Source organism: Loktanella sp. DJP18 (assembly GCF_049310965.1).
In the GTDB taxonomy this organism is placed as follows: domain Bacteria; phylum Pseudomonadota; class Alphaproteobacteria; order Rhodobacterales; family Rhodobacteraceae; genus Loktanella.
In genome coordinates this window covers 1-43525 of sequence record NZ_JBMERN010000031.1, presented here as the reverse complement: position 1 = coordinate 43525, position 43525 = coordinate 1, and the positions used below count along the sequence as shown (strand labels likewise).

Genomic DNA, 43525 nt, shown 5'->3' with positions numbered 1-43525 from the left:
CGGCCCGACTGGCTCAGCTCCCGCTTCCCGACGCACTCACCCGCGCCCCCGACGTCGTTGCCACATGGCATGCAATGGGCCTCGAAGAGGTGCTGCCGCTCGCAGCGCCTGCAACCTGAAAGAAGGACCCGATGACCAAGAAGATCCTCGTCGTCGACGATTCCCCCTCCGTGCGTCATATGATCGAACGAACCCTTTTGAACGCCGGTTACACCGTCGCCACTGCAAGTGACGGGCGCGATGCGCTGACGCAGGCGATGGCCTTTCGGCCGGATGCGGTTCTGACGGACCAGAACATGCCCAACCTCGATGGGCTGGGATTTTGCCAGGCCTTCCGCGCTTCCGCCGTCCACGCGGGCGTTCCCGTGATCTTTCTGTCGACCGACAGCAGTCCCGACCTCAAGCAGCGGGCCCGCGACGCCGGCGCACTGGGATGGCTCGTCAAGCCGTTCGACGCGCCGAAACTGCTCGGCGTCATGGCAAAGGTCGTCGGGTCATGAGCCGGAAACCATTGCAGATGGACGCTGAAACTCTGGCGATCTTCCGCGCCGAGTGCGACGGACTGGTCGAGACACTGGAAACTCGGCTACTGGCGCTCAAGGACAGTCCCCGCGATCGGGCGCTGATCGATGCCGTGTTTCGCGATCTGCACACGCTCAAGGGCACCGGTGCCATGTTTGGCCGGGACGATATCGCCTCGTTCCTTCACGGGTTCGAATCGGCCTTCGAGAACCTTCGGACGCAAGGACAGACCGCCGATGCTGGGCTGATCTCACTTGCGCTCGAGGCGCGCGACCATGTCGTAGCACTTCTGGAAGGGACGCCTGTGGGGGATGGATTGGTCATCCTGTCGCGCCTGAAGAACCACTTTCTGGTCGCAGAGGTGACCGGCGAACCTGCACCCTTGGCGTCTGGGCAAGACGGCGCGATGGACGACTGGATGCTTCGGTTCTACCTGGCCCCCGATACGCTGCAACTGGGTGGCAACCCCATGCTCGTGCTCGATGACCTGCGCGCGATGGGTGCGGCCGGCATCGTCGCGCTGATCGACCGGGTGCCGCCTCTGCCGATGATCGATCCCCGGCAGTTCTATATCGGATGGCAGGCAATCCTGCCCGGCGCATTTACCGAAGAAGACCTGCGTGGCGTGTTCCTGTTCCACGAAACCGGCCTGTCGCTGGAAATGCGCCGCCGTGGTCAGAAGGACGATACCGGCGACGCGCCGGCGGCCGCGTCGATACCGCATGTCACCACAGCCCACTCGGGTGACGCCATGCCGACCATCCCGAAAACCGGCGCGGCCTTGATGCGTGTCCCCGCAGAGCGGCTGGACGACTTGATGAACCGCGTCGGCGAACTCGTGATCGCCGAGGCGCGCCTGGTGGCCATCGCCGCACAATCCAAGGACCCGGCTCTGGTCGCAGTGTCGGAGGATATTCAGCGGCTCGTCACCGCGATGCGGGATACGACCATGTCGATCCGGATGATGCCGATCGGTGCCATCGCCGGCCGGTTCCGCCGATTGGCGCACGATCTGACCGAAAAGCTTGGAAAGCCCATCGTCTTCATGACCGAAGGCGAAGAGACGGAATTGGACAAGACCGTCGTGGAGAGGTTGACCGAACCGCTGATGCACATCATCCGCAATGCCGCCGATCACGGCATTGAACCCGCAGCCGAACGCCGCCGGATGGGCAAACCGCCGACAGGAACCATCACGCTCGGCGCGCGCTATGCAGGGGCAGAGGTTCTGATTTCCGTGAGCGACGACGGGCGAGGGCTCGACCGCCAGGCCATCCGCGGCCGCGACATCGCGCGCGGCCTGATTTCCGAATCGGCGGACCTGACGGACGACGCCCTGTTCGCGCTCATCCTTGAACCCGGCTTCTCGACGGCCGAGCAGATCACCGACATGTCGGGGCGCGGGGTCGGCATGGACGTCGTTCATCGGACCGTCGATGCCCTTCGCGGAGTCCTGAGTGTGGCCAGCGAACCCGGACACGGCACCACCGTGACGTTGCGCCTGCCTCTCACGCTGGCGATCATCGACGGGCTGCTGATCGAGGTCGGCGGCGAACGCTTTGTCGTCCCACTGGCCGCCGTGGACGAGATCGTCGAATTGCCCGCGGCGCATGCGACCGTGACAAACGGCAATGCCTTTCTCGACATTCGCGACAGCCTTGTGCCTTTCCTGCGTTTGCGAACGTTGCTGGACAGCTCCGGACGGCCCAATTCTCACCAGAAGGTCATTGTCGTGACGGCGGGCGACTGGCGGGTCGGCCTCGTGGTGGATCGCATCATCGGATCGAACCAGACAGTCATCAAGCAGCTTTCACCGCTTCATGCGGCGCTGAAGTCGTTTTCCGGTGCCACCATTCTGGGCGACGGTGCCGTCGCGCTGATCCTTGACGTGCCGCAGTTGGTCGCGCGCGGCCGGGTCCTGGCAGAAACCGGGCAGGTGGCGGCATGACCGCCGTGCCACGCGGCCCATCCGAGATCGCAGGCGATGTCGTCACATTTAGCCTTGCGGGCGAGGTGCTCGCCGTCAAGGCGACGCGTCTGCGAGAGGTCCTTGAACCGACCGCGATCACCCGGGTGCCCGGTGCATCCGATTTTGCCGCCGGTCTGCTGAACGTGCGTGGCGCAGTGGTGCCGTTGGCCGATCTGCGGGTGCCTTTGCGCATGCCCAGTCATCTGATCGGCCCCGACAGTCGTATTCTGGTCCTCGATCTTCCGATCAATGGTCAGGATTGCGTGGTGGGCATCATCGCGGACGCCGTCCACGCCGTCACGCGCATCGAAGATGCGGCGCTCGAAAACATCCCCAGCGTCGGGACCCGATGGCCGCCGCGCTATGTCGCGGCAGTCGGACGCTGGCAGGGCGAATTCGTCACGCTGCCGGACCTGAATGCAATCCTGCTCGACGTCATGGCCGGCCAGCCGCCGCGCGCGGCGGCCAATACGGCGACCCCGACTCATACTCACCCCCATCCGGAGACCGCATGATGCGCCTGACCATCAAACTGAAACTTGCCGCAACCTTCATGACCATCATCCTGGCCTCGGCGGTCCTGACGATCGTGTCCATCGTCAACCTCTCGAGGTTGAACAATCAGCTCGACCGAATCGTCCACACAGAGGCAGAAAGGGTCCGGCTGTCCGAAGAGCTGACGTCCGAGCAGCTTCGAATTCAAGGGGACGTACGCACCTACATCATCGCCGACACGACCGCCGCCCGGGATGCCGTTCTTGCAACGATGACTGAAAGCCGAGGTCGCCATGACGCAATCCTGGAGGCCTTCGGTGCCATTGCATCCGACAAGGGAAAGACTGATCTGGCGACCTATGCCAGCCTCATGCCGAGGTTGCGCGACGTGAATAATCGTGCGATGGCCAGCGCCCGGACCGGCGACAATCTTAGTGCCTTCCGGGTCATCGACGGGGACGGAAAGGCCCTTTGGCAACAGATGGAAGCCCTCTTGGAGGGGTTGACTGAAGGAAACCTGACCGCAATGGCGGTCGCATCGGACGAAACGACCGCCACTTACGTTTTAGCGCGCAACCTTTTGATTTCATTGATGTTGGCTGCGGTATTGATCGGTATCGCCAGTGCCACTTGGATCACCATTTCGATCAGTCGGGGATTGCACCGTGCGATCGGCCTGTCCGGTAAGGTCGCATCAGGTGACCTGACCGAATTGGCAACCGTCACCGGCAACGACGAGATATCGGACCTTTTGCGCAGCCAGAGCGAGATGGTCAGACGGCTGCGGACCACAGTCGGCGAAGTATCGAGTGGCGCCGGCCAAGTCGCCGCCGGGGCCACGGAAATGGCCGCGACGTCGGTCCAGATGAGCCAAGGCGCAACCGAGCAGGCGAGCGCGACCGAAGAAGCCTCCGCCTCGATGGAACAGATGAACGCGAACATCAAGCAGACCGCCGAGAATGCCAACCTGACGGAAACCATTGCCCAGAAGTCCGCAAATGACGCGCGGACAAGCGGAGCCGCCGTGACCCGCGCCGTCGACGCGATGAAGACAATTGCCGACCGCATCCTGATCGTCCAGGAAATCGCCCGTCAGACCGATCTGCTGGCGTTGAACGCGGCGGTCGAGGCGGCGCGCGCTGGCGAACACGGCCGCGGCTTTGCGGTCGTTGCCTCGGAGGTGCGCAAGCTGGCCGAACGCAGCCAGACCGCCGCCGGCGAAATTTCGGGACTATCGTCCGAAACGGTCCGCGCAGCGGAAGATGCGGGGCGGATGCTGGACGCCCTGGTGCCCGACATCGAAAGGACCGCGCAACTCGTCAGCGAAATCAGCAGCGCCAGCCACGAGCTTGCAACCGGTGCCGGTCAGGTGAACCTCGCGATCCAGCAGCTCGACAAGGTCACACAGGAAAACACCTCCGCCAGCCAGGAGCTGAGCGCAACTGCAGAAGAACTTTCAGCCCAAGCCGAAACGTTGCGCAGCGCCATTGCCTACTTCCGGCTTGACGCGAGGGCCGGTGGACACCGAGACATGCCGATCGGTATCAAGAAGTCCGCCGCGGCGCCGCGGGCCGGTGGCTATGATTTCGACATGGAAGCCGCCGACGATGCGCTTGACGCGGAATTCATCCGCGCTGTCCAATCCGCAGCCTGACCGGGTGATATCGCAATGACCGAGAACCCGACTGTCATCACCTTTTGTCTCGGCACTGCGCATTTCGCGCTGCCCGTGGCACCTGTGCTCGAAATCCTGGAGGTGGGCGACATCGCGCCTCTGCCCCGGACACCGCCCGCCCTGCTGGGTCTGATCGACCGTCACGGCGTGTCGGTACCCGTGATTGATCTGCGCATAAGGCTGGGCATGCCCGGCACTGAACCGACAGACGACACGAGGGTCATCGTTCTGCGCGCAGGGGTTCGAAACGACCGAAACCTGACCGTCGGTGTCCGCGTCGACCGCGTGATCGAGGTCACGGAACTTGATGGCGCCGTCACCGAGCCACTTTCTGAAGCCGAGCTTCTGCACTGGCAAACAGCCGCAGTGCGCGGGATCGGTCGCCGCAATGATCACTTCGTCACGCTGCTGGACATCGACGGCCTGTTCGCGGAAGACATCGACGAACTGAACGGCAATGTCGTGCCGGATGCGGCCCTGTCGTGACGGGCCATACCATCGAAATGCAGGACAGCCGACTGGCCAGATTCAGGCAGCTGGTACACACCCAGACCGGCATCAAGATGCCGGCCGCAAAACGGCCGATGATCGAATCGCGTCTCAGGCGGCGCCTGATCGAACTGCACCTGACCACGCTGGATGACTATCTCCGGTACATCTTCGACGGAGGCCATCTGACGGCGGAACTGCCGCATATCATCGACCAGATGACGACCAACAAGACCGACTTCTTCCGTGAGGATTCCCATTATCGCCTCCTGCGTCAGGTCATGATCCCGGCCGCGCTTCAGCAGTCCGCCGCCAGCTTCATGTTCTGGAGTGCTGCGGCCTCGACCGGGGCAGAGGCCTGGTCGGCGGCCATGGAACTGGCGGAAGCCGCGCGGCTGGATCCGCGGCTGGAGTGGAGGATTCTGGGAACTGACATCACAGAACGTGTGATCGCGTTGGCCCGCACGGCGGTCTATTCCACTACGGAACTCGCACCGATCCCGGCACCCTTGCGTTCCGCCTACGTCATGGCGGGCAAGGGACCGGAGGGTCATCTGCGCGGGCGTATCGTGCCCGAGTTGCGCAAGCATGTCAGTTTCCACAATCTGAATTTGATGGTCCAGCCCTTCCGCATTGCAGGCAACATGGATGTCGTCTTCTTGCGAAACGTGCTGATCTACTTCGAACCCGATCTTCAGGCGCGGGTCATCGCGGCCTGCGCCGACAAGATACGCCCCGGCGGCTACTTCGTGGTCGGCCATTCGGAGTCGATGGTGGTGCAACATCCGGATCTGACCCCGATCGCGCCGGGTGCCTACCGCAAAAGGAAATGACGCCATGCGCGAAATCAAGGTTCTGATCGTCGACGACAGTGCAAGCGCGCGTCATCTGCTCAGCGAGCTTTTGCGGGGCGCGCCGGGAATCGTCGTGTCTGGCCAGGCCGGCGACGCCTTCGCCGCGGCGCGATTCATGCAAGAGAATTTGCCTGATGTGCTGTTGCTGGACCTGCAACTGCCGCGCATGGATGGTTTGACCTTTCTGAAAAAGATCATGTTGCAGCACCCGTTGCCCGTCATCGTCTGCTCCAGCTTTACGGAGGCGAATTCCCAACTGGCCTTCCGCGCGATGGAACTTGGTGCCTGCGAAGTCATCGCCAAACCGCGCCTGACCGACCAGGCGTCACAGAACGAAGCGCGGATTCAGGTCGTCGATGCCGTGCGCGCCGCAGCCCAGGCCCGTCGCGGCACGAAATCGCACAACGCGCCGACACCGGCACCGCAGAGCGATACCCGGCCCGCGGGGAACCGTCCGGCCGGCCATGAACCCAAGTTGACAGCCGATGTCATTCTCCAAGCGCCGCGCCCGGGTGGTGGCCTGCGGAAGATGCCGCGGGCACCGATCATCGCGATCGGCGCGTCGACGGGCGGGACCGAGGCTCTGTCGCGCGTCCTGCCCGCCCTGCGGACCGATCTGCCGCCCATCGTGATCGTCCAGCACATGCCAGAAAAATTCACGGCGGCTTTCGCACGTCGCCTCGACAGCCTGTGCAGCGTCTCTGTCCGAGAGGCCGTCGATGGTGACAGGCCCGAACCGGGCACCGTCCTGATCGCGCCGGGCAATCAACACATGGTCATTCGCCGGCATGGCAGCAGCTATCGTGTCGAAATCATGCACGGGCCCTAGGTGGCGCGCCACCGGCCATCGGTCGACGTGCTGTTCAGGTCCGTTGCGATCGCTGCGGAACAGGGTGCCCTCGGCCTGCTGATGACCGGCATGGGGGACGACGGCGCACGCGGCCTGCTTGAAATGTCGCAGGCCGGTGCGGACACCGCCGTGCAGGACGAAGCGTCCAGCGTCGTCTGGGGGATGCCCGGAGAAGCCTTTCGCTTGGGTGCCGCCGAGCGGAAGGTGCCACTGTCGAAATTCGCGGACGACATCAATGCCTTCGGGGCGGCCGTCAGGGTCGCGTCCCGCTGATGATGACCCCACTCGGAGCATCGGACAGGACAGTGCTGTTGAAACGGCTGCGCTTCCTGTGCGCACAATTGGAGCCCGCGATCGAGAACGCCTCCTCCAGTCTGTTTCGGCAGGTCGACCGCATCGCCAGTGCCAGTGCCCTGATGAAAGGTGTGGAATGCAGCACCAGACCCGACGCGCGGTTGGCCATGCTGGCGCAAAGCGACCGGCTCATGGCCGACATGGACAGGGCGCGCGAAAAGTTTCTGACGTTGCAGGCTCTTCTGTCCCGGATCGAAGCCGAGACGCGCGCCGAGAATGCGGTCTTGGGCCACCTGCGGCGGGATATCCGAGTGGCGGTGATGATCGCCTTCAACGCCCGGATCGTCAGCAGCGCCGTACAGACGAAGAGCGGCATCATCGATTCCTTCGCGCAATCGGTGCACGTTCTGCTGCGCAACGCCGAAAAAGACCTTGCGGCCCTAGAAGACATTCAGGCGCGGGCAACCAACCGGCTTACGGCAGCATCCGAACGGCTTCGCGGGCTGGGGGGGCAAGTCAACGCCATGCAGGCGGACCAAAGCAAGGTTCCGATATTGCTGCATCATCTGGGCCAGAGCGATGCGACGCATCAAGCGGCCGAAACCTTTGGCGGTGCCGCAGGCGATGTGGCCGACGCCCTGGTGCGGGCGATGACCAGCCTGCAAGGCGGCGATGCCATCCGGCAGCGGCTTGAACATGTCATCGGTGCCATCGCGCTGTGTGATGCGGGCAGCCCGACAGCGACGGCGGCCTCGGCAGTCGCGCAGGCGTTGTTGCGAGACCTGCGGTCAACCTTGCTGGCGGACATCGGGGCGACGCGACATCAGATCGCTGCCATGGCGCAGCCCTTATCGCGGTCCGAAACGGCGCTTCGCTCACTCTCGGACAGCGGGCTGACCGACGCCGCGACCGCGGCCGGCCACGCTTTTGCCGGCTTGTCGCAGGCCGCCGTCGCCCTTGCGGACCACGGCGACTCGTTGCACGCCGAACTCGCACTGATGGGCGCGGAATACGACAAGAAGGTCGAGGCAGCCGGTCGCTTGTCCGACATCGAGGATCGCATCCTTCTGCTGGGCATCAACGCGACGCTGGTCTCGCGGGGAAAAGGTGCCGATGGTCTTGCGATGGCCGCGATCGCGCGCCAACTGCGCGAGGTCAGCCAGGCCATTGTCGCCTCGACGTCTCGCCTGATGTCCCTGAGCATGGGGCAGCGCCACGACATGCAGACCGTTTTCGATACCGAAGCCGACGCCGCGGTCTCGGGGGCTGGGCCGGCCGGCGCGGCGGAGGTCGATCTGATGACATTCGGCGATACGATGGCCGCACTGGGACAGTTGTCTTTTGCCGACGTGTCGCGCGCCTTGCGCGAGGTCGATGCCAGACTGAACGATGTCGCCGAAACGTCACTTCGCCTGAAGATCCCGCCGGAGGGGCCGCCGATCAGCGTCAGCGAGGAGACCCGCAGGGCACTGGATCCGCTCAGGTCCAGCTACACCATCGCGATTGAGCGCCAAATTCACGATGCGGTTCTCGGGGTCGACGCCGCCACGGATGCAAACGCCGCAGACGTTGGATTGCAGTCGGACCTGGACGAGATGTTCTTCTGACCCTGCGGCCCGAGTCCGGGAACATGCGACTGTTCCCTTTTGCAGATGCACCGTGCTGCGTTTCGCGCTAGGACGCGCCATGACCCACACCTCTTTCGAGATTTTCGCGACCGCGCCGCCGGGACTTGAACCGTTGCTGCTGGCTCAGGTGCAGGCCGCCGGATTCGACGGTGCCATGGCGGTGCCGGGCGGTGTCACGTTCACGGGGGGCTGGCCCGAGGTCTGGCGCGCCAATCTTGAGTTGCGCGGCGCGGGGCGCGTGCTGGCGCGGTTCGGCAGCTTCCTCGCGTTTCATCTGGCCCAGCTTGACAAGCGGTCGCGCAAGTTTCCCTGGACCGAAACCCTGCGCCCGTACGTGCCGGTCCGGGTCGAGGTCACTTGCCACAAGTCAAAAATTTATCACGCCGGTGCCGCGCAGCAGCGGATCGAGACGGCGCTGCGCGAAGAGGCAGGGATCAACATCGCCCCTGATGCCCCCGTCACGCTGAAGGTCCGAATCGACGACAACACGGTCACGCTGTCGGTCGATACCTCGGGCGAAAGCCTGCACAAAAGGGGCCACAAGGAAGCCGTTGGCAAGGCCCCGATGCGCGAGACGCTGGCCTCACTCTTCCTCGTCCATTGCGGCTATACCGGGACAGAGGCGGTGGTCGACCCGATGTGCGGGTCCGGCACCTTCGTCATCGAGGCGGCCGAAATCGCGCTGGGCCTGCAACCGGGTCGCAGCCGCGATTTCGCCTTCATGCAACTGGCAGGTTTCGATAAAACGGCCTTCGCCGCCCTGCGCCATGCCGGGCCGCGCGACACCGACTTGCGCTTTTACGGTTCCGACCGCGACACCGGGGCGGTGCGCAGTGCCACGGCGAACGCCGAACGCGCCGGCGTCGGCGACAACGTCACCTTTGCCCATCACGCGATCAGCGACCTGCCCCGCCCCGCCGGGCTGCCGGGATTGGTCATGGTGAACCCGCCCTACGGCGCGCGGATCGGAAATCGCAACCTGTTGTTCCCCCTTTACGGGGCGCTGGGAGCCACGTTGAAGGACCGCTTTCGCGGCTGGCGTGTTGGTTTGGTGACAAGCGAACCCGGATTGGCCAAGGCGACGGCCCTGCCCTTCACACCCGACCGCTTGCAGGTGCCGCACGGCGGGCTGAAGGTCACGCTGTTCCGAACCGACCCGTTGTAATGATCTGCCGCACGATCTGGGCAGGCGTCTGGGCCAGATCAACGACGATCGCCGCCTCGTCCGGTTGCAATCGTTCCAGCGTCGCCAGCTGACTGTCCAGCAAGGCAGGCGGCATGAAGTGACCGGGGCGGCTGGCAACGCGGGTCGCCAGCACAGCGCGGGTCCCGGCGAGGTGGACGAAGACGGTGTTGGGGGCCTGCGCCCTGATCCGGTCACGGTAAGCACGTTTCAGTGCCGAACAGGCGATCACATCGGCCTGCGTCCCCAGCGCCGCGCCGACAGCATCGAGCCAGGGCGCGCGGTCGGCATCGTTCAGTGCCTCGCCCCGTGACATCTTGGCGATATTGGAGGGCGGATGCAGGCTGTCGCCGTCAAGGAACCGCAGGACCAGTCCTTTCGCCAAGGCCGCGCCAATCCGTGACTTGCCGCAGCCGGACACGCCCATGACGATGATGCACGGCCGGATCATTGCCCCCAGCCGATATCCTGCGGGGCCAGGGCCGTCGCTTTCAGAATAGCGTAGATCTCTTGCCCTTCTGTCAGCCCCATCTGCGCCGCAGACCGCCGCGTGATCCGCGCCAGCAGCCGGTCGGTCCCCGATATCAGCGAGACGGCGACGCCCGGTCCCTGCCCGATCTCGAGCCCCGCGATGGTGCAGCGCAGGACGTTCAGCGCGGACAGTCCCACGGGCCGCCCCGTCGACAGGATCACGTCCTGCGCCGGGATGCGAAGCCGCACCCGCGCACCCATTGCTCCCAGCCGCCCGGGCAGGATCAGTCGACCGGCGGACAGGGCCACTTCGGTCAGACCGTCGGCGGCGTTGATGCCCCGAATGGTGCCGGTCAGAACGGCGCCCGCGTCTCTGACGCCGACCAGCGGCACGGCGGCGGGGTCCGACAGGATGTCATCCAGCGGCCCCGCGCGCGTGACGCGGCCGTCTTCGATCAGCACGAGGGTCGTGGCAAGCCGCGCGACCTCTGACATCGCATGACTGACGTAGATCACCGGGACCTGCGTGGTGGCGCAGAGACGTTCGAGGTAGCCCAGCACCTCGGCCTTGCGGGGTCCATCGAGGGACGCAAGCGGTTCATCCATCAGCAATAGCTGCGGGCGCGACATGAGGGCACGTCCGATGGCGACGCGGGATTTCTCGCCGCCGGACAGGGTCGCAGGGCGCCGGTCCAGCAGATCGCCGAGGCCCAGCATGGCGATCACCGCGGCACGGTCGTGGGTGCCGCCAAAGGCCAGGTTCTGCGCGACGTCCAGGTGCGGGAACAGGCGGGCATCCTGAAAGACATAGCCGATACGCCGACGATGGACCGGCCGGCCCGTCAAGTCCGCGCCGCCTATCCGCACATGGCCCGCGTCGGGCTGCATGAGCCCCGCGATGCAATTGATCAGCGACGACTTGCCCGAGCCCGAGCGCCCAAAGATTGCCGTCACACCAGCAGGCGCGGTGAAGGCCGCATCAAGGCTGAACGCCCCCAATCGCTTGCGGATGTCCACGTCGATCATCCGGCGATCCGCGCCGCCATGCGTCGCGACAGCCATTCCGCCAGGGCCAGCGTACCCATCGCCAGCGCGATGGAAACCAGCACCAGGGACGCGACTGCGCCCGTCTGCCCCGGCACCTGCAACAAACCGTAGATCGCCGACGGGATCGTCTGCGTCTGGCCGGGGATCGCTGCGACGAAGGTGATGGTCGCACCGAATTCGCCCAGCGCCTTGGCGAACCCCAGCACGGCGCCGGCCAGCACGGCGGGGGCGATCAGCGGCAAGGTCACGGTGCCGAAGACGCGGATGCGGGACGCGCCAAGTGTGCTGGCGGCGTCCTCCAGCCCGGCCGGCACTGCCTCGAATCCCAGGCGGATCGCGCGCACGGTCAACGGAAAGGCCATGATCGCCGCCGCCAGCACGGCACCGGTCCAGCGAAAGGCGAGCGTGATGCCAAAGACGTCACGCAGGACGCCGCCGATGGGGCCCTGCGTGCCGAATGCCAGCAGCAGCAGGTAGCCGGTGACAACGGGCGGCAGCACCAGCGGCAGATGGACGAGGCCATTCAGCAATCCGCGCCCCCAGAACCGCTTGCGCGCCAGCAGCCAGGCGACCGCAATGGCGATCGGCAAGCTGACCAACGTGGCCACGGTTGCCACGCGCAACGACAGCGCGATAGCGGCCCAGGCAGCGGCGTCGAGTTCCATCAGGGGGCGGCCAGCGGCACGAAACCTGCGGCGGCAAAGGTCGCCTGCCCCTCGGGCGAGGCCAGCAGGTCCAGCAGATCCTCGGCGGCAGGATCGCCGCCCGCAACGGTCGCGGCCTGATAGAGGATCGGTTCGTTGCTGGCGTCGGGAAAGGTCGCGACGATGCCTACATTCGGCGTGACCCGGGCATCGGTCCGGTAAACAAGGCCAAGCGGCGTCTCGCCTCTTTCGGTCAGGGTCAGGGCGGCGCGGACGTTGTCGACCTCGGCCAGACGATCCTTCACCGCGTCCCATAGGCCGAGGCTTTCCAGCGCCGCGCGCCCATAGAGGCCAGCGGGCACCGAGGTCGTCATGCCGATGGCCAGTCGGCCCTCCGAACCCAGCGCGCGGGTCAACGCCTCGGGCGTCAGGGCGAATGCGTCTGTTCCCGCCGGCGCGACAAGCACGATCTGGTTGCCGAGCAGGTCGATGCGGCTGCCGGGGGTCAGGACGCCTGCATCGTCCATCGCCTGCATCCAGTCGGGATGCGCGAGAAAGACCAGATCGGCAGGTGCCCCCGCGATGACCTGCTGTGCCAGCATCCCGCTGCCGCCATAGCTGACAACGACGCCGGGTTGGGTCAGCAAAAGCTGGTCCAACGGTTCCTTCAACGACGCCGCGGCAAAGATCGTAAGGTCCTGTGCCTGCGCAGCGGTGCCGATCAGAAGGCAGAGGGCTGTGATGACGGCTTTCATCGGGATGGCTCCGGTTCGGTCTGGCGGACTATCCCGCGCGGACCCGCACATCGCAAGGGTGTATCAGGTCCATGAAATCAGCCTTGCGGCAAGGTGATCGCAGGCATGGCGCGTCGCATCGAGGATCGGACCCTGGCGCGGCACATCGCGCAGCGTCGTGATCCAGTGGGCGGGCGGTTGGGTGATCCGGCGCTGCCCCTCCCACCGCAGGGCGGCCAGCACGGCCTGTGCTGCGGGCGGCAGCACGACGGGGATCGGCAAATCGTTCAGAATCGCCCAGTTCCCTGACCAGAGACGACCAACGCTCCACGGATTGTAGCCGCCGCCGCCCAGCACCATCAGCCGCGTCGCAAGCGGACGCACCGCGCGCAGGATATCCCAATGGGCGTTGTTCGACAGGGTCAGGCGCGATTGCGGGTCTTCGGCTACCGCGTCGGCCCCGCATTGCAGCACGATCGCGTCAGGACGGAACAAGGCCAGTGCCGGCAGGATCACCGCGTCGCGAACCAGCGCCATGTCGTCATCGACAGCGCCCGCCAGCAGCGGCACGTTGAGCACGTTGCCGACACCTGCGTCGTCCAGCGCACCGGTGCGCGGCCACCGGCCGATTTCGTGGGTCGAGATCAGCAACGTGTCCGGATCGTCGCGAAAGGCATGGTCCACCCCGTCGCAATGATGCGCATCAATGTCGACATAGGCGATCCGCAGGGCCCCGTTGCGGCGCAGCGACTGGATGCCAAGAACGGGGTCGTTGAGATAGCAAAAGCCCCCGGCCCGATCCGGGAACCCGTGATGTGTGCCACCCGCCGGGGTAAAGACCGTACCGGTGGAACGCAGCAATTCGCCCGCCAGCATCGCGGCCCCGGCAGAGGTCGCGGGACGGCGATACATTTCGGGGAAGACCGGGTTGTTCGCGGTGCCAAGGCCGTGACGCGCGCGGTCCATATCGGTCACGGTCTGCGTCGCTTCGGCCCGTTGCAGGGCGGCGACATAGTCGGGCGTATGAAATGACATCAGTGCCGCGGGCTTGGCGCGGGGCGAGGTCACGAACTGTCCGGGCGCGATCCAGCCCATTGCCCGGCACAGGTCCATCACGGTCGAGACGCGTGGCACCCGCAGGGGATGGAACGGGCCGTAGGACGAATGGCGATAAATTTCCGACCCGATGAACCACGGTCGGGTTTGCGTCTTGCGGACGTCGTGGGTGTGTGGGACCACGGCAGGCATAGCCACGGGATACAAGACCTTTGCCAGCCGACGCCACCCCCCCGACAGCCCCGCGCGGACAGCTGCCGCTGAAGCTGCGGGGTGCCAAGACAGCCGTGCGCGGGCAATTCGCGGCCCTGTGCTGGCGACGCGATCCGGCAGGAAAGGTCGAGGTCTGCCTGATCACCTCGCGGCGCACGAAGCGCTGGATCGTGCCCAAGGGTTGGCCGATGCACAAGCAGACCCCGGCCGAGGCGGCGGCGACCGAAGCCTGGGAGGAAGCTGGCCTGACCGGGAACGCCGTGGATCGTTGCCTTGGCGTCTATTCTTACGTGAAGCCGCTGTCGCACCGCACGACACCAGTCGTCGTGATGGTCTACCCTCTGGAGGTGCTGGAAGTGTCCAGCGACTGGCCGGAACGGCTGCAACGCAAGCGGCGCTGGTTTCCCCCGCACAAGGCGGCGACCAAGATTGCGGAACCGGCCCTGCGCCGCATCGTCGAAGCCTTCGATCCCTCGGACCTCTAGGCGGTTGCATCCGGCACGGCACGGCTTATCTTCGGTCCATCCCGCATCGGACATCGCACCTTGATCCGCTATACCCTGACCTGCGCCAACGCCCACCGCTTCGACAGCTGGTTCCGGTCCGCCGACGCCTATCAGGTGCTGTCGGACGCGGGGCAACTGGCCTGCATGACCTGCGGTTCGGCGCGAGTGACGAAGTCGGTCATGGCCCCCTCCGTCACGACCCCGAAGCCCGAGCCGACGCCGCTGGAGAAATTCCGCGCCCATGTGGAGGCGACCTCCGACGACGTCGGCACCGGATTTGCGCAGGAGGCCCGCGCGATCCACGAGGGCCGCGCGCCGGAACGCCCGATCATCGGCCAGGCGAACGGAGCCGAGGTGCGCGACCTGATCGCCGACGACATCCCCGTGCTGCCGCTGCCCTTCGTGCCGCGCCGGCGCACAAATTAGGAAAGCTGTCCCATGACAACCCTCATCACCGGTGCCAACCGGGGCATCGGCCGCGCCATGTTCGACGCCTGCCGCCACCGCGGCGATGCGGTGACCGGCACGCACCGTGCGGCATCCACGGCGGACATGCTGCGGCTGGACGTGGCCGACCCCGCGTCCGTGGCGCAGATGGCGCGGGACTTCGGGCAGGACCACCCGTTCTAAGCCGGCCAGGGTTGAAGGGGGTGCCGCCCCCGCCGCGCGCCGAGATATTTTCGACCAGAAGAAGACCGAGCCGGTTTGCGGATGGATTGCCCTTGGATGCAACGTCGCGTAAAGGGCGGCGCAGACAGACAAGGGACGCGTCATGCCCATACTCGTGATGAAATTCGGCGGCACATCGGTCGCCAACATCGACCGGATTTCCCGTGCGTCCAAGCGCGTCGCGCTTGAGGTGGCGAACGGGTACGACGTGATCGTCGTGGTCTCCGCGATGTCGGGCAAGACCAATGAACTGGTCGGCTGGGTCAACGAGACCTCGCCGCTTTACGACGCGCGCGAATACGATGCGGTGACCTCCAGCGGCGAAAATGTGACCGCCGGCCTGATGGCGCTGCGGTTGCAGGAAATGGATATTCCGGCGCGCAGCTGGCAGGGCTGGCAGGTGCCGGTGCAGACCACGTCCGCTCATGCCAATGCGCGGATCGACGCGATCCCGACCGACAACATCATGGCGAAATTCGCCCAAGGCATGAAGGTCGCCGTCGTGGCAGGCTTTCAGGGTGTCAGCGCGGAAGGCCGGATCACGACGCTGGGCCGGGGTGGGTCGGACACCACCGCAGTCGCCTTTGCCGCAGCCTTCGGCGCGGAACGCTGCGACATCTATACCGACGTCGACGGCGTCTATACCACCGACCCCCGCATCGTGCGCCGCGCCCGCAAGCTGGACCGCATCGCCTTTGAAGAGATGCTGGAACTGGCGTCACTGGGTGCGAAGGTCCTGCAGACCCGGTCGGTGGAACTCGCCATGCGCTTTGGCGTCAAGCTGCGGGTGCTGTCGTCGTTCGATGAACCATCAGACAATGCGGGCACGCTGGTGTGCGCCGAGGAGGACATCATGGAAAGCAATGTCGTGGCCGGTGTGGCCTATTCCCGTGACGAGGCGAAGATGACGCTGATCTCGGTCGCCGATAGACCCGGCATCGCGGCCGCGATCTTTGGCCCGCTCGCGGATGCGGGCGTGAACGTCGACATGATCGTGCAGAACATTTCCGAGGAAGGTCGCACCGACATGACCTTTTCCTGCCCCGTGGATCAGGTGATGCGCGCGCAGAAGGCCATGGAAGACGCCAAGGCCGCCGGGACGATCAACTTTCACGATCTGGTCGCAGACGAAGGCGTCGCCAAGGTCAGCATCGTCGGCATCGGGATGCGCAGCCACGCGGGCGTCGCCGCCAAGATGTTCGCGGTTCTGCGCGACGAGGGCGTGAACATCAAGGTCATCACCACCTCCGAGATCAAGATCAGCGTCCTGATCGACCGCAAGTACATGGAACTGGCCGTGCAGGCGCTTCATGACGCTTTCGGTCTGGAAAAGGCTGGCTGATCGACCGCGCCGACCAGCCAGCCGACCTCTAGTGCTCAGCCACGACCAGCCGGCCGTTGCGGGGCTGGATCGGGCGGGCGTTGTTGGGAAAGACTGACCGGAACGCCGCGATCTGCTCGGCGGAAGCGGTGATCGGGGTCATCAGCATGTGCCAGTTAATCCCTTCGGTGCAGGGCGACGTCGTGAGCGACCCCATGAACCGCATGTATTCTTGATTATCGGGCAACAGGTCGCGCAAGGAGATCAGTGCCGCACCGCCGTTGGTGACGTCGTGATCGTAGGGTGCCACGTTCCAAAGCTCCGCGATCGCGGGATTGGCCGGTCCTTCCGCGATCATGGCACCGATGACCGCCAGGCGACCATCGGCGGCCTGATGGACGAAATGCACCTCCATCGGAAAGGATTGGCCGTCGATCATGTATTCGCTTGGCGTGTGAAAGTGGAATTGCAGCAGTTTCCAGTCCACGCCACCGATCCCGACATGATCCTCCGGGCCACCGGCCGTCACGAGGGTATGCCCGTTGTTCGTCACCTCGACCGGACGACTGCCATAATGAATGTCGAGCGCCGCCATGTCGGCTTCGATGTCGGGTACGATATTGAACGGCGACTGAAAGCGTCCCGATGCGCAGATGGCGTTGTCGCCGGACAACTCTGCCCAGTGATCGGGACCGTGCGCCCCGTCATATCCCCAATTTGCGGCGTGGGCCGCGCCGGTGAATGCGATGAGCCCAAGCAAGACGAAGAAGCGGCAGAGCATGGCGATATTCCTTGAAGGTGGCGTGTAGCCTCTTACTGCGACAGGTGGCGTAAATATCCAGCTAACAGGCACGCAGAATTACGAATTCCTGCCAAGGCGCAGGGCGCGCGGAAGGACGGTCGCGCATTCGCACTCCCCTTCCAGGGTAAAACACCCTAAAGGAGAAGAAGGACGTGGCGGGGGATACATGAGCGACAGGATCGAAACAGAAAGCCGCAAGCTGCTGGGTCGGTTGCGTCGGGCTCTGGCAGAGGATTCGGCCGGTCAGGAACGACTGGACCGGATCGTCGAGCTGATCGCATCGTCCATGCAAACCGAAGTTTGCTCGATCTACCTGTTCCGCGACGCCGACACACTGGAGCTGTGCGCGACCGAAGGCTTGCAGGCCGAATCCGTTCACAAGACGCGAATGCGGCTGGGTGAGGGTCTGGTGGGCCGGGTCGCCCGCACCCGCCGCGTCGTCAATGCCGCGGATGCGCCAGCCACCCACGGTTTTCGCTACATGCCCGAGACCGGAGAAGAGCGCTATTCCTCGTTCTGCGGCGTGCCGATCCAGCGGTTGGGCGACGCGCTTGGCGTGCTGGTCGTTCAGTCCAAGGACGCCCGGGAATTCACGCCGGACGAGGTCTATGCACTCGAAGTGGTGGCGATGGTTCTGGCCGAGATGACGGAACTGGGCGCTTTCGTCGGTGAAGGGGCCGCGCTCTCGGCCCGTCACCAGCAGCCGGTCATGTTCCGCGGCACGATCGCCCAGGAGGGTGCGAGCGCCGGCAACGTCTATCTGCATGAGCCGCGTGTTGTGGTGACGAACCCGATTTCCGACGATCCGGACAAGGAACTCGACCGTCTGCGCGGTGCCGTGGAAACCCTGCGCGTGACCGTGGACGATCTGCTCAGCGGCAGCCGGGCGATGACACCGGATCAGGTCGAGGTCTTCGAGGCCTACCGCATGTTCGCAAATTCGCGCAGCTGGATGCGCCGGATGGAAGCGGACGTCATCAACGGCCTGTCGGCCGAGGCGGCGGTCGAGAAGGAACAATCGCTGGCGCGCAGTCGTCTGGGGCAGGCCGAGGACGCCTACATGCGCGAGCGGCTGCACGACCTGGACGATCTGTCCAATCGCCTGCTGCGGATCCTGACCGGCCAGGGCAAGAACACCGGCGCGGAAATGCCAGAGAACCCGATCCTGATCGCCAAGAACATCGGACCGGGCGAATTGCTGGATTACGGCAAGGCCCTGCGCGGCATCGTGCTGGAAGAAGGCTCGGTCGGGTCACATGCCACCATCGTCGCGCGGGCCTGGGCTATTCCGCTGGTCATCAACGCCAAGGGGATCACGACCGAGGCGCTGAATGGCGACGCGATCCTTGTCGACGGCGAACAGGGCGTCGTTCACCTGCGTCCCGATGACAGCGTCAAGGCGGCCTTCGGCGACAAGCTGGCGATGCAGACGCGGGCGCAGGAACGCTATGCCAGCCTGCGCGAGCTTCCGGCGACGGGGATCTGCGGCACGACGGTGGCGCTGCACATGAACGCCGGTCTGATGGCCGACCTGCCGTCGCTTCCGTCTTCGGGCGCGGAAGGAGTGGGGCTGTTCCGGACGGAGTTGCAGTTCCTCATCCGCAGCCAGATGCCCAAGCGACAGGAATTGTCCGCACTCTATGCGCGCGTGATGGGGGCCGCACATGGCAAGCGCGTGGCGTTCCGCACGCTGGACATCGGGTCCGACAAGGTCCTGCCCTACATGAAGGCGAACGACGAACCGAACCCGGCGATGGGCTGGCGCGCGATCCGCGTGGGCCTCGACAAGCCGGGCATCCTGCGGATGCAGTTGCAGGCGCTGATCCGGGCGGCGAACGGCGGGCCGCTGGCGGTCATGTTCCCGTTCATCACGCTGCACGGCGAATTTCACGCCGCGCGGGCAGAACTCGACAAGGTCATCGCCCGCGAGACGAAGCTGGGCAACCCGCTGCCATCAACGCTGGAGGTCGGCGCGATGCTGGAAACGCCATCGCTCGCCTACGCGCCGGAAGCTTTCTTTCGAGAGGTCGATTTCATTTCCGTGGGCGGCAACGACCTCAAGCAGTTCTTCTATGCCGCCGACCGGGAAAACGAGTTGGTGCGCCGTCGTTACGACACGCTGAACGGCAGCTTTCTGGCGTTCCTGCAGATGGTCGTGCGACGCTGCGACGCGGTCGGCACGCCGGTGTCGTTTTGCGGCGAGGATGCGGGCCGTCCGCTGGAGGCATTGGTCCTGTCGGCCATCGGATTCCGCAGCCTGTCGATGCGTCCTGCCTCAGTCGGGCCAGTCAAGCACCTGCTGCGACAGGTTGATCTACTGGCTGCGGGCCAGGCGGTGACGGATGCGCTGGCATCCGGCGAACAGGACATCCGGGAAATGATAAACGCCTGGCTGGTCGCCAACCATCAGGCGTCGCGCGCGGTGACCTGACGGTTGACCAAGGCCGCGTGAAAGATGTCGAGGACCGCATCTTCGCCATGTGTGCGGGCCAGTTGGCGCAGGCCGAAATGGACATGCGCCATCTCGACGTAATACTGGGTGAAAGCATAATTCGTGCCCGCGCCGGCAGCGGCACCCAGGATCGGCACGGCCTGCGTCGCCAGCTTTTGCGTCAGCACAGTCGCAAAACGAGGAGCCACGCGGGCGATCAGGCCGTGCACCGCAGCCCCCGACAGCCCAAGCCGCGCACCAAGGAACGAGGTGTCCACACCGTCCCTGCTGTCGCCGCCAGCACCAAAGACCGCCAAGGCCTGTAGCCGCGTTTCGGGGTCAAGCGGGTCTTCGCCGTATTGCGCCGCGACCCCCTGCACCGCGCGAAAGATCATCGTCGTGGCCACCGGCAATTCGGCCAGCGCCGTGGGCAGACCTCCGAAACCGCCGATGGCACCCGACAGGGTCGCCATGACTTTGTGCATGCGGTCGGTGTTGACGGCCTGCCCCCACGCGCCCTCGCGGGACCGCGACGCGACCTCGTAACTTTGCGTCAGGGCGGATCGTGCGGCCGTATCGATCTGCGCCCGCGCACCCTTGGGCAGCAGCTTCAGCGTATCCTCGACCTGCGTGCCGACGAAATTGATGGCCCGCATCAGCAGACCGTTCGCACGACGCTGTCGGTCGGCCAATGCGGCGATGCGGGCACGGTCGGCGTCCGACAGCGGAGCCGGATCGGTGGCGTCGGCGGTGTGCGTCTTCATCGAGAACCTGCGTGGCTGCTTTGCTTGAACATATGCAGGACGGCGTGCATTTCAATCGTGAGCGCGCGTGACGTGCCCCGTGACCCCGTCCCAACCGCCCTTGCGCAGGGCGATGCCCAGCACCCGGTCCGGGTTTGTCGGCGGCGGCATGATGACGCCCTCCAGCTTTTCGAACCCGAAGCGGCTGTAGTAGGGCGCGTCACCCACAAGCATGATGCGCGGCCAGCCGCCCTTGGCCGCGACCTCCAGACAGCGCCAGATCAATAGTGCGGCGATGCCTTCACCCTGATGGGTGGGGTGGACCGCCACGGGGCCCAGCAGGATCACCTGCGCATCGCCGACCCGCACCGGCCAGTTGCGGATCGCGCCGGCCACCTGCCCCTGACCGTCGCGCGCCACGATGCAAAGCTGTTCGATCGGATCGACGCCGTCGCGCAGGCGGTAGGACGACAGTGCGGTGCGACCGGGGGCGAAACAGGTATCGTACAGCGCCTCGACCTCCCACCAGTCATCGGGCTTTTCCCGTGCGGTCGTGATATCCATGCTGTGCGCGTCTTCTCTCTGGTCCGGCCCGTCGCCGCACGCTAGCTGTTGGCCCGACCGGATAAAAGGGATCGCGACCATGTTCTATCGCCCAGACCGCAAGACGGGGGCCGGCCACGGCCTGCCCCACAACCCGTTCAACGCCATCGTGACGCCTCGCCCGATCGGCTGGATTTCGTCGCGGGGTGCGGACGGGTCCGACAACCTTGCCCCCTATTCATTCTTCAACGCGGTCAGTTATTTCCCGCCGCAGGTCATGTTCGCCTCGACCGGGGCCAAGCCCGACCGCGACGGCACCAAGGACTCCGTGTCCAACATCCGCGAGACGGGCGTTTTTGCGGTCAACGTCGTCAGCCACGCCCTGCGCGACGCGATGAACCAAAGCTCCGGCCCGTGGGGGAAGGAGACCGACGAGTTCGACCTGACCGGGCTTGAGAAAGCGCAGTGCGAGACCATCGACTGCGGCTTCGTTGCCGCCAGCCCGGCCACGCTGGAATGTCGCATGACCCAGATCGTGACCCTGGAGGGTGACCACAATTTCATGGTGCTGGGCGAGGTGACTGGCATCCGCCTGTCCGACGACTGCATCCACGCCGGCATTTTCGACGTGCTGCGGTTCAACCCGGTGTCGCGCCTTGGCTACCGCGATTTTGCCACGGTGACCGAAGTGTTCAGCCTGACCCGTCCGGGAGAAGCCTAGACGGTCCGGTCGGCCCAGCCGGCAAAGATCTTTTCCAATGCCACGACGATATAATACAAGACGATGCCAAGGAACGCCAAGGCGATCAGAACCGCGAACATCAGCGGGTAGTCCGAATTGGTCTTGCCCGAATCGAACAGCGCGCCAAGGCCGCGCCCGTGTGGCGAGACGATCTCCATCAGGTTGGTTCCGATGAAGGCGAGCGTGACGGACACCTTCAGCGCGCCGAAGAATTCCGGCAGGGTCTTGGGCAGCGCGATCTTCCAGAAGATGGTCGATTGCGATGCACCAAGGCTGCGCAAAATGTCGCGGTATTCCGGTTCCAGCGTGGACAGGCCGATGCTGACTGATACCGCGATAGGAAAGAAGCTGATGATGAAGGCGATCAGCACCGTGTTGAAATCGTGCCAGCCGACGAACATCAGCGCCACGATCGGCACGACGGTCGCCTTTGGGACAGCGTTGAAGCCGACCAGCAGGGGATACAGCGCATCGCGCATCGTGCGCGAAAAGCCCATGACCATGCCCAGGGCCGTGCCAAAGACCACTGCCAGAACAAGACCCACGATGGTCCGCCACAGGGTCTGCCAGCCCATGACAAGTAACAGATTCCAGTATTTCTCATAGGCGGGGATCAAGTCGGACGGGCTGGCCATCTTGTAGTTCGGCCATCCCATGACCCAGACCAGCGCCTCCCACAGCAGCAGAAAGATCGCGACGGCGGCTAGCGGGACGAAGATCTGACGCGCCTTCATGCGGCGACCCGGCCTTGGGCCACTTCGATTTGATGACGCAGGATGTTTAGTCGTTCGGCGGCGATGGAGGTATAAAGGTCGTCCAGCGTCCGCAGGCCGGTGTTCGGGACATCCATGACGAATTGCGTCCGCGCGGGCCGCCCCGACAGCACAACGACCTGATCGGCCAGAAAGATCGATTCGCGCAGATCGTGGGTGATCAGCACGCCGGTGAACGGCTCTTCTGCCTTGACCCTGTGCATCGTCTGCCACAGGTCTTCGCGGGTAAAGGCGTCCAGCGCGCCGAAAGGTTCGTCCAGGATCAGCACCTCGGGCTGGTGGATCAGCGCGCGGCACAGCGACGCCCGCTGCTTCATCCCGCCCGACAGCTCCGAGGGGCGCTTGCCCTCGAACCCCTCCAGTCCCACCAGCGCCAGCAACTTGCGCGCGCGCGCCTCGCCCTGTGCTTTCGTCAGCTTGCTTGGCACGATTTCCAGCGGCAGCATGACGTTCTGCAGGATCGTGCGCCATTCCAGCAGCACGGGGTTCTGGAACGCCATGCCGACGTTGCTGCGCGGGCCGGTGATGCGTGAACCGTGCACCTCGACCGTGCCGGCGTCCGGGATCAGCAACCCCGCCACAAGTCGGGTCAACGTGGACTTGCCGCAACCGGACGGCCCGACAACGGCGACGAAGCCGCCTTCCGGCACGCTCAGTTCAAGGCCGTCCAGCACCGGCAACGGACCGGAAGCGGTGCGGTAGGCGTGCCGCACCCCCTTGATGTCGATGAGGTTGCTCACGCCTATTCTGCCAGCTTGAAGCCGCCTTCGGGCAGGTAGGCATCGGTGAAATACAACGCGGCGTCGGGCGGCGTCGTGAATTCATATGTCGTGGCGATTTGGTCCAGACTACTGGCCATGCGCGCGTCGTCGATGACGCCAAAGCCGTTGGCCTTGACCCAGTCGGTGTCGACGTTGTCGCGGATCGACAGTTCCAGCCGGCGCTGTTCCAGTTCGGCGTCCGCTGCGGGGTTGCGTTCCATCAGCATCGGCATGACGGCAGCCGGGTCGGCTATGGCGTCCTTCCAGCCCTCCGCCACGGCGGCCAGGAAGGACGTAATCACCTCGGGGTTGGCGGCGGCAAAGTCGGTGTTCACAATGACCGCATTGCCATAGAGGTCGACGCCGTAGTCGGCCATGAGCATGGTCACGAGGTCATCCGCGGGCACGCCAAGACGTTCGGCGTTCAGGGTGGACGTGAACGAAAAGCCGGTGATCGCAGCAACGTTGCCTTCGGCCAGCATCGGTTCGCGCGTCGGAAAACCGACCGGCTCGACGGTGATCGCTGCCATGTCGAGGCCGTTTTCAGCCGCAAAGATGGGAAACTGCGCCCAGGCCCCATCGGGCGGCGGCGCACCCAGAACCTTGCCTTCCAGCGACTTCGGATCGCTGATGCCCAGCGACGTGCGCCCTATGACGGCAAACGGCGGCTTGTCATAGACCATCATTGCCGCGATCACCGGCGCGCCGGGGTTCTGGTCAAGGAACTTGATCAGGCTGTTGATGTCGGCAAAGCCGACCGGATACGCGCCCGTCGCAACCTTCGGGATCGCGTCGAGCGATCCGTTCCCCGCCTCGATCGTGACGTTCAGGCCCGCGTCCGAGAAGTGTCCGTTGTCGATGGCTGCAAAGTAGGGTGCGGCAGGTCCTTCGAATTTCCAGTCCAGCGCAAAAGGCAGATCGGTCTGCGCCTGGGCAGACGTGGCCAGCAATGCGGCAGCGGCAAACGAGCGGTAAAACATGGTTGGCGGTCCCCGTTGATTTTCATAAACTCACGGGATTATTGGACGGCGACTTCACTTTGACCAGTCGGATTCGGTCCCGTTCGCCGCACTTTCCGTCATTCGCCTAATTTGCAGGCAGATCGGAGGTCGCAAACCGGGTCGCGTGGGATCGACGCCAATCTTGATCTTGCGTGATGCCCCGGCGACAGCAGGACCGAATGTCACCGCTTTCCCTCAGTCACCGGTTGCATGGCCCGGCGGCAGCGGCCACAAAGCGATGGTGCAATCCGAAAGGCCCCGCATGGGACGATTTGGCATCATCGGCGGCTCTGGCCTTTATGACATCCCCGGACTGGCGGAGGCCGCGTGGCAAACCGTTGACAGTCCTTGGGGTCAGGCGTCAGACGATGTGCTGACTGGCACACTGGACGGCGTGCCGCTGGCCTTTCTGCCACGCCACGGGCGCGGACATATCCACAGCCCCACCACTGTCCCCTACCGCGCCAACATCGACGTGATGAAGCGTCTTGGCGTCACGCATCTTGTCAGCATCAGCGCCTGCGGATCGTTCAGGGATGACATGGCCCCCGGCGATTTCGTCGTCGTGGACCAGTTCATCGACCGCACCTTTGCGCGGGAAAAATCGTTCTTCGGCACCGGCTGCGTCGCCCATGTCAGCGTGGCTCACCCGGTCTGTCCGGACCTGTCCGCCGCCTGCGTCGCCGCCGCGCGGTCGGTCGGCATTACCACGCACGACGGCGGCACCTACCTCGCGATGGAGGGGCCGCAGTTCTCGTCCCGCGCCGAGAGCCTGATGTATCGCGCGTGGGGGTGCGACGTGATCGGCATGACCAACATGCCAGAGGCGAAACTGGCGCGCGAGGCCGAGCTGCACTATGCCTCGGTCGCGATGATCACCGACTACGACAGCTGGCATCCGGATCACGGGGCGGTCGACGTGGCCGACGTGATCCGCACACTGCAGGGCAATGGCAACAAGGCGCGCGACATGGTCATGGCGCTCGCGTCACGCTTGCCGCAGGCCTGCGCCGGGGGCTGTGGCACCGCGCTGTCCCATGCCGTCATGACATCCCCCGACCGGCGCGACCCCGCGCTGGTGGCGAAACTCGACGCGGTCGCGGGCCGCGTGCTGACCCCAAAGGACCCGACATGAAAACCGTTCAGGACTACATCCGCACGATCCCCGACTTTCCGCACGAAGGGATCATGTTCCGCGACGTGACGACCCTGTTCGCCGATCCGCGCGGGTTCCGAATGGCGATCGACCAGTTGTTGCACCCCTATGCCGGGCAACCCATCGACCGGGTCGTCGGGCTCGAGGCGCGGGGTTTCATTCTGGGCGGTGCCATCGCGCACCAGCTGTCGGTCGGCTTCGTGCCGATCCGCAAGAAAGGCAAGCTGCCCGCGAAATGTATCGAACAGTCCTACACGCTGGAATACGGCGAGGCCGTGGTGGAAATCCACGACGACGCGCTGGGGGCCGGCGAGCGCGTGCTGCTGGTGGACGATCTGCTGGCAACCGGCGGCACCGCCGAGGCCGGGATAAAGCTGATCGAGCGGCTGGGTGCGCAGGTGGTCGGCTGTGCCTTCATCATCGACCTGCCGGAACTGGGCGGTCGGGCCAAGCTGGAAGGGCTTGGCATGGATGTTCACTCCCTTTGCGCTTACGACGGTCACTGAACCCACGGGAAGCACAAATCGCGCGACCTGTCAGGTCCCCGGCTGCGGCAGCGCGACCTTTCAGGTCCCGGCTGCGGCAGCGCGACCTTTCAGGTCGACGCCGCCGCTACAGGAGCCTCGGACCGCTGCGCCGGATTTTCCGGCAAGACCCCTTCGAGGGCCGCAGCAAGAGGTCTTCTGACCCGGGAGGACGACCAGCGTTCACCAACCGTCCTGGGGCCTTTATGCGTCGTAAGCCCTAATCATTGGTTAAGCCCTTCAGGACCGCACCCGGATTCATGATGCCATGCGGATCAAGCGCAATCTTGATCGCACGCATCATCGCAAGCTTGACCGGGTCGCCGTAGCGTTCCAGATCGCCCACCTTCAGCCGCCCGACGCCATGTTCCGCGCTGACCGATCCGGCCATCTCATGCGTCAGGTCATGTACGCAGGTCTTGACCGCCGCGCGCTTGTCCTCGTGGTTGGCGCGGGACTGTCCGCGCAGCGGAAAGACGTTGTAATGCAGGTTGCCGTCACCCAGATGGCCAAAGCAGTTGATGCGAAAATCCCCGATCCTCGACAGACGCTTGCCGCCTTCGACGATGAAATCCGGCACCTGGCTGAGCGGAACAGAGATGTCGTGCGACGACACCGACCCGATCCGGCGGTTTGCCTCGGGGATGGACTCCCTGATGTGCCACAGGGCATCGCGGTCGGCCAACGACCGGGCGATGACGCCGTCCGTGACCAGTTCACGCGCCAGCGCCACCTCGAACAGCGCCTCAAGTGCGGCGTCCGGGGCAAGGCCGGTGGGCAGGCCGATGTCGATCAGGACCATCCAGTCCGGAGTGTCGGCAAACGGTGCCTTGAACGCCGGTCCGACCTCGGTCAGAAAATCGAGGCCTTGGCGGCCGATGATCTCGAACGCGGAAATGCCGTCGCCCAGACGGTCCTGCGCCAGCGCCAGCAGGTCCAATGCCGCGGCAGGCGAAGGCACTGCCAGCATCGCGGCCCCGACTCCCGTGGGCTGCGGCGCGAGGCGCAGGGCGGCTGCGGTGATGATGCCCAGCGTCCCTTCCGCCCCGATCATCAGGTCGCGCAGATCGTAGCCGGTGTTGTCCTTGCGCAGGCGAGTCAGCCCGTGCCAGATCGTGCCGTCCGGGCGCACGACCTCCAGCCCCAGACATTGCGCGCGCGCATTGCCATAGCGCAGTACGTTCACGCCGCCCGCGTTCGTCGACAGCAGCCCCCCGATCCGCGCGGACCCTTCCGACGCCAGCGAGAGAGGAAAGAGCCGTCCGATGTCCTGCGCCGCTTTCTGGACGTCGGCGAGGATCGCGCCCGCCTCGGCCACCAAAACGGATTCGCTGGGATAGGTCGCGCGGATGGCTGTCATCCGTTCCAACGACAGGACCAGCGGTGCAGGCCCCTGCCCCATCACCTGGCCGCCGACCAGCCCCGTCCCCCCGCCGTAGGGCACGACACCGATGCGCCGGTCGTTGCAATGGCGCAGGATCCGGGCCACCTGATCCACATCGCGCGGTGCCACGACCATCCCCGCCCCCGCCCAGCGGCCGCGCGGCTCTGTCAGATAAGGCGCGGTATCGGTGCGAAAGCTGTCCGGTGGCAGGGTCTCTTTCAGCTCGGCAAGGGTGTCGGGGGTGGCCGGGGTCAGCATGGGTGCTCCTGTCGTTCGCCCCAAGCGTAAGGCCGGCGGCGCCGGTGTCCAGCGCAAAGGGCCGCGTCAGCGCAGGCGCGGCGGGCGGCCTTCTGCGAAATCCAGCATGTCGGCAAAGACGTCTGGCCGGGTAAAGAACAGCAGATGGCCCTGCCCCGGATAGCCCAGGATCGGGACCCCTCCGATCTGTCGCGAGAAATCGGTCGTCTGCCGTGTCGAGAAGACCGGATCGTTCAGACCGATGAAGAACGCCACGGGGATGCCTGCCAGGTCGAAGTCGTCCGGCAATCGCCACCCCGGCAGCGCCAGCACATGGGCCAGCGCGATCTCTGTATCCAGTGGTGTGTTGATCTTCGCACCTTCGACGATGGCCGTGCGCAGCTCGTCCGACGGCGTCGGGTCGTCCAGCGCGTCGGGGCCGAACAGCAGGCCCGCCCAGAAGCGCGGCCAGACCTTGCGCTTGGACAATGACCGGGTCGCCGTCACGGCCCGCACCACATCGCCCGCGCCGCGCAGGATCGTGCGCGCACCGCCCCCATTTTCGACAGCCGGTGACATCGCGGCAACGCGGACCCGGTGCACGGGGTGGATCTGCGGCGCCGCCTCGAGTGCGATCAGCGCACCTGTGGAATAGCCGACCAGCACCACCTGCTTGTCGCCCAGCCCGTTGGCAAATTCGGCGACCTCCCGCGCCGCCGTGGCGGGGTCCAGACGGTGATCGACAGGCAGGCCGTCAAGGCCGGGATAGCGATAGAATGCGCGGGCATATCCTGCCTCGCGCCAGTTCTGCGATCCCTCGAACACCTGGATCGACGACAGCGCACCGGGGATGAAGATCGCGACCTTGTCCGCCGCAGCGACGGCGGCGGGGTCATAAACCAGCGGCTCTTGCCCGCCGTCGGTCCGCAACAGGGCCGGGCTGCAACCGGTCAGAAAAACAAGGATCAAAAGCCACCGCATGGCGCACAACTCCTGCCAATGGGCAGCGGCGTCAAGCGCCGGCCGATCACATCGGTGAAGGCGCGCCTATCCGACGTCCGTGCGGCCGCGCCGGTCACTGCGCAGGTTGGCGTACAGCACATGGTTGCGCCAACGCCCGTCGATCTGAAGGTAGCTTTGTGCCACGCCCTCATACTTGTAGCCGCAGTTTTCCAGCAACTTGCGCGACGGTGCGTTCTCGGGCAGGCAGCCTGCCTCGATCCGGCTCAGGTCGAGGGAGTGGAAGGCGTAATGCACCAGCGCCTTGATCGCCTCGCGCATGTAGCCCTGCCGGGCGAAAGGCTGTCCGATCCAATAGCCTGTGGTGCCGGCCTGCGCCGGGCCGCGGCGGATGTTGTCCAGCGTGATCGCGCCCAACAGGGACGCATCCTCGCGCCGGATCAGGAACAACGGCACGGCGCTGCCTTGCTGCACCGCGCGCTGCGACCAGTAGACCCGGTTCGTGAACGACTTGCGGCTGAAATGGTCAGAGGCCCAGGTCGGCTCCCAGGGTTGCAGGAAATCGCGGCTGTCCTGCCGGATCGCGCACCAGGCGCGGTAATCCGCGTGCATCGGCAGGCGCAGGGTCATACGGTCCGTTTCCAGCCGCAACCGCCGCGCCCGTCCCAGCATCAGGCAGCCAGACGCGCACGCAGCGCCGCAAGAGAGGGGGCCGCATCCGCCGGGCCATAAAGCGTCAGTGCGGCACCCGCCTGCGCCGTGCGCGCGGCAAAGTCACGCACATCACCGGTCGTGACCGCATCGATGCTTGCCACCGTCTCGGCGACAGTCGGGATGCGATCCCAGATTGCCAGCAGACGCGCCAGCCGTTCCGCCCGGTTGGACGGGCTTTCAAGACCCATCAGCAACCCTGCCTTCATCTGGGCGCGGGCGCGGGCGACCTCGGCCGCCGTCATGTCGTCAGCGGCGCGTTTCATCTCGTCCATGGTGATGTTGGCAAGCTCTTCGATCTCTTCGGCGCTGGTGCCGGCGTAGATCGTGGTCAGGCCGGTATCCTCGTAGGCACCGGCCTGCGCAAAGATGGTATAGCACAGCCCCCGCTTCTCGCGGATTTCCTGAAACAGGCGGGACGACATGCCGCCGCCCATCGCCGTGGCATAGATCTGCGCGGTGTAGATCGCGGGATCGCGGTAGTCCGGTCCCTCGAAAGCCAGTGCGAAATGCACCTGCTCCAGCGTCTTGATCTCGCGCCGCTCGCCGCCGACGAACGTCGCCGGTGCAATCAAGCCATCGCGCGGACGGGCGGGCAGATGGCCGAACAGCACTTCGGCCTGCGCCATAAGTGCGTCGTGATCGACAGCACCGGCGGCGGCAAGGATCATCTGGTTCGGCCCGTAATGCGTGCCGACGAACCCGGTCAGGTCGTCGCGGGTGAATCTCTCGACCCGCTCCTCCGGCCCCAGGATCGTGCGGCCGATGGGCTGGTCGGGGTAGGCCACCTCTTGCAGCCAGTCGAAGATGATGTCGTCGGGCGTGTCGAGCGCCTGCCCGATCTCTTGCAAGATCACGCCCCGCTCGGTCTCGATCTCGTGGTCCTCGAACAGCGGGTTCAGCAGGATGTCGGCGATCACGTCCAGCCCCAACCCGACATCCGATTCCAGGACGCGCGCGTAATAGGCGGTCGCTTCGCGGCTGGTATAGGCGTTGATATAGCCGCCCACATCCTCGATTTCCTCGGCGATCTGCAGCGACGTGCGGGTCGCGGTGCCCTTGAATGCCATGTGTTCGAGGAAATGCGCGATGCCGTTCTGGGCCTCGGCCTCGTGGCGGCCACCTGCGTTCACCCAGATGCCGACGGAAGCGCTGGCCAGCCCGGGCATGTGTTCGGTGACGATGCGAAAGCCGTTGGACAGCGTGTGGAGTTCAATGGTCAAGACGTGATCCGGTCCCTGATGATGGTCTGGATCGCCGCAAGGTCACAGGCCGCGCGGGTAATCCGTTCCGGGCGGTCATACAGGTCCGCCATGCGCGGGGGCAAGGGGGGGTGGATGCCGGTCGCCCGTTCCACCGCCGCCGGGAACTTCGCCGGATGCGCGGTCGCCAGCGTGACCATCGGGACGGCCCCAAGATGCTTTTCCCCCACGCACGCACCGACGGCCGTATGCGGACACAGCAGCTCTCCGTGTTCTTGGCGATAGCGGGCGATGGTGTCCGAGGTTTCCTGTTCCGACACGCGGCCAGACGCATAGGTGTCGCGCAGCGCGTCGATCGCCCCCTGGCTGATCGTGAACCCACCTGTCCTGAGGTCGTCCATCTGGCTGGCGACCGCCGCGCCGTCCTGTCCGTAGGCATAGAACAAGGCCCGCTCGAAGTTGGAGGACACCTGAATGTCCATCGACGGGCTGATCGTCGGCGTGACGGACCCCTTGGTATAGGCTCCGGTGTCCAGCGTGCGGTGCAGGATGTCGTTGGTGTTCGTGGCGACGATCAGCTGGTCGATCGGCAGGCCCATCTGCTTTGCGATGTAGCCCGCAAAGATGTCGCCGAAGTTGCCGGTCGGCGCGGTAAAGCTGACAGTCCGGTGCGGCGCACCCAGCGACACGGCAGCGGTGAAATAGTAGACCACCTGCGCCAACACGCGGCCCCAGTTGATCGAGTTCACGCCGGCAAGGCGCACATCCTCGCGGAAGGCGAAGTCGTTGAACATGTCCTTCACCAGCGCCTGGCAATCGTCGAAATCGCCGTCGACGGCAATGGCGTGGACGTTCGCTTCTGTCGGCGTGGTCATCTGGCGGCGTTGCACCTCGCTGACGCGGCCGTGCGGATAAAGGATGAAGACGTCGACGGCGTCCAGCCCGCGAAACGCCTCGATCGCGGCAGAGCCCGTATCGCCCGAGGTCGCACCGACGATAGTGACGCGGTTGCCGGACCGTGCAAGTGCCGCCTGAAACATCTGCCCGATCAGTTGCATGGCGAAGTCCTTGAACGCCAGCGTCGGTCCGTGGAACAGTTCCAGCAGGAAGTGGTTCGGTGCCATTTGCACCAGCGGCGCGCGGGCCGCGTGGCCGAAACCTGCGTAGGCGCGGGCGATAAGGTCACGAAACTGTTCATCGGTGAACGTGTCACCGATGAACGGGCGCATGACGGTAAAGGCCACGTCCTCGTAGCTTTGTCCCGCCATCGCGGCGATCTGTTCCGCGCTGAGCATCGGGATGCTTTCGGGCACATAAAGACCGCCGTCGCGGGCGAGGCCGGTCAGCATCGTGTCCTCGAACGACAGGACCGGGGCCTGTCCACGTGTCGAGATATAGCGCATGTCAGGCGTCCTTTCGGGTCGTGCGATGGATCAGAAGGCCCGTCATCAGGGCCCAGCCGATGGCCAGCATGAACCAGGTGATGGCGTAGCCGAGGTGGTCGTTGGGGATGCCATCGACCCCCACGGGCATCGGCTGCGTCGGTCCAGCCGGATCGATCTGGCGCGCGACGACCAGCACCGGTTCCGCATTCAGCGCGGCGGCCATGGCGGGCAGGTCGCGGGCAAACCAGATGCCGGTCGCCGCGTCCGGTTCAGGCGTCCAGTCGTCGACCTCATCCGGCCAAAGCAGGTTTCCGGTCAGCGTGACAGGTCCCACGGGCAAGGCGGCCCCCCTGTCATCGAGGCTGAGAAACCCGAGGTCGGCCACGATGTCGCCGCCATCGTCGGTGCGAAAACCGGTGATGGTCCGATAGCCAGCACCGTTCTCGGCGGTGCTGACAAGGACCGACAGCGGTTGCCCGGTGATCTGGCCCGATACGGTGACAGGCAGGTATTCGTCGGCGACCGGGTCGGCGTCGGCGGGCAACGTCACGGGCGGGGCCACGATGGTGGCGCTGATCTGATCCAGAATTGCAGACTTCCACGCCAGACGCTGCACCTGCCAGACCCCAAGTGCCACCAGCACGCCGCAGCCCACGATGCCCAGCAGCAGGGGAAAGAAGATCTTGCGCAACATGGCTTCTGGAAACCCCAAGGTCGGACCGGCCTGCCTTAGCGCGTTTGATGCGAAGGGTGAAGGTCTGCCGTCATGCAAGAGGCGACCCCACAGGGTCGCCTCTTGGTGGGACGCTGTCGTGATGGATCAGGCGCCCCAGATGTAGATCGACGCGAACAGGAACAGCCACACCACATCGACGAAGTGCCAGTACCAGGCCGCCGCCTCGAACCCGACGTGCTTTTCGGGGGTGAAGTGACCGGCGTAGACGCGGCCCAGGCAGACCAGCAGGAAGATCGTGCCGATGATGACGTGGAAGCCGTGAAAGCCCGTCGCCATGAAGAAGTTCGCGCCATAGATGTTGCCGGCAAGGCCAAAGGCCGCGTGAGAGTATTCGTAGGCCTGGAACACCGTGAACAGCGCACCCAGTGCGACCGCCAGCATCAGGCCCCACTTCATGTCCTGACGGTTGTTTTCATGCACCAGCGCGTGGTGGGCCCATGTCGCGGCAGCACCCGAGCAGAGCAGGATCAGGGTGTTGATCAGCGGCAGGTGCCAAGGATCGAACGTCTCGATCCCGACGGGCGGCCAGACGCCGTCGACGGCCGGATAGTTCGGGCCCATCGGATACATGGCATGCTTGAAGAAGGACCAGAACCAGGCGGCGAAGAACATGACTTCGGACATGATGAACATGATGAAGCCATAGCGCAGGCCGATGCGGACGACAGGGGTGTGATCGCCGACGTTGCTTTCGTGGACGACTTCGGACCACCAGGCGAACATCGTGTAAAGCACCAGCGCCAGACCGACGAGGAAGGCCCAGGGCCCGTGGTCGTGCATCCACAACGTGCCGCCGAACAGCATGATGAAGGCCCCCAGAGAACCGGCCAACGGCCAGATCGACGGTGCGAGGATGTGGAAATCGTGGTTCTTTTCGTGGGCCATGCTGTCTTTTCCCGTGCTGCTGGTCGCGGTCGTTAGTTGGTGTCTATGGCGGTGGCGGGGTCGCTTGTCAAAAGATTCGCATCCACTGCCGCCTGTTCGAAGCCCTCGGGCAGATCAATCTCGTAGAATGTATAACCAAGCGTGATCGTATGGGCATATTTCGCGTCGCGGTCGTTCACGATGGCGGGGTCCACAAAGAAGCTCACGGGCATCTGCACCGTTTCTCCCGGTTGCAGAACCTGCTCTGTAAAGCAGAAACATTCGATCTTGTCGAAGAAGGCTCCGGCCTCGTAGGGGGTCACGTTATAGGCTGCCTGCCCCGCGACGGGGCGATCCGTCGGGTTGTGCGCCTCGAAGAACGCGAGCCCGGTTTCACCGATGCGCAGCGTCATCTCGCGCTGCACAGGCTTGAACGTCCAGGGCATGTCGCGGTCGATGGACGCGTCAAAGCGCACCTTGATCGTCTGATCGAGGATGAGGTCGGATTCAGCCTCGACCACGTTTGTATAACCGGAAAAGCCGGTCACCCGGCAGAACCAGGAATAGAACGGCACCGAGGCAAAGGCGAGGCCGGCCATCACCACGACGACGCCGACGGTCTGGGCCACCGTGCGGTTCGGGCCTGTCAGTCGGGGAAACAGCATCAGTTCGTCCCCTCTGGTGCAGCGGTTTCTTGGTTTTCCGGCAGAAGCTGCGGACGCACGACGTGATCGAACGTCTCGAAGCTGCGCAGGTCGCCCAGTTGCAGCACCTTCACGACCGTCAGACCGAAGACGATGCCAATGAAGGCCAGCAGCAGCAGGCCGACGCCGACGTTGCGGCTGCGACGGCGCGCGTGGATTTCATGCTCGACCTGGATTGCCATTCAAAGGCCTCCGATGTGATTGGCGCGCAGGGCGGCCTCGATCAGGAGGGCACCGAAATGCGCGAAAAGGTAGTAGAGCGACACCTTGAAGGTCTTGATCTCGACCTTGTATTTGTCCGCTTCGGCCTGCGCTTCGTCGCGCCGCCAGATGTCGTAGCAGCCTTTCAGGAACCAGGCGTTGAACACCACGGCGACGGCCAGATAGACCGGCCCGCCGATCGAGGTGAAGCCGAGGCCCAGCGCAACGGCCACCAGCGGCACGCAATAGGCCAGCACGTGGTTGCGCGTGACGCGGCGACCATGCGTCTCCGTCAGCATCGGCACACCGGCGTCGCCATAGTCGGTCTTGACGAACAGCGCGAGCGCCCAGAAGTGCGGCGGCGTCCACATGAAGATCAGGCCGAACATCAGCACCGATTCGATGCTGACACCGCCCGTGGCCACGGCCCAGCCGATCATCGGGGGAAAGGCACCGGCAGCGCCGCCGATCACGATGTTCTGCGGCGTCGCGCGCTTCAGCCACATCGAATAGACCACAGCGTAGAAGAAGATCGTGAAGGCCAGCAGCGCCGTCGCGACCCAGTTCGTCGCCAGTCCCAGCAGCACGATGGAAAAGCCTGACAGCGCCAGCCCCAGGCCCAGTGCCTCGCCCGGCTGGACGCGACCATCGGGGATCGGGCGTTTCGCCGTGCGGCGCATGCGGGCGTCGATATCGGCGTCCCACCACATGTTCAGCGCGCCAGAGGCCCCGGCCCCCACCGCGATGCACAGGATCGCCACGAAGCCGATGAAGGGATGCACCGGCACCGGTGCCACCAACAGTCCGACCAGCGCCGTGAACACGACCAGCGACATCACGCGCGGCTTCAGCAGGGCGAAATAATCGCCCATCTGCGCCTCGTATGGCGTGTCGGGAACTGTCTCGTGCAGGCTCATGTCGGACATGTTCGGCACCTTCGGCAACTCGGAATGGATGTGCGCGACCCGACTACCTGCCGGATCGCCCAGAAATCATTGCAATGGGCGTCCTGGCGTCAGACGCCGTTCTGGGCCTGCGCCTCGACCAGCCAGGCGTCATAGACCTCCTGGCTCACGACCTTGACGGTGATCGGCATGTAGGCATGGTCCTTGCCGCACAGTTCTGAACACTGGCCAAAGTAGACGCCTTCCCGATCAGCGTTGAACCACAGTTGCGCCAGACGTCCCGGCACCGCGTCCTGCTTCACGCCGAAGGCAGGGATCGTCCAGGAGTGGATGACGTCCGCGCCGGTCACGGTCATCACGACGGTTGCACCGACCGGGATGATGACGGCCTGATCCGTCGCCAGCTTGTAAAGGTCTTCGGTGTAGCCGTAATCCGCCAGCTCTTCCGGGGCGAGCATGAAGGATTCGAACGCGACACCTTCATCCACGTATTCATAGCCCCAGTACCACTGATAGCCGGTGACCTTGATGTTGATGTCGCCTTCGGGGATTTCCTGCTGGTTGAACAGCACGGGCAGCGAGAAGGCCCCGATGAACACGAGAATCGCGATCGGCACGACGGTCCACGCGATTTCGAGCGGGCTGTTGTGGGTAAAGCCGGCGGGGGTCTTGTTTGACTTGTGGTTGTACTTGATCGCGACCCAGATCATCAGGCCGGTGACGAGCAGCGTGATCGCCGTGATGATGACAAGCAGCATGCCGTCGAGCCAATGCACGTCACGCGCGATGCTGGTCACCGCCGGCTGAAAGCCGATGCCGCCGTCATGCGGTGCGCCGATGACCGGCAGTTCCACGTCCACGTCCTGCGCACGGGCCGCAGCACCGGCAAGAATCAGACCCATCGTGGCCCAGGCAGTCTTGGCGAAATTGCTCACTCGCATGTCTTTCCCTTTTGATCCGGCGCAGGTGTCTGGACCTGCGGCGTGACGATTGCGCGGCGCCTCTGGCGAGGAGGTCGACACGGAATCCCGTTGTATCCCAGCAGCCATGTCCCATATCCTGAAGGACAACTCAAGAACCACGATTGCGGCAAAGGGACGCTTTGCGCGACCCCGTTGGTTCGGATGCCCCATCAAGGATGCGCGCCATGACCGACGATACCTTCCGCCCGTTCGACACGCATCTGGACCGGGACACGGCCCTGAGCCTGCTGCGCGACGCCACTGCCGGGGCCGACGATGGAGAATTGTTCATCGAACGCCGCCGGTCGGAAAGCCTGGTGCTGGACGATGGCCGCGTGAAGACCGCAAGTTATGATGCGTCCGAGGGGTTCGGGCTGCGGGCCGTGCGCGGCGAACGGGCGGGCTATGCCCATGCGACCAACATCGACGAACATGCCCTGCGCCGCGCTGTCGGCACCGCGCGGCTGGCCGTGGGTGACGGCGGCGGCACGCTGGCCCCTGGACCGAAGGGCACGAACGTGAAGCTTTACAGCGACGTCGACCCGGTGGCCGAAGCGACGTTTCCGGCCAAGATCGACCTTCTGCGCCAGATCGACGCCTTTTGCCGCGACCTTGACAGCCGCGTCGTGCAGGTCAGCGCATCGCTTGGCGCGTCGCTGCAGGAGGTGGCGATCCTGCGACCAGAAGGCACGCTGGTCACGGATGTCCGCCCGATGAGCCGGATCAACATCAGCGTCATCGTCGAACGCGACGGGCGGCGCGAAAGCGGCAACATGGGCGGCGGCGGGCGTGCATCGCTGATCGGTCTGATCGAGCCGGATCACTGGCAGGGCGTCGCGCGCGAGGCGTTGCGCATCGCTCTCGTGAACCTCGACGCCGAGGCGGCGCCAGCGGGCGTGATGGACGTCGTCCTCGGCCCCGGCTGGCCCGGCATCCTGCTGCACGAGGCGATCGGCCACGGGCTGGAGGGCGACTTCAACAGCAAGGGCACTTCGGCCTTTGCCGGCCTGATGGGCCAGCAGATCGCGGCAAAGGGTGTGACGGTGCTGGACGACGGCACGATCCCCGACCGGCGCGGATCGATCAGCATCGACGACGAAGGCACGCCCTCGGCCCGGAACGTGCTGATCGAGGACGGCGTGCTGGTCGGCTACATGCAGGACCGACAGAACGCCCGGCTGATGGGGGTCGAGCCGACCGGCAACGGGCGGCGCGAGTCCTATGCCCACGCACCGATGCCGCGCATGACGAACACCTACATGCTGGCGGGGGATGCTGCTCCGCAACAGCTTGTCGCCGACCTGAAGGATGGCATCTATGCGGTGGGCTTCGGTGGCGGTCAGGTCGACATCACCAACGGCAAGTTCGTGTTTTCCTGCACCGAAGCCTACCGCGTCCGGAACGGCGTCGTCGGTGCCCCGATCAAGGGCGCCACGCTGATCGGCGACGGGGCGACTGCCCTGAAGCAGATCCGCGGAATCGGCAATGACCTGGCACTCGATCCCGGCATCGGCAACTGCGGCAAGGCGGGACAATGGGTGCCGGTGGGCGTCGGCCAGCCCAGCTTGCTGATCGGAGGCCTGACGGTCGGCGGGTCTGGCTGAAGGAAATTCGGGACGTGCGCTGATGTGATTCAGCTTTCGTTAACCGTTGCAACCCTAACGTGAGGGTGCAGCAAGACGAAGGTTTGGATCAAAGTGGCACGTCTCCCGACCACGCACCACATCCCCCCCCAGGATGACCCCAGGTTCCAGCACCTTCGTCTTCTGCGATCCCGCCGGGTCGGCCCCGCGACCTACCGACGGTTGCTGGCCGAATACGGCTCTGCCGCGGCGGCCCTCGACGCGCTGCCGGGTATCGCCGCCGCCGCGGGGGTTTCGGATTACACGGTTTGTCCCGAAGGCGTCGTCGCAGCCGAACTGAAAGCCGGTCAGGCTGCCGGTGCGCGTCTGCTGATGCAGGGTGACCCCGCATGGCCGCGCGTCATCGACGATCTCTCCGACGCGCCCCCGTTGATGTGGACCCTGGGACAGGTGGACCTGCTGCAGCGGCCGATGGTCGCGATGGTCGGGGCGCGAAATGCGTCATCCCTTGGCACGCGCATGGCTAAAACGATGGCGGCGGACCTGACGGCAGCCGGCTTTGTCGTCGTGTCCGGTCTTGCGCGCGGAGTGGACGCCGCTGCGCATCTGGCGGCCCTGCCCGGCGGCACCGTGGCGGTGCAGGCGGGCGGGGTCGACGTCATCTACCCGATGGAAAATGCCGAGCTTGCACATCGGATCGCCGCCCAGGGTCTTCGCCTGTCAGAGATGGCAATGGGGATGCAGCCGCAGGCAAGGCATTTTCCCGCCCGCAACCGGATCATCGCCGGCCTGTCCCGCGCCGTCGTGGTGGTCGAGGCCGCGGCGAAGTCCGGCAGCCTGATCACTGCGCGCAACGCCCTTGATGCGCACCGCGACGTGCTGGCGGTGCCGGGCCATCCCTTCGACGCCCGTGCGGCCGGTTGCAACATGCTGATCCGGGACGGTGCCACCCTCGTCCGGTCCGCCGCCGACGTGATCGAAGCACTTGGCATCCTGCCCGCGGCACCGGAATTGCCACTGAACCTGCCTGCCGCACAACCGCGACCGCAACGCACATTGCAGGAATCGGCGGCACTTCACAACCGCATCCTCGACCGGCTCGGCGTGTCGCCTCTGGCCGAGGATCAGCTGATCCGCGACATCGGCAGCCCCGCCCTTGTCGTGACCCCGGCGCTTGTCGATCTTGAACTCGACGGCCGGATTGCCCGGTCGGCAGGTGGTCTGCTGTCAAGAGTCTGTTGACGCACGCTGTCATGGCGAAAGATTTTGTGAAATAATAACAAAGACTTGTCATGGGCCATGCGGTTTCGCACTGGCGAAAGCGGGCTCCATTGACAACTTAGGGGCAAGCCGACCATGTTGCGCGGCCATACTGATCCTTATGAAAAGCAAGGTTACTCATGCCCGTTGTCGTTGTCGAATCCCCGGCCAAGGCCAAGACGATCAACAAGTATCTGGGCAATGATTACACGGTGCTGGCGTCGTATGGCCACGTCCGCGACCTGCCCGCCAAGAACGGTTCCGTCTTGCCCGACGACGACTTTTCCATGATCTGGGAGGTCGCGAGCGACAGCAAGAAACACATCAAGGCCATCGTCGACGCACTGAAGACGGACCCGCATCTGATCCTTGCAACCGACCCCGACCGCGAGGGTGAAGCGATCTCGTGGCACCTGCAGGAAGAGCTTAGCGGCAAGCGCGGGCTGACCATCCAGTCCGCCAGCCGCGTCGTCTTCAACGCGATCACCAAAAACGCCGTGACCGAGGCGATGAAGAACCCGCGTCAAGTCGATCAACCGCTGGTCGACGCCTATCTGGCGCGGCGGGCACTTGATTACCTCGTCGGCTTCAACCTGTCGCCCGTGCTGTGGCGCAAGCTGCCGGGCGCCAAATCCGCCGGTCGCGTCCAATCCGTCTGCCTGCGCCTGATCGTCGAGCGCGAGATGGAGATCGAAGCGTTCCGCAATCAGGAATACTGGACCGTCCGCGCGATCCTGCAAAATCCGCGCGGTGCCGAATACGAGGCGCGGCTGACCGTGCTGGGCGGCCAGAAACTCGACAAGTTCGACCTGTCCAATGCCACGCAGGCCGAAATGGCCGTGCAGGCCATCACCTCCCGCGATCTGTCCGTCCAAAGCGTGGAGGCGAAGGCCGCATCGCGCAACCCCTCGCCGCCCTTCATGACCTCGACCCTGCAACAGGAGGCGAGCCGCAAGTTCGGCATGGGGGCCAAGCAGTGCATGAGCGTGGCGCAGCGCCTGTATGAAGCCGGGCACATCACCTATATGCGGACCGACGGCATCGACATGGCACCCGAGGCCGTGACCGGCGCGCGCGATGCGATCAAGGCGAAGTTCGGCGACAAATACGTCCCGAAAGAGCCGCGCCTGTACAAGAACAAGGCCAAGAACGCGCAGGAAGCGCACGAATGCATCCGTCCGACCGACATGATGGTCAGCGTGGAACAGGCGGGCATCACCGACGCCGACCAGCGCAAGTTGTATGACCTGATCTGGAAACGCACGCTGGCCAGCCAGATGGAAGCGGCCCGGATGGAACGGACCACGGTGGACGTCGGGTCGCGGGACCAGCAGGTCATGCTGCGTGCCAACGGTCAGGTCATGTTGTTCGACGGTTTCCTGCGTGTCTATGAGGAAGGCCGCGACGACGTGGAAGGCGAGGACGACAAGCGCCTGCCGCAGATCGAACAGGGCGAGGCGGCCAAGAAGCAGTCCGTCGACAGCGAACAGCACTTTACCCAGCCCCCGCCCCGCTACACCGAAGCGACGCTGGTGAAGCGGATGGAAGAGCTCGGCATTGGTCGCCCGTCGACCTATGCATCGATCGTCACGACGATTCAGGATCGCGGTTATGTCGAAAAGGACAAGAACCGCCTGATCCCGCAGGACAAGGGGCGGCTGGTCACGGCGTTCCTGTCGAACTATTTCCACCGCTACGTCGAATACGACTTCACCGCCGATCTGGAAGACCAGCTCGACAAGGTCAGCGCCGGAGATGCGGACTACAAGAAGCTGCTGGAGCGTTTCTGGCGCGACTTTTCCGCCGCCATCGCCGAGACGGCCGATTTGCGCATCGGCGAGGTGCTGGACAAGATCAACGATGTGCTGGCACCGCACCTGTTCCCCGATCCCGGCGACGGCACCGATCCCCGCATCTGTCCGAACTGCGGTCAGGGGCGGCTTTCGATGCGCACGGCGCGGTCCGGCGGCGCGTTCATCGGCTGTTCGAACTATCCCGAATGCCGCTATACCCGCCCCTTCGGCCCGCCCGACCCGGAGGCAGAGAAATCGGCCATTCCGCCCGACGGCAAGCTGCTGGGCGTCGATCAGGACGACGAGATCCGCATCTTCAAAGGCCGTTTCGGTCCCTTCGCCCAGCGCGGTGCCGCGACCGAGGACAATCCGAAACCGCCCCGCCAGTCGGTCCCCGCAGCGTGGGAGCCGGAGGAGGTCACCCTCGATCAGGCCGTTCGCCTGCTGTCCCTGCCCCGCCTGCTGGGTCCGCATCCCGAGGACGGGGTCAATGTCTGGGCCAACATCGGTCGCTACGGCCCCTATCTGAAACACGCCGAGACGACTTCGGACCGGGGTGGCACGAACGCGAACCTGGAAGGGCTGGACGACGTCTGGACCGTGGGGATGAACCATGCGGTGCAACTGCTGGCCGAAAAGGTCGCCAGCCGCGGGTCGCGCGGCAAGGCGTCCACACCGGTGCGCGAATTGGGCGACCACCCGCAGGCCGGCGGGCCGGTCAATGTCTATGACGGCAAATACGGGCCTTATGTGAAATGGGACAAGCTGAACGCGACGATCCCCGACACGGTCGCCGTCGACGATCTGACGCTGGCGCAAGCGGTCGATCTGCTGGACGACCGGGCAGCGAAGGCGGGCAAGCCCAAACCGGGGGCCAAGAAGAAGGCCGCTCCGAAAAAGGCAGCGGCCAAGAAGGCGACCAACGGGGCGGCCAAGACCGCCGCGAAAAAACCTGCCGCGACGACGCCTGCGGCGAAGAAGGCGGCACCAAAGAAGGCCGGTGCCAAGGCCAAAACGGCGGCTGACGACGGCGACGTCTTCGAATAGTCGCCGCGCTGCGGCATCAGATTGACATTGCCCCGCGTGCCTTGCAGGCTCACTGGGTAATTCATTTACCAAGGGTGCGAGATGAAGAAGGTCTATGGCTCCGCCGCCGAGGCGCTGGACGGTTTGCTGCATGACGACATGCTGATCGCCGCCGGGGGCTTTGGCCTCTGCGGCATACCGGAACTGCTGCTGTCGGCGATCCGGGATTCCGGCGTGAAGGAGCTGACGTTCGCCTCCAACAACGCCGGCGTGGACGATTTCGGCATCGGCATCCTGTTGCAGACCCGGCAGGTGAAGAAGATGATCTCCTCCTACGTCGGGGAAAACGCCGAATTCATGCGACAATATCTGGCGGGCGAGCTTGAGGTCGAGTTCAATCCGCAGGGCACGCTGGCCGAACGGATGCGTGCGGGCGGCTGCGGCATCCCCGGCTTCTACACTAAGACTGGAGTCGGCACCCAGATCGCCGAAGGCAAGGAGCACAAGGATTTCCCGACCGGCCCCGACGGCGCGTCCGAGACCTATATCATGGAACGCGGCATCGTGGCCGACCTTGCCATCGTGAAGGCGTGGAAGGCCGATCCGAGCGGCAATCTGGTGTTCCGCAAGACCGCCCGCAACTTCAACCCGCCTGCCGCGATGTGCGGCCGCATCTGCGTGGCAGAGGTCGAGGAAATCGTCCCGACCGGCAGTCTGGCCAGTGACGCGATTCACCTGCCCGGTGTCTACGTCCACCGCATCGTGCAAGGCGATCACGAAAAACGCATTGAACAACGCACGACCCGCAAGAAGGAGTCCGCATGATGGCCGGCGATCAAAAGGGCTGGGACCGCAACCAGATGGCCGCTCGCGCCGCGCAGGAATTGCAGGACGGCTGGTATGTGAACCTTGGCATCGGCATCCCGACGCTGGTCAGCAACTACATCCCCGACGGGATCGAGGTGACGTTGCAGTCCGAAAACGGGATGCTCGGCATGGGGGCCTTCCCGATCGAGGGTGAGGAGGATGCCGACCTGATCAACGCGGGCAAGCAGACGATCACCGAACTGCCGCAGACCGCGTTCTTCGATTCCGCCACGTCCTTCGGCATGATCCGGGGCGGCAAGATCGCGATGGCGATCCTGGGCGCGATGGAAGTCGCCGAAAACGGTGACCTTGCGAACTGGATGATCCCCGGCAAGCTGGTCAAGGGCATGGGCGGCGCGATGGACCTTGTCGCCGGGGTGCAGCGCGTCGTGGTCGTCATGGATCACGCCAACAAACACGGCGAATCCAAGGTGTTGAAGTCCTGCACCCTGCCGCTGACCGGTGCCGGTGTCGTCGATCGGATCATCACGAACCTTGGCGTCCTTGATGTCGTCGAAGGCGGATTGCGCATCGTGGAAACCGCTGACGGCGTGACCGAGGACGAGCTGCGCGCCGCGACAGAGGCGACGATTGTCGCCTGAGGTCCAACACGAGACCAGCGGCAGCAAGGGCCGCTGGTTCATCGATC

At 64.9% G+C, this 43525-nt stretch carries 43 protein-coding genes and 1 pseudogene; 22 read left to right on the top strand and 22 right to left on the bottom strand.

The genetic code is table 11. The features are described 5' to 3' along the window. Positions 1 to 131: 131 nt before the first annotated feature. The 9 genes and pseudogenes from ACOI1H_RS11325 to ACOI1H_RS11285 all read left to right on the top strand — a co-directional run bounded on the left by ACOI1H_RS11325 (position 132) and on the right by ACOI1H_RS11285 (position 9941). Positions 132 to 500 carry a response regulator gene (locus ACOI1H_RS11325; protein ID WP_422437523.1) on the top strand — a complete coding sequence of 123 codons (369 nt, stop codon included), beginning with the start codon at positions 132 to 134 and terminating at the stop codon, positions 498 to 500. Further along, a complete protein-coding gene (locus tag ACOI1H_RS11320) occupies positions 497 to 2470 on the top strand; it encodes a chemotaxis protein CheA (protein ID WP_422437521.1) in 1974 nt (657 codons plus the stop codon). Before ACOI1H_RS11325 ends, ACOI1H_RS11320 begins: the two co-directional genes overlap by 4 nt. Then, positions 2467 to 3006: a chemotaxis protein CheW gene (locus ACOI1H_RS11315; RefSeq protein ID WP_422437519.1), complete on the top strand. Its 540-nt coding sequence runs from the start codon at positions 2467 to 2469 to the stop codon at positions 3004 to 3006. Before ACOI1H_RS11320 ends, ACOI1H_RS11315 begins: the two co-directional genes overlap by 4 nt. After that, positions 3006 to 4640 carry a methyl-accepting chemotaxis protein gene (locus ACOI1H_RS11310; RefSeq protein ID WP_422437527.1) on the top strand — a complete coding sequence of 545 codons (1635 nt, stop codon included), beginning with the start codon at positions 3006 to 3008 and terminating at the stop codon, positions 4638 to 4640. The genes ACOI1H_RS11315 and ACOI1H_RS11310 overlap by 1 nt, the downstream gene beginning before the upstream one ends. 15 nt (positions 4641 to 4655) lie before the next feature. After that, positions 4656 to 5147 carry a chemotaxis protein CheW gene (locus tag ACOI1H_RS11305; RefSeq protein ID WP_422437517.1) on the top strand — a complete coding sequence of 164 codons (492 nt, stop codon included), beginning with the start codon at positions 4656 to 4658 and terminating at the stop codon, positions 5145 to 5147. Further along, positions 5144 to 5983, top strand: coding sequence for a CheR family methyltransferase (locus ACOI1H_RS11300; protein WP_422437515.1), 840 nt, complete (start codon positions 5144 to 5146; stop codon positions 5981 to 5983). Before ACOI1H_RS11305 ends, ACOI1H_RS11300 begins: the two co-directional genes overlap by 4 nt. Before the next feature lie 4 nt (positions 5984 to 5987). Beyond that, positions 5988 to 7127 (top strand): annotated as a pseudogene (locus tag ACOI1H_RS11295) (protein-glutamate methylesterase/protein-glutamine glutaminase). A 38-nt stretch (positions 7128 to 7165) separates the two neighbouring features. Next, the gene (locus tag ACOI1H_RS11290; RefSeq protein ID WP_422437513.1) at positions 7166 to 8755 is read left to right on the top strand and encodes a hypothetical protein; all 1590 of its coding nucleotides are present in this window, start codon (positions 7166 to 7168) and stop codon (positions 8753 to 8755) included. A 79-nt stretch (positions 8756 to 8834) separates the two neighbouring features. After that, positions 8835 to 9941 carry a THUMP domain-containing class I SAM-dependent RNA methyltransferase gene (locus tag ACOI1H_RS11285; protein WP_422437511.1) on the top strand — a complete coding sequence of 369 codons (1107 nt, stop codon included), beginning with the start codon at positions 8835 to 8837 and terminating at the stop codon, positions 9939 to 9941. Here ACOI1H_RS11285 and ACOI1H_RS11280 read toward each other — a convergent pair. The 5 genes from ACOI1H_RS11280 to ACOI1H_RS11260 form a co-directional block, all read right to left on the bottom strand. Continuing rightward, on the bottom strand, positions 9913 to 10410 hold the full coding sequence (locus tag ACOI1H_RS11280; protein WP_422437509.1) for a gluconokinase: 498 nt from the start codon (positions 10408 to 10410) through the stop codon (positions 9913 to 9915). The genes ACOI1H_RS11285 and ACOI1H_RS11280 overlap by 29 nt on opposite strands. Beyond that, on the bottom strand, positions 10407 to 11492 hold the full coding sequence (gene modC, locus ACOI1H_RS11275; RefSeq protein WP_422437507.1) for a molybdenum ABC transporter ATP-binding protein: 1086 nt from the start codon (positions 11490 to 11492) through the stop codon (positions 10407 to 10409). Before modC ends, ACOI1H_RS11280 begins: the two co-directional genes overlap by 4 nt. Continuing rightward, entirely contained in the window at positions 11453 to 12142 is a 690-nt protein-coding gene (gene modB / locus ACOI1H_RS11270) for a molybdate ABC transporter permease subunit (protein WP_422437505.1), read from the bottom strand. The genes modC and modB overlap by 40 nt, the downstream gene beginning before the upstream one ends. Then, the gene (gene modA / locus ACOI1H_RS11265; RefSeq protein ID WP_422437503.1) at positions 12142 to 12876 is read right to left on the bottom strand and encodes a molybdate ABC transporter substrate-binding protein; all 735 of its coding nucleotides are present in this window, start codon (positions 12874 to 12876) and stop codon (positions 12142 to 12144) included. Before modA ends, modB begins: the two co-directional genes overlap by 1 nt. A gap of 63 nt (positions 12877 to 12939) precedes the next feature. Next, the gene (locus tag ACOI1H_RS11260) at positions 12940 to 14103 is read right to left on the bottom strand and encodes an acetoin utilization protein AcuC (RefSeq protein ID WP_422437525.1); all 1164 of its coding nucleotides are present in this window, start codon (positions 14101 to 14103) and stop codon (positions 12940 to 12942) included. A gap of 20 nt (positions 14104 to 14123) precedes the next feature. On the opposite strand from ACOI1H_RS11260, the gene ACOI1H_RS11255 reads away from it, so the two are divergent. The 4 genes from ACOI1H_RS11255 (at position 14124) to ACOI1H_RS11240 (ending at position 16641) form a co-directional block, all read left to right on the top strand. Continuing rightward, entirely contained in the window at positions 14124 to 14609 is a 486-nt protein-coding gene (locus ACOI1H_RS11255; RefSeq protein WP_422437502.1) for an NUDIX hydrolase, read from the top strand. A 60-nt stretch (positions 14610 to 14669) separates the two neighbouring features. Continuing rightward, positions 14670 to 15056 carry a DUF1178 family protein gene (locus ACOI1H_RS11250; protein WP_422437500.1) on the top strand — a complete coding sequence of 129 codons (387 nt, stop codon included), beginning with the start codon at positions 14670 to 14672 and terminating at the stop codon, positions 15054 to 15056. Between the two features lie 12 nt (positions 15057 to 15068). Beyond that, complete coding sequence (locus tag ACOI1H_RS11245; RefSeq protein WP_422437498.1) at positions 15069 to 15260, top strand: hypothetical protein; 192 nt, start codon at positions 15069 to 15071, stop codon at positions 15258 to 15260. Positions 15261 to 15402: 142 nt separating this feature from the next. Then, the gene (locus ACOI1H_RS11240) at positions 15403 to 16641 is read left to right on the top strand and encodes an aspartate kinase (protein ID WP_422437497.1); all 1239 of its coding nucleotides are present in this window, start codon (positions 15403 to 15405) and stop codon (positions 16639 to 16641) included. Between the two features lie 28 nt (positions 16642 to 16669). On the opposite strand, the gene ACOI1H_RS11235 is transcribed toward ACOI1H_RS11240, so the two are convergent. Further along, positions 16670 to 17401, bottom strand: coding sequence for a carbonic anhydrase (locus tag ACOI1H_RS11235; RefSeq protein ID WP_422437495.1), 732 nt, complete (start codon positions 17399 to 17401; stop codon positions 16670 to 16672). A 187-nt stretch (positions 17402 to 17588) separates the two neighbouring features. On the opposite strand from ACOI1H_RS11235, the gene ptsP reads away from it, so the two are divergent. Beyond that, positions 17589 to 19853: a phosphoenolpyruvate--protein phosphotransferase gene (gene ptsP / locus ACOI1H_RS11230; RefSeq protein ID WP_422437493.1), complete on the top strand. Its 2265-nt coding sequence runs from the start codon at positions 17589 to 17591 to the stop codon at positions 19851 to 19853. Here the strand turns inward: ptsP and ACOI1H_RS11225 are convergent. Both ACOI1H_RS11225 and ACOI1H_RS11220 read right to left on the bottom strand, forming a co-directional pair. Further along, positions 19829 to 20617, bottom strand: a complete 789-nt coding sequence (locus ACOI1H_RS11225) for an EcsC family protein (RefSeq protein WP_422437491.1) — start codon at positions 20615 to 20617, stop codon at positions 19829 to 19831. The two genes, ptsP and ACOI1H_RS11225, sit on opposite strands and share 25 nt — an antisense overlap. Before the next feature lie 51 nt (positions 20618 to 20668). Continuing rightward, on the bottom strand, positions 20669 to 21160 hold the full coding sequence (locus tag ACOI1H_RS11220; protein ID WP_422437489.1) for a GNAT family N-acetyltransferase: 492 nt from the start codon (positions 21158 to 21160) through the stop codon (positions 20669 to 20671). Positions 21161 to 21239: 79 nt separating this feature from the next. On the opposite strand from ACOI1H_RS11220, the gene ACOI1H_RS11215 reads away from it, so the two are divergent. Beyond that, positions 21240 to 21860, top strand: a complete 621-nt coding sequence (locus ACOI1H_RS11215; RefSeq protein ID WP_422437487.1) for a flavin reductase family protein — start codon at positions 21240 to 21242, stop codon at positions 21858 to 21860. Here ACOI1H_RS11215 and ACOI1H_RS11210 read toward each other — a convergent pair. The 3 genes from ACOI1H_RS11210 to ACOI1H_RS11200 are packed head-to-tail and all read right to left on the bottom strand — an operon-like array spanning position 21857 to position 24395. Beyond that, positions 21857 to 22615 (bottom strand): ABC transporter permease, encoded by a 759-nt coding sequence (locus ACOI1H_RS11210; protein WP_422437485.1) that lies wholly within the window; start codon positions 22613 to 22615, stop codon positions 21857 to 21859. The two genes, ACOI1H_RS11215 and ACOI1H_RS11210, sit on opposite strands and share 4 nt — an antisense overlap. Continuing rightward, positions 22612 to 23394 (bottom strand): ABC transporter ATP-binding protein, encoded by a 783-nt coding sequence (locus tag ACOI1H_RS11205; RefSeq protein WP_422437484.1) that lies wholly within the window; start codon positions 23392 to 23394, stop codon positions 22612 to 22614. The genes ACOI1H_RS11210 and ACOI1H_RS11205 overlap by 4 nt, the downstream gene beginning before the upstream one ends. Positions 23395 to 23396: 2 nt before the next feature. Then, on the bottom strand, positions 23397 to 24395 hold the full coding sequence (locus ACOI1H_RS11200) for an ABC transporter substrate-binding protein (protein WP_422437482.1): 999 nt from the start codon (positions 24393 to 24395) through the stop codon (positions 23397 to 23399). A gap of 283 nt (positions 24396 to 24678) precedes the next feature. Between ACOI1H_RS11200 and ACOI1H_RS11195 the strand changes: the two genes are divergently transcribed. Then, entirely contained in the window at positions 24679 to 25551 is an 873-nt protein-coding gene (locus ACOI1H_RS11195; RefSeq protein ID WP_422437481.1) for an S-methyl-5'-thioadenosine phosphorylase, read from the top strand. After that, on the top strand, positions 25548 to 26078 hold the full coding sequence (locus ACOI1H_RS11190; protein ID WP_422437479.1) for an adenine phosphoribosyltransferase: 531 nt from the start codon (positions 25548 to 25550) through the stop codon (positions 26076 to 26078). Before ACOI1H_RS11195 ends, ACOI1H_RS11190 begins: the two co-directional genes overlap by 4 nt. A gap of 238 nt (positions 26079 to 26316) precedes the next feature. Here the strand turns inward: ACOI1H_RS11190 and ACOI1H_RS11185 are convergent, their stop codons facing one another. The 11 genes from ACOI1H_RS11185 to coxB all read right to left on the bottom strand — a co-directional run bounded on the left by ACOI1H_RS11185 (position 26317) and on the right by coxB (position 36326). Then, positions 26317 to 27738 (bottom strand): FAD-binding oxidoreductase, encoded by a 1422-nt coding sequence (locus tag ACOI1H_RS11185; protein ID WP_422437477.1) that lies wholly within the window; start codon positions 27736 to 27738, stop codon positions 26317 to 26319. 66 nt (positions 27739 to 27804) lie between these two features. After that, positions 27805 to 28698: an alpha/beta fold hydrolase gene (locus ACOI1H_RS11180; RefSeq protein WP_422437476.1), complete on the bottom strand. Its 894-nt coding sequence runs from the start codon at positions 28696 to 28698 to the stop codon at positions 27805 to 27807. 66 nt (positions 28699 to 28764) lie between these two features. Beyond that, on the bottom strand, positions 28765 to 29349 hold the full coding sequence (locus ACOI1H_RS11175) for a GNAT family N-acetyltransferase (RefSeq protein WP_422437475.1): 585 nt from the start codon (positions 29347 to 29349) through the stop codon (positions 28765 to 28767). Continuing rightward, the gene (locus tag ACOI1H_RS11170; RefSeq protein WP_422437474.1) at positions 29349 to 30611 is read right to left on the bottom strand and encodes a M16 family metallopeptidase; all 1263 of its coding nucleotides are present in this window, start codon (positions 30609 to 30611) and stop codon (positions 29349 to 29351) included. Before ACOI1H_RS11170 ends, ACOI1H_RS11175 begins: the two co-directional genes overlap by 1 nt. Next, positions 30608 to 31993 carry a threonine synthase gene (gene thrC / locus ACOI1H_RS11165; protein WP_422437472.1) on the bottom strand — a complete coding sequence of 462 codons (1386 nt, stop codon included), beginning with the start codon at positions 31991 to 31993 and terminating at the stop codon, positions 30608 to 30610. Before thrC ends, ACOI1H_RS11170 begins: the two co-directional genes overlap by 4 nt. A 1-nt stretch (position 31994) precedes the next feature. After that, positions 31995 to 32669, bottom strand: coding sequence for an SURF1 family protein (locus ACOI1H_RS11160; protein WP_422437470.1), 675 nt, complete (start codon positions 32667 to 32669; stop codon positions 31995 to 31997). A 126-nt stretch (positions 32670 to 32795) separates the two neighbouring features. Then, positions 32796 to 33596: a cytochrome c oxidase subunit 3 gene (locus ACOI1H_RS11155; protein ID WP_422437468.1), complete on the bottom strand. Its 801-nt coding sequence runs from the start codon at positions 33594 to 33596 to the stop codon at positions 32796 to 32798. A 32-nt stretch (positions 33597 to 33628) separates the two neighbouring features. Beyond that, the gene (locus tag ACOI1H_RS11150) at positions 33629 to 34240 is read right to left on the bottom strand and encodes a cytochrome c oxidase assembly protein (RefSeq protein ID WP_422437466.1); all 612 of its coding nucleotides are present in this window, start codon (positions 34238 to 34240) and stop codon (positions 33629 to 33631) included. Beyond that, positions 34240 to 34461, bottom strand: coding sequence for a hypothetical protein (locus ACOI1H_RS11145; RefSeq protein WP_422437464.1), 222 nt, complete (start codon positions 34459 to 34461; stop codon positions 34240 to 34242). Before ACOI1H_RS11145 ends, ACOI1H_RS11150 begins: the two co-directional genes overlap by 1 nt. After that, a complete protein-coding gene (gene cyoE, locus ACOI1H_RS11140) occupies positions 34462 to 35406 on the bottom strand; it encodes a heme o synthase (protein WP_422437463.1) in 945 nt (314 codons plus the stop codon). It lies immediately after the preceding gene. A gap of 89 nt (positions 35407 to 35495) precedes the next feature. Beyond that, positions 35496 to 36326 (bottom strand): cytochrome c oxidase subunit II, encoded by an 831-nt coding sequence (gene coxB / locus ACOI1H_RS11135; protein WP_422437461.1) that lies wholly within the window; start codon positions 36324 to 36326, stop codon positions 35496 to 35498. Positions 36327 to 36532: 206 nt separating this feature from the next. Between coxB and tldD the strand changes: the two genes are divergently transcribed. The 5 genes from tldD to ACOI1H_RS11110 all read left to right on the top strand — a co-directional run bounded on the left by tldD (position 36533) and on the right by ACOI1H_RS11110 (position 43478). After that, complete coding sequence (gene tldD, locus ACOI1H_RS11130; RefSeq protein ID WP_422437459.1) at positions 36533 to 37951, top strand: metalloprotease TldD; 1419 nt, start codon at positions 36533 to 36535, stop codon at positions 37949 to 37951. Positions 37952 to 38044: 93 nt separating this feature from the next. Beyond that, positions 38045 to 39172, top strand: coding sequence for a DNA-processing protein DprA (dprA, locus tag ACOI1H_RS11125; protein ID WP_422437458.1), 1128 nt, complete (start codon positions 38045 to 38047; stop codon positions 39170 to 39172). Positions 39173 to 39330: 158 nt separating this feature from the next. Further along, positions 39331 to 42030, top strand: a complete 2700-nt coding sequence (topA, locus tag ACOI1H_RS11120; protein WP_422437456.1) for a type I DNA topoisomerase — start codon at positions 39331 to 39333, stop codon at positions 42028 to 42030. 81 nt (positions 42031 to 42111) lie between these two features. Then, positions 42112 to 42834: a CoA transferase subunit A gene (locus ACOI1H_RS11115; protein WP_422437455.1), complete on the top strand. Its 723-nt coding sequence runs from the start codon at positions 42112 to 42114 to the stop codon at positions 42832 to 42834. Beyond that, positions 42834 to 43478, top strand: a complete 645-nt coding sequence (locus tag ACOI1H_RS11110; protein ID WP_422437524.1) for a 3-oxoacid CoA-transferase subunit B — start codon at positions 42834 to 42836, stop codon at positions 43476 to 43478. Before ACOI1H_RS11115 ends, ACOI1H_RS11110 begins: the two co-directional genes overlap by 1 nt. The last annotated feature ends 47 nt before the right edge of the window (positions 43479 to 43525 follow it).

What these genes read in the sequence shown, in the direction of transcription:
- ACOI1H_RS11325 (WP_422437523.1), top strand. Translation starts at nt 132, where the DNA reads ATGACCAAGAAGATCCTCGTCGTCGACGATTCCCCCTCCGTGCGTCAT.
- ACOI1H_RS11320 (WP_422437521.1), top strand. Translation starts at nt 497, where the DNA reads ATGAGCCGGAAACCATTGCAGATGGACGCTGAAACTCTGGCGATCTTC.
- ACOI1H_RS11315 (WP_422437519.1), top strand. Translation starts at nt 2,467, where the DNA reads ATGACCGCCGTGCCACGCGGCCCATCCGAGATCGCAGGCGATGTCGTC.
- ACOI1H_RS11310 (WP_422437527.1), top strand. Translation starts at nt 3,006, where the DNA reads ATGCGCCTGACCATCAAACTGAAACTTGCCGCAACCTTCATGACCATC.
- ACOI1H_RS11305 (WP_422437517.1), top strand. Translation starts at nt 4,656, where the DNA reads ATGACCGAGAACCCGACTGTCATCACCTTTTGTCTCGGCACTGCGCAT.
- ACOI1H_RS11285 (WP_422437511.1), top strand. Translation starts at nt 8,835, where the DNA reads ATGACCCACACCTCTTTCGAGATTTTCGCGACCGCGCCGCCGGGACTT.
- ACOI1H_RS11280 (WP_422437509.1), bottom strand. Translation starts at nt 10,410, where the DNA reads ATGATCCGGCCGTGCATCATCGTCATGGGCGTGTCCGGCTGCGGCAAG.
- modC (WP_422437507.1), bottom strand. Translation starts at nt 11,492, where the DNA reads ATGGCTGTCGCGACGCATGGCGGCGCGGATCGCCGGATGATCGACGTG.
- modB (WP_422437505.1), bottom strand. Translation starts at nt 12,142, where the DNA reads ATGGAACTCGACGCCGCTGCCTGGGCCGCTATCGCGCTGTCGTTGCGC.
- modA (WP_422437503.1), bottom strand. Translation starts at nt 12,876, where the DNA reads ATGAAAGCCGTCATCACAGCCCTCTGCCTTCTGATCGGCACCGCTGCG.
- ACOI1H_RS11260 (WP_422437525.1), bottom strand. Translation starts at nt 14,103, where the DNA reads ATGCCTGCCGTGGTCCCACACACCCACGACGTCCGCAAGACGCAAACC.
- ACOI1H_RS11245 (WP_422437498.1), top strand. Translation starts at nt 15,069, where the DNA reads ATGACAACCCTCATCACCGGTGCCAACCGGGGCATCGGCCGCGCCATG.
- ACOI1H_RS11240 (WP_422437497.1), top strand. Translation starts at nt 15,403, where the DNA reads ATGCCCATACTCGTGATGAAATTCGGCGGCACATCGGTCGCCAACATC.
- ACOI1H_RS11235 (WP_422437495.1), bottom strand. Translation starts at nt 17,401, where the DNA reads ATGCTCTGCCGCTTCTTCGTCTTGCTTGGGCTCATCGCATTCACCGGC.
- ptsP (WP_422437493.1), top strand. Translation starts at nt 17,589, where the DNA reads ATGAGCGACAGGATCGAAACAGAAAGCCGCAAGCTGCTGGGTCGGTTG.
- ACOI1H_RS11225 (WP_422437491.1), bottom strand. Translation starts at nt 20,617, where the DNA reads ATGAAGACGCACACCGCCGACGCCACCGATCCGGCTCCGCTGTCGGAC.
- ACOI1H_RS11220 (WP_422437489.1), bottom strand. Translation starts at nt 21,160, where the DNA reads ATGGATATCACGACCGCACGGGAAAAGCCCGATGACTGGTGGGAGGTC.
- ACOI1H_RS11215 (WP_422437487.1), top strand. Translation starts at nt 21,240, where the DNA reads ATGTTCTATCGCCCAGACCGCAAGACGGGGGCCGGCCACGGCCTGCCC.
- ACOI1H_RS11210 (WP_422437485.1), bottom strand. Translation starts at nt 22,615, where the DNA reads ATGAAGGCGCGTCAGATCTTCGTCCCGCTAGCCGCCGTCGCGATCTTT.
- ACOI1H_RS11200 (WP_422437482.1), bottom strand. Translation starts at nt 24,395, where the DNA reads ATGTTTTACCGCTCGTTTGCCGCTGCCGCATTGCTGGCCACGTCTGCC.
- ACOI1H_RS11195 (WP_422437481.1), top strand. Translation starts at nt 24,679, where the DNA reads ATGGGACGATTTGGCATCATCGGCGGCTCTGGCCTTTATGACATCCCC.
- ACOI1H_RS11190 (WP_422437479.1), top strand. Translation starts at nt 25,548, where the DNA reads ATGAAAACCGTTCAGGACTACATCCGCACGATCCCCGACTTTCCGCAC.
- ACOI1H_RS11185 (WP_422437477.1), bottom strand. Translation starts at nt 27,738, where the DNA reads ATGCTGACCCCGGCCACCCCCGACACCCTTGCCGAGCTGAAAGAGACC.
- ACOI1H_RS11180 (WP_422437476.1), bottom strand. Translation starts at nt 28,698, where the DNA reads ATGCGGTGGCTTTTGATCCTTGTTTTTCTGACCGGTTGCAGCCCGGCC.
- ACOI1H_RS11175 (WP_422437475.1), bottom strand. Translation starts at nt 29,349, where the DNA reads ATGCTGGGACGGGCGCGGCGGTTGCGGCTGGAAACGGACCGTATGACC.
- thrC (WP_422437472.1), bottom strand. Translation starts at nt 31,993, where the DNA reads ATGCGCTATATCTCGACACGTGGACAGGCCCCGGTCCTGTCGTTCGAG.
- ACOI1H_RS11160 (WP_422437470.1), bottom strand. Translation starts at nt 32,669, where the DNA reads ATGTTGCGCAAGATCTTCTTTCCCCTGCTGCTGGGCATCGTGGGCTGC.
- ACOI1H_RS11155 (WP_422437468.1), bottom strand. Translation starts at nt 33,596, where the DNA reads ATGGCCCACGAAAAGAACCACGATTTCCACATCCTCGCACCGTCGATC.
- ACOI1H_RS11150 (WP_422437466.1), bottom strand. Translation starts at nt 34,240, where the DNA reads ATGCTGTTTCCCCGACTGACAGGCCCGAACCGCACGGTGGCCCAGACC.
- ACOI1H_RS11145 (WP_422437464.1), bottom strand. Translation starts at nt 34,461, where the DNA reads ATGGCAATCCAGGTCGAGCATGAAATCCACGCGCGCCGTCGCAGCCGC.
- cyoE (WP_422437463.1), bottom strand. Translation starts at nt 35,406, where the DNA reads ATGTCCGACATGAGCCTGCACGAGACAGTTCCCGACACGCCATACGAG.
- coxB (WP_422437461.1), bottom strand. Translation starts at nt 36,326, where the DNA reads ATGCGAGTGAGCAATTTCGCCAAGACTGCCTGGGCCACGATGGGTCTG.
- tldD (WP_422437459.1), top strand. Translation starts at nt 36,533, where the DNA reads ATGACCGACGATACCTTCCGCCCGTTCGACACGCATCTGGACCGGGAC.
- topA (WP_422437456.1), top strand. Translation starts at nt 39,331, where the DNA reads ATGCCCGTTGTCGTTGTCGAATCCCCGGCCAAGGCCAAGACGATCAAC.
- ACOI1H_RS11115 (WP_422437455.1), top strand. Translation starts at nt 42,112, where the DNA reads ATGAAGAAGGTCTATGGCTCCGCCGCCGAGGCGCTGGACGGTTTGCTG.
- ACOI1H_RS11110 (WP_422437524.1), top strand. Translation starts at nt 42,834, where the DNA reads ATGGCCGGCGATCAAAAGGGCTGGGACCGCAACCAGATGGCCGCTCGC.